The organism is Flavobacterium turcicum, assembly GCF_011365745.1.
Lineage (GTDB): Bacteria > Bacteroidota > Bacteroidia > Flavobacteriales > Flavobacteriaceae > Flavobacterium > Flavobacterium turcicum.
Window position 1 is genome coordinate 173,015 of the sequence record NZ_JAAOBY010000001.1, and the last position, 57,671, is coordinate 230,685.

General features: G+C 34.5%; 52 protein-coding genes and 1 tRNA gene (2 of these 53 running past the window's edge). 29 read left to right on the top strand and 24 right to left on the bottom strand.

Annotated elements, in window-relative coordinates; genetic code table 11:
* Nucleotides 1-409, top strand: the 3' portion of a protein-coding gene (locus G9Q29_RS00750) for a hypothetical protein (RefSeq protein WP_166132604.1). It extends 1,007 nt beyond the left edge of the window; only the last 409 of its 1,416 coding nucleotides appear in the window; its start codon lies beyond the left edge, outside the window; the stop codon is at nt 407-409.
* On the opposite strand, the gene G9Q29_RS00755 is transcribed toward G9Q29_RS00750, so the two are convergent.
* Nucleotides 399-1,154: a lysophospholipid acyltransferase family protein gene (locus G9Q29_RS00755; RefSeq protein ID WP_166132605.1), complete on the bottom strand. Its 756-nt coding sequence runs from the start codon at nt 1,152-1,154 to the stop codon at nt 399-401. The two genes, G9Q29_RS00750 and G9Q29_RS00755, sit on opposite strands and share 11 nt — an antisense overlap.
* A 137-nt stretch (nt 1,155-1,291) precedes the next feature.
* Here G9Q29_RS00755 and trpS point away from each other — a divergent pair, with 137 nt between their 5' ends.
* Entirely contained in the window at nt 1,292-2,266 is a 975-nt protein-coding gene (gene trpS, locus G9Q29_RS00760) for a tryptophan--tRNA ligase (RefSeq protein ID WP_166132606.1), read from the top strand.
* A gap of 73 nt (nt 2,267-2,339) precedes the next feature.
* Here the strand turns inward: trpS and dprA are convergent, their stop codons facing one another.
* Nucleotides 2,340-3,443: a DNA-processing protein DprA gene (gene dprA, locus G9Q29_RS00765; RefSeq protein ID WP_166132607.1), complete on the bottom strand. Its 1,104-nt coding sequence runs from the start codon at nt 3,441-3,443 to the stop codon at nt 2,340-2,342.
* A gap of 102 nt (nt 3,444-3,545) precedes the next feature.
* Here dprA and G9Q29_RS00770 point away from each other — a divergent pair, with 102 nt between their 5' ends.
* Entirely contained in the window at nt 3,546-4,502 is a 957-nt protein-coding gene (locus G9Q29_RS00770) for an HU domain-containing protein (protein WP_166132608.1), read from the top strand.
* 324 nt (nt 4,503-4,826) lie between these two features.
* On the opposite strand, the gene G9Q29_RS00775 is transcribed toward G9Q29_RS00770, so the two are convergent.
* The 6 genes from G9Q29_RS00775 to G9Q29_RS00800 all read right to left on the bottom strand — a co-directional run bounded on the left by G9Q29_RS00775 (nt 4,827) and on the right by G9Q29_RS00800 (nt 14,901).
* Nucleotides 4,827-7,094, bottom strand: a complete 2,268-nt coding sequence (locus tag G9Q29_RS00775) for a helix-turn-helix domain-containing protein (RefSeq protein WP_166132609.1) — start codon at nt 7,092-7,094, stop codon at nt 4,827-4,829.
* 247 nt (nt 7,095-7,341) lie between these two features.
* Nucleotides 7,342-7,947 (bottom strand): OmpH family outer membrane protein, encoded by a 606-nt coding sequence (locus G9Q29_RS00780; protein ID WP_166133506.1) that lies wholly within the window; start codon nt 7,945-7,947, stop codon nt 7,342-7,344.
* Nucleotides 7,948-8,201: 254 nt separating this feature from the next.
* Nucleotides 8,202-9,050, bottom strand: a complete 849-nt coding sequence (locus tag G9Q29_RS00785; RefSeq protein ID WP_166132610.1) for a class I SAM-dependent methyltransferase — start codon at nt 9,048-9,050, stop codon at nt 8,202-8,204.
* Between the two features lie 145 nt (nt 9,051-9,195).
* Complete coding sequence (gene mnmG / locus G9Q29_RS00790; RefSeq protein ID WP_166132611.1) at nt 9,196-11,067, bottom strand: tRNA uridine-5-carboxymethylaminomethyl(34) synthesis enzyme MnmG; 1,872 nt, start codon at nt 11,065-11,067, stop codon at nt 9,196-9,198.
* 124 nt (nt 11,068-11,191) lie between these two features.
* A complete protein-coding gene (gene ybeY / locus G9Q29_RS00795; RefSeq protein ID WP_166132612.1) occupies nt 11,192-11,611 on the bottom strand; it encodes an rRNA maturation RNase YbeY in 420 nt (139 codons plus the stop codon).
* Nucleotides 11,608-14,901 (bottom strand): hypothetical protein, encoded by a 3,294-nt coding sequence (locus G9Q29_RS00800; RefSeq protein WP_166132613.1) that lies wholly within the window; start codon nt 14,899-14,901, stop codon nt 11,608-11,610. Before G9Q29_RS00800 ends, ybeY begins: the two co-directional genes overlap by 4 nt.
* A gap of 165 nt (nt 14,902-15,066) precedes the next feature.
* Between G9Q29_RS00800 and gltX the strand changes: the two genes are divergently transcribed.
* On the top strand, nt 15,067-16,572 hold the full coding sequence (gene gltX / locus G9Q29_RS00805; RefSeq protein WP_166132614.1) for a glutamate--tRNA ligase: 1,506 nt from the start codon (nt 15,067-15,069) through the stop codon (nt 16,570-16,572).
* Nucleotides 16,573-16,632: 60 nt separating this feature from the next.
* Here the strand turns inward: gltX and G9Q29_RS00810 are convergent, their stop codons facing one another.
* Nucleotides 16,633-17,262, bottom strand: a complete 630-nt coding sequence (locus G9Q29_RS00810; RefSeq protein ID WP_166132615.1) for an outer membrane beta-barrel protein — start codon at nt 17,260-17,262, stop codon at nt 16,633-16,635.
* A 78-nt stretch (nt 17,263-17,340) separates the two neighbouring features.
* On the opposite strand from G9Q29_RS00810, the gene G9Q29_RS00815 reads away from it, so the two are divergent.
* On the top strand, nt 17,341-18,327 hold the full coding sequence (locus G9Q29_RS00815; RefSeq protein ID WP_166132616.1) for an SPFH domain-containing protein: 987 nt from the start codon (nt 17,341-17,343) through the stop codon (nt 18,325-18,327).
* Nucleotides 18,328-18,773: 446 nt separating this feature from the next.
* On the opposite strand, the gene G9Q29_RS00820 is transcribed toward G9Q29_RS00815, so the two are convergent.
* The gene (locus G9Q29_RS00820) at nt 18,774-20,864 is read right to left on the bottom strand and encodes a glutamine--tRNA ligase/YqeY domain fusion protein (protein WP_166132617.1); all 2,091 of its coding nucleotides are present in this window, start codon (nt 20,862-20,864) and stop codon (nt 18,774-18,776) included.
* A 115-nt stretch (nt 20,865-20,979) separates the two neighbouring features.
* On the opposite strand from G9Q29_RS00820, the gene folB reads away from it, so the two are divergent.
* Together folB and G9Q29_RS00830 are read left to right on the top strand one after the other, a co-directional pair.
* The gene (gene folB, locus G9Q29_RS00825; protein ID WP_166132618.1) at nt 20,980-21,339 is read left to right on the top strand and encodes a dihydroneopterin aldolase; all 360 of its coding nucleotides are present in this window, start codon (nt 20,980-20,982) and stop codon (nt 21,337-21,339) included.
* Nucleotides 21,340-21,443: 104 nt separating this feature from the next.
* Nucleotides 21,444-21,514: transfer RNA gene (locus G9Q29_RS00830), tRNA-Cys, on the top strand.
* Nucleotides 21,515-22,046: 532 nt separating this feature from the next.
* Here G9Q29_RS00830 and G9Q29_RS00835 read toward each other — a convergent pair.
* From G9Q29_RS00835 to rnr, 4 genes are all read right to left on the bottom strand, one after another.
* Nucleotides 22,047-22,514: a hypothetical protein gene (locus G9Q29_RS00835; RefSeq protein ID WP_166132619.1), complete on the bottom strand. Its 468-nt coding sequence runs from the start codon at nt 22,512-22,514 to the stop codon at nt 22,047-22,049.
* A 65-nt stretch (nt 22,515-22,579) separates the two neighbouring features.
* Entirely contained in the window at nt 22,580-23,263 is a 684-nt protein-coding gene (locus G9Q29_RS00840) for a LysE family translocator (protein WP_166132620.1), read from the bottom strand.
* Nucleotides 23,264-23,302: 39 nt separating this feature from the next.
* Entirely contained in the window at nt 23,303-23,971 is a 669-nt protein-coding gene (locus G9Q29_RS00845; RefSeq protein WP_166132621.1) for a head GIN domain-containing protein, read from the bottom strand.
* A gap of 18 nt (nt 23,972-23,989) precedes the next feature.
* Nucleotides 23,990-26,170, bottom strand: coding sequence for a ribonuclease R (rnr, locus tag G9Q29_RS00850; RefSeq protein WP_166132622.1), 2,181 nt, complete (start codon nt 26,168-26,170; stop codon nt 23,990-23,992).
* Between the two features lie 119 nt (nt 26,171-26,289).
* Here rnr and G9Q29_RS00855 point away from each other — a divergent pair, with 119 nt between their 5' ends.
* A complete protein-coding gene (locus G9Q29_RS00855; RefSeq protein ID WP_166132623.1) occupies nt 26,290-26,523 on the top strand; it encodes a DUF2007 domain-containing protein in 234 nt (77 codons plus the stop codon).
* Nucleotides 26,524-27,255: 732 nt separating this feature from the next.
* Nucleotides 27,256-27,687 carry a ribose 5-phosphate isomerase B gene (gene rpiB / locus G9Q29_RS00860; RefSeq protein WP_166132624.1) on the top strand — a complete coding sequence of 144 codons (432 nt, stop codon included), beginning with the start codon at nt 27,256-27,258 and terminating at the stop codon, nt 27,685-27,687.
* Between the two features lie 73 nt (nt 27,688-27,760).
* Here rpiB and G9Q29_RS00865 read toward each other — a convergent pair whose 3' ends face one another.
* Nucleotides 27,761-28,051 (bottom strand): DUF1294 domain-containing protein, encoded by a 291-nt coding sequence (locus tag G9Q29_RS00865; RefSeq protein ID WP_166132625.1) that lies wholly within the window; start codon nt 28,049-28,051, stop codon nt 27,761-27,763.
* 53 nt (nt 28,052-28,104) lie between these two features.
* Between G9Q29_RS00865 and G9Q29_RS00870 the strand changes: the two genes are divergently transcribed.
* Nucleotides 28,105-30,228: a Tex family protein gene (locus tag G9Q29_RS00870; protein WP_166132626.1), complete on the top strand. Its 2,124-nt coding sequence runs from the start codon at nt 28,105-28,107 to the stop codon at nt 30,226-30,228.
* Nucleotides 30,229-30,299: 71 nt separating this feature from the next.
* Here G9Q29_RS00870 and G9Q29_RS00875 read toward each other — a convergent pair whose 3' ends face one another.
* The gene (locus G9Q29_RS00875) at nt 30,300-31,619 is read right to left on the bottom strand and encodes an alpha/beta hydrolase family protein (protein ID WP_166132627.1); all 1,320 of its coding nucleotides are present in this window, start codon (nt 31,617-31,619) and stop codon (nt 30,300-30,302) included.
* Between the two features lie 203 nt (nt 31,620-31,822).
* On the bottom strand, nt 31,823-32,002 hold the full coding sequence (tatA, locus tag G9Q29_RS00880; RefSeq protein ID WP_166132628.1) for a twin-arginine translocase TatA/TatE family subunit: 180 nt from the start codon (nt 32,000-32,002) through the stop codon (nt 31,823-31,825).
* A gap of 211 nt (nt 32,003-32,213) precedes the next feature.
* On the opposite strand from tatA, the gene G9Q29_RS00885 reads away from it, so the two are divergent.
* The 8 genes from G9Q29_RS00885 to G9Q29_RS00920 are packed head-to-tail and all read left to right on the top strand — an operon-like array spanning nt 32,214 to nt 40,464.
* Nucleotides 32,214-32,726 carry a peptidase gene (locus G9Q29_RS00885; RefSeq protein WP_166132629.1) on the top strand — a complete coding sequence of 171 codons (513 nt, stop codon included), beginning with the start codon at nt 32,214-32,216 and terminating at the stop codon, nt 32,724-32,726.
* 34 nt (nt 32,727-32,760) lie between these two features.
* Nucleotides 32,761-34,248 carry a GH3 family domain-containing protein gene (locus G9Q29_RS00890; protein ID WP_166132630.1) on the top strand — a complete coding sequence of 496 codons (1,488 nt, stop codon included), beginning with the start codon at nt 32,761-32,763 and terminating at the stop codon, nt 34,246-34,248.
* Between the two features lie 36 nt (nt 34,249-34,284).
* Nucleotides 34,285-35,964, top strand: coding sequence for a DUF6909 family protein (locus tag G9Q29_RS00895; protein ID WP_166132631.1), 1,680 nt, complete (start codon nt 34,285-34,287; stop codon nt 35,962-35,964).
* 7 nt (nt 35,965-35,971) lie between these two features.
* Complete coding sequence (locus G9Q29_RS00900) at nt 35,972-36,946, top strand: hypothetical protein (RefSeq protein WP_166132632.1); 975 nt, start codon at nt 35,972-35,974, stop codon at nt 36,944-36,946.
* A gap of 5 nt (nt 36,947-36,951) precedes the next feature.
* On the top strand, nt 36,952-37,809 hold the full coding sequence (gene rfbA, locus G9Q29_RS00905; RefSeq protein ID WP_166132633.1) for a glucose-1-phosphate thymidylyltransferase RfbA: 858 nt from the start codon (nt 36,952-36,954) through the stop codon (nt 37,807-37,809).
* Nucleotides 37,810-37,815: 6 nt separating this feature from the next.
* Nucleotides 37,816-38,367 (top strand): dTDP-4-dehydrorhamnose 3,5-epimerase, encoded by a 552-nt coding sequence (rfbC, locus tag G9Q29_RS00910; RefSeq protein WP_166132634.1) that lies wholly within the window; start codon nt 37,816-37,818, stop codon nt 38,365-38,367.
* Nucleotides 38,355-39,218, top strand: coding sequence for a dTDP-4-dehydrorhamnose reductase (gene rfbD, locus G9Q29_RS00915; RefSeq protein WP_317164722.1), 864 nt, complete (start codon nt 38,355-38,357; stop codon nt 39,216-39,218). Before rfbC ends, rfbD begins: the two co-directional genes overlap by 13 nt.
* Before the next feature lie 37 nt (nt 39,219-39,255).
* Nucleotides 39,256-40,464 carry a hypothetical protein gene (locus G9Q29_RS00920; protein WP_166132635.1) on the top strand — a complete coding sequence of 403 codons (1,209 nt, stop codon included), beginning with the start codon at nt 39,256-39,258 and terminating at the stop codon, nt 40,462-40,464.
* Here G9Q29_RS00920 and G9Q29_RS00925 read toward each other — a convergent pair.
* The 4 genes from G9Q29_RS00925 to G9Q29_RS00940 all read right to left on the bottom strand — a co-directional run bounded on the left by G9Q29_RS00925 (nt 40,390) and on the right by G9Q29_RS00940 (nt 44,057).
* On the bottom strand, nt 40,390-41,613 hold the full coding sequence (locus G9Q29_RS00925; RefSeq protein WP_166132636.1) for an O-antigen ligase family protein: 1,224 nt from the start codon (nt 41,611-41,613) through the stop codon (nt 40,390-40,392). The genes G9Q29_RS00920 and G9Q29_RS00925 overlap by 75 nt on opposite strands.
* Complete coding sequence (locus tag G9Q29_RS00930; protein ID WP_166132637.1) at nt 41,610-42,512, bottom strand: hypothetical protein; 903 nt, start codon at nt 42,510-42,512, stop codon at nt 41,610-41,612. Before G9Q29_RS00930 ends, G9Q29_RS00925 begins: the two co-directional genes overlap by 4 nt.
* A complete protein-coding gene (locus G9Q29_RS00935; RefSeq protein ID WP_166132638.1) occupies nt 42,505-43,740 on the bottom strand; it encodes an oligosaccharide flippase family protein in 1,236 nt (411 codons plus the stop codon). The genes G9Q29_RS00930 and G9Q29_RS00935 overlap by 8 nt, the downstream gene beginning before the upstream one ends.
* A 77-nt stretch (nt 43,741-43,817) precedes the next feature.
* The gene (locus G9Q29_RS00940; RefSeq protein ID WP_166132639.1) at nt 43,818-44,057 is read right to left on the bottom strand and encodes a hypothetical protein; all 240 of its coding nucleotides are present in this window, start codon (nt 44,055-44,057) and stop codon (nt 43,818-43,820) included.
* A 220-nt stretch (nt 44,058-44,277) separates the two neighbouring features.
* On the opposite strand from G9Q29_RS00940, the gene G9Q29_RS00945 reads away from it, so the two are divergent.
* The 6 genes from G9Q29_RS00945 to G9Q29_RS00970 all read left to right on the top strand — a co-directional run bounded on the left by G9Q29_RS00945 (nt 44,278) and on the right by G9Q29_RS00970 (nt 50,409).
* The gene (locus G9Q29_RS00945) at nt 44,278-44,910 is read left to right on the top strand and encodes a DapH/DapD/GlmU-related protein (RefSeq protein WP_166132640.1); all 633 of its coding nucleotides are present in this window, start codon (nt 44,278-44,280) and stop codon (nt 44,908-44,910) included.
* Entirely contained in the window at nt 44,911-45,936 is a 1,026-nt protein-coding gene (locus G9Q29_RS00950; RefSeq protein ID WP_166132641.1) for a glycosyltransferase family 2 protein, read from the top strand.
* 6 nt (nt 45,937-45,942) lie between these two features.
* Nucleotides 45,943-47,064 carry a glycosyltransferase gene (locus G9Q29_RS00955; RefSeq protein WP_166132642.1) on the top strand — a complete coding sequence of 374 codons (1,122 nt, stop codon included), beginning with the start codon at nt 45,943-45,945 and terminating at the stop codon, nt 47,062-47,064.
* A gap of 62 nt (nt 47,065-47,126) precedes the next feature.
* On the top strand, nt 47,127-48,110 hold the full coding sequence (locus G9Q29_RS00960; RefSeq protein ID WP_166132643.1) for a UDP-glucuronic acid decarboxylase family protein: 984 nt from the start codon (nt 47,127-47,129) through the stop codon (nt 48,108-48,110).
* Between the two features lie 180 nt (nt 48,111-48,290).
* On the top strand, nt 48,291-49,643 hold the full coding sequence (locus G9Q29_RS00965; RefSeq protein WP_166132644.1) for an exopolysaccharide biosynthesis polyprenyl glycosylphosphotransferase: 1,353 nt from the start codon (nt 48,291-48,293) through the stop codon (nt 49,641-49,643).
* 1 nt (nt 49,644) lies between these two features.
* Complete coding sequence (locus G9Q29_RS00970) at nt 49,645-50,409, top strand: glycosyltransferase family 2 protein (protein WP_166132645.1); 765 nt, start codon at nt 49,645-49,647, stop codon at nt 50,407-50,409.
* On the opposite strand, the gene G9Q29_RS00975 is transcribed toward G9Q29_RS00970, so the two are convergent.
* The gene (locus G9Q29_RS00975) at nt 50,410-51,720 is read right to left on the bottom strand and encodes a phenylacetate--CoA ligase family protein (RefSeq protein ID WP_166132646.1); all 1,311 of its coding nucleotides are present in this window, start codon (nt 51,718-51,720) and stop codon (nt 50,410-50,412) included.
* A gap of 132 nt (nt 51,721-51,852) precedes the next feature.
* Here G9Q29_RS00975 and purD point away from each other — a divergent pair, with 132 nt between their 5' ends.
* A complete protein-coding gene (gene purD / locus G9Q29_RS00980; RefSeq protein ID WP_166132647.1) occupies nt 51,853-53,127 on the top strand; it encodes a phosphoribosylamine--glycine ligase in 1,275 nt (424 codons plus the stop codon).
* A gap of 43 nt (nt 53,128-53,170) precedes the next feature.
* On the opposite strand, the gene G9Q29_RS00985 is transcribed toward purD, so the two are convergent.
* A complete protein-coding gene (locus tag G9Q29_RS00985) occupies nt 53,171-53,401 on the bottom strand; it encodes a DUF6341 family protein (RefSeq protein ID WP_166132648.1) in 231 nt (76 codons plus the stop codon).
* 141 nt (nt 53,402-53,542) lie between these two features.
* On the opposite strand from G9Q29_RS00985, the gene G9Q29_RS00990 reads away from it, so the two are divergent.
* Entirely contained in the window at nt 53,543-54,472 is a 930-nt protein-coding gene (locus tag G9Q29_RS00990) for a DUF6427 family protein (protein ID WP_166132649.1), read from the top strand.
* Here the strand turns inward: G9Q29_RS00990 and upp are convergent.
* Nucleotides 54,467-55,120, bottom strand: a complete 654-nt coding sequence (upp, locus tag G9Q29_RS00995; RefSeq protein WP_166132650.1) for a uracil phosphoribosyltransferase — start codon at nt 55,118-55,120, stop codon at nt 54,467-54,469. The genes G9Q29_RS00990 and upp overlap by 6 nt on opposite strands.
* Before the next feature lie 86 nt (nt 55,121-55,206).
* Between upp and G9Q29_RS01000 the strand changes: the two genes are divergently transcribed.
* The 3 genes from G9Q29_RS01000 to G9Q29_RS01010 all read left to right on the top strand — a co-directional run.
* The gene (locus G9Q29_RS01000) at nt 55,207-55,812 is read left to right on the top strand and encodes a DUF4254 domain-containing protein (protein ID WP_166132651.1); all 606 of its coding nucleotides are present in this window, start codon (nt 55,207-55,209) and stop codon (nt 55,810-55,812) included.
* Nucleotides 55,813-56,012: 200 nt separating this feature from the next.
* The gene (locus G9Q29_RS01005; RefSeq protein ID WP_166133510.1) at nt 56,013-57,020 is read left to right on the top strand and encodes a glycosyltransferase family 9 protein; all 1,008 of its coding nucleotides are present in this window, start codon (nt 56,013-56,015) and stop codon (nt 57,018-57,020) included.
* Between the two features lie 244 nt (nt 57,021-57,264).
* A protein-coding gene (locus tag G9Q29_RS01010) for an outer membrane beta-barrel family protein (RefSeq protein WP_166132652.1) crosses the window boundary here: on the top strand, nt 57,265-57,671 show its start. The gene runs 2,377 nt beyond the window's last position; 407 of the gene's 2,784 nt are visible here — the first part of the coding sequence; it begins with the start codon at nt 57,265-57,267; its stop codon lies off the right edge, out of view.

The window sequence follows — 57,671 nt, forward strand, 5'->3', positions numbered from 1 at the left end:
CACGTTGGTAACTTTAATTTCATTGGAAACAGACTTACAAGAAACTACTGCTGGACAAATCAACCAACAAATGGGTTACATAGAGTTGCCTATGGAACTATCGTATGCACTGATTGATAAAAAATGGGGAATTAACCTTATCGGTGGTATTAGTACCTTGTTTTTAAGTCAAAATAAAATTTCAATCTTGAGTGAACAAGGCAGGATTCCGTTGGGTGAGGCTAATAATTTAAATTCGGTACATTTCAGCTCCAATGTGGGTGTTGGTTTTTCGTATCAAATAAAGCCATCCTTGCGCTTTAACTTGGAACCGATGATGAAGTACCAATTCAATACTTTTTCTCAAAATAACAGCAGTTTTAAGCCTGCATTTATAGGTTTATATTCGGGCGTGAGTTTTAGTTTTTAATTTTACTGGCTTCAAACTTTAATAATTGTTGGTAAATAAGATTCCACAATTGCTCCTTTAGCTGTTTTCTATCTGCCTCTACTTTGTTTTTGGTTTCCACATGATGGTGCAACTTCACACGCATTAAACCTGGGCTTCCACTCAAAAAAGTATAAGAGAAACGCTCTTTATTATCAGCAAAAGTCATTGGAACAATTGGTATTTGGTGTTCTACAGCCAAACGAAAAGCGCCGTCTTTAAAACTATCTAAAACAATCGATTCATCATCCGGAACGCCGCCCTCAGGGAAAATACAAATACTCAGTCCTTGTTTAATCCGTTTTTGAGCACGGTCAAATACTTCCATTCGGCTTTTGGTAGAGCCACGATCTACTAAAATACAAGTTCTTTTGTAAAAAAATCCAAACAATGGAATCTTGGATAATTCCTTTTTACCTACAAAAACGAAAGGATTTTTGGTTATGGCTAGCATCAACATAATATCGGTCATCGAGGTGTGGTTGGCCACAATCATGTAACTTTTTCCTATTTCCATTTCTTGATCACGCTCTACGGTGTAGCGAAAACCCATCCCAAAAAGAATACATTTGGCCCAAATCCTGGCCATTTTAAAGAAATAAGGGTAACTGCTTTCCCTCAAAATAGAGGCTACCAAAAAAGGAAACATCACCAAGATGGGAATGGCCATCAAAATATAAAACCAAACGCGCCACAATACCCAAAAAATAATTTTTAATGCTCTCATGTGTTCAAAAGTAAGAAATCGTGAGCAAATAAAAATAAAAGAATTTGTTTTGGAAAACTACTTATTAGAAAAACTTTACAATCGTTGCCAACATTGCGGAAATCTTTGCGAACTTTGCGGGAAAAGTTAAAATCATAATGGCAAAAATACTTACTGGAGTTCAAAGTACAGGAACTCCTCACCTTGGCAACCTACTCGGCGCAATTATACCTGCAATAGCATTATCAAATCAACCCGAAAATGAATCCTTTTTGTTCATTGCCGATTTACACTCGGTAACTCAAATTAAAAATGGAGAAACCTTACGCACCAATACCTACAGTACCGCTGCTGCTTGGTTAGCTTGTGGATTGAATATCAATAAAGTGGTTTTTTACAGACAATCAGATGTCCCACAGACAGCAGAGTTGTCTTGGTACTTAAGCTGTTTTTTTCCGTTCCAACGTTTGACATTGGCACACTCATTCAAAGACAAATCAGATCGTTTGGATGATGTTAATGCAGGATTGTTCTCCTACCCTATGCTTATGGCTGCTGACATCTTATTGTACGATGCTGAATTTGTACCTGTAGGAAAGGATCAATTGCAACACCTTGAAATCACCCGCGATGTAGCCTCAAGATTCAATCATCAAATGGGCGAAACATTTGTGCTTCCTGAAGCTAAAATTCAAGAAGATAGCATGTTAATTCCGGGTACCAATGGCGGAAAAATGAGTAAATCAGCAAATAACATTATCAATATTTTTCTAGACGATAAAGCGTTACGCAAACAAGTCATGAGTATTGAAACGGATAGCACACCACTCGAAGATCCTAAACATCCAGATACCTGTAATGCTTTTGCTATTTATGCTTTATTGGCAACTGAAGAACAATTAGCTGAAATGCGAGCCAATTATCTTGGTGGAAATTACGGTTATGGTCATGCCAAACAAGCTTTGTTTGAATTGATTTGCGAAAGATTTAAAACTGAACGTGAAAAGTATAACTACTACATGAACAACCTTCCTGAAGTAGATGCGCTTTTAAAAATTGGTGCTCAAAAAGCATCGGCTGTGGCCAATGGAGTACTAGCCAAAGTACGCGAAAAACTAGGATTCGAAATATAATTACCTTTTTAAAATAACCGCAGATTCGAAGATTAAAATAATATTTTAATCTTCAAATCTGCGGTTTTTCTAATTATATTGCTTCAAATAATTTGCCCGGTAATGGCCGTATTACGCCTTTTAGTTCCATATTCAGCAACATTCCCGATATTTTGTAAATAGGCAAATCGCATTGCAAGGCAATAATATCCAATAGTTCTTTACCACTTTTTAAGAGATAATCGTATACCTTTTGTTCATCGGGATCAAGCTCTACAAACAATTGTTTCTGCACGGGTTTTACTTCTTTTTGAATATCCCAATTTAAAATGTAAACCAAATCGGCAGCACTAGTAAGCACATTAGCTTTTTGTGTTTTAATCAAATTGTTGCAGCCTTGGCTGTACTTATCGGTAACACGGCCGGGAACTGCAAAAACATCTCTGTTGTAATCATTGGCCATATTGGCTGTAATGAGCGATCCGCCACGCTCAGCCGATTCAATTACAATTGTAGCTTCGCACATACCCGCAACAATACGGTTTCTGCGAACAAAATTCTCTTTATCAGGATTAGAAGAACTCCAAAACTCAGTCAGAAAACCACCATTTTGTTCCACTTTGGACACATACTTTTTATGCGTTTTAGGGTAAATCTGATTTAAACCATGAGCTACCACACCAATAGTTTGCAAGTTATAATCCATAGCAAGTTGATGAGCTACAATATCAACTCCATAAGCAAAACCACTCACAATCACCGGATCAAGTGGTGCTAAATCAGCTATCAATTGCCTGCAAAACTCAGTTCCATAAGCAGTGATTTGCCGCGTGCCCACAATGCTAATCATGCGTCGGTTATTTAAATTTATGTTTCCGGAACTGAACAAAAGTAGCGGGCCATCTACGCATTGCTTCAAACGCTCTGGATAGTTTGCATCCTGAAAAAAAGCAGTGGTGATGTTGTTCTCTTTTATAAAATCCAATTCTTTTTGTGCTTTCGCAAATACTACCGATTTATCTTTTAAATTTTTTAAAAGCATGGCTCCTACTCCATCAATTGCAGCAAGCTGCGTCGATTTACTAGTAAAAATAGCTTCGGCAGATCCTAAATGAGTCAATAATTTTTTGGCCATAATATCGCCAACTCCTTCTACACGCTGCAGTGCCAGCAAATAAAATAAATCCTGTTCGTTCATGCTAAAAGTTTGAGGCTGAAATGTATAAATTTTTGTCGGAATTGTTAATAAAAATTGTGAATAAAATTTTGATAACTATTTTCGTTGTATAACTTTGTAAGTATGAAAATCGAACTATACATCGCGCAGTTACTCTACCGTTATCAATGTGTTACCGTTCCTGGTTTCGGAGCTTTTTTGACCGAAATCCAGTCGGCTAGGCGAAATGAAGCTACGAATTCATTCTCTCCGCCTAGAAAAAGAATTGCTTTTAACACCAATTTAAAAAACAACGACGGTTTATTAGCCAACCACATTGCATTGGCCGAAAAAACCTCTTACGAATATGCCGTAAGTGCCATTCAATACGAAGTTTTTGCATGGAAAAAAGCTTTGGAAGAAAAACAAATTTTGGTGCTTAAAAATATCGGTGATTTACGTTTGAACGCTGAAAACAATTTAGTTTTTACGCCAAGCGAAACAACAAACTATTTAACTAGTTCTTTCGGACTAAGTACGTTTACAAGTTCTCCAGTAGTTCAAGAAGTGACTGAGGTTACGAATGAAACTATCGAAGTTCAAAACGAAACTCCAGTTTATACTCTAGAAACCGAAGCTGTTCGTTCTATTAATCCGTATTTGAAATATGCTGCAGTTGTAGCAATAGCACTAGGTTTAGCTGGTACTGTAGGCTACCCGATGTATCAAAATCAAATCAATTCAGAAAGACTTTTGGTGGAAACAGCGGTGCAAAAACAGGTGCAAAATAAAATACAAGAAGCTACTTTTTTTATCAAAAACCCAATTCCTGCCGTAACACTAACTGTAAAAGCTACTCCTGAAGCAAAAATGCCTTACCATATCATGGCGGGTGTATATCGTGAAGAGTTTAACGCTAACAAAACCTTGCGAGCTTTAACTCAATTGGGTTACAATGCGAAGCGTATCGCTCCAAACAAAAACGGTTATTTTCCTGTTCTTTACGGTAGCTATGCCACTTTTGCCGAAGCTGAAAAAGCAAAAAAAGAAATCAACGAAAAACACAATCCCGATGCTTGGATCTTAATTCAGTCCTTGTAAATAGCTTTTGAAAATAAAATACAATCCTCTCATAACGCAAGTTGTTTGAGGATTTTTTTATGAGCTTAATCCAGCTATTCGCTACAATCTTGAGCGCTAAAAAGCCGCGCACAAGGATTTTCACTGCTATCTGGGCTATGTAATTTATATTCCTAACACAAACTGTGTTTTTAATCAGTTTGCGGTTTAAATTGTATTTGTATGGCGCTTTTGTAGTAGTTTTTAAAAACGTATCTGAAAACGGCTATTTTGAAGCTAAAAACATAAATTGAATGAGTAATTGACACCTCTTTCGAAACCAAGTTAAAATTATTTAATTCCTGCCTAATTCAAACTTGCCTTATACATTCGCGCTTCATCCCATGAAAATTTGGTGCCGTGTTGCTCCATTAACACATTTAGGGATTCTTCTTTATAGCCTGCAAAAGCAGCGGCTAAGTCTTGAAGTTTATCTTCGGGCAATAATTCATGTATAGCAACTGCTTTAGCCTGAATCAATTTTACAAAATGTCCGCAAATAGTCTGTTTGGTTAAAACCCTTATCGCCGCAATATCTTCAATCGACTTTTTCTCTACCCACAGCTCGTAGGTTTCTTGCACGGTAGATTTTTTAGGAACAGTCGTTTTTCCTTTCTTGGATGTGTAACGCTCCAAATCTTTTTCATCATCGATCAAGGTCACATTCAATTCTTTGAACTGCTTTTGAATCGCCTCAGTTTTTCGACTGATGTATGATTTAATCTCACTTGAACTTAGGTTTTCTTTCGAGATCGTTTCGCCAGCCACTACAATTTCAATCAACAATTTGGCTTTCATTAATCGCAAAACCGTTTTGGTTTGCATTTCCTCTAAAATGGTCAATTCATCAAAAAAAGTTTTGGCTTTTTTGCTACGCTTAACCTCTTCAATTTTCCATAAAATCTCAAACACAAGATCATCCAACGATTTAAAAAAATAAGAATAAGCAGCCTGAACACGCGCCGCAATATGATTTAAATCGGCAGTTTCTTGACTGAAAAGTGAATGCAGTTGTTTGATAAATTTTTGCGATGGCGCGAGTAATTCATCCATTGCGCTTGCTTGTTTTTTTGCCCAAAGCGCGTGCTTTGATTTCTCGGAATTTTGAGCATCTTCATTATAACTAAAGCGGTGATTGCGCCATTCTTGTGCCACATCATTCCAGTCAAAAGATTGAACTAGGTACTGATGAATAAAATTTTTGGTTTCAAAATGTAGAGCGTTGGCCAAAAAATCCTCACTAGCCTTGTTATTCGCATAATCCATTACGTCTTGATCATTAGAAATGCCATTCATTCGCAACGCAGAAAGCAAAACAAGGCCATTTAACGAACGTAAACGCGATAATGCAACATATGCTTGCCCTGGCAAGAAAACTTGCGATACGTCAAGCGCAGCTTTGTCAAAAGTTAATCCTTGACTTTTATGCACCGTAATGGCCCACGCTAATTTGATGGGATAATGGACAAAAGTCCCTAAAACCTCCTCTTCAATCTCTTTAGTGGCGGGATCAACTTTATACCTAATGTTCTGCCACTCATACTTTTCAACCTCAATGGTTTTATTTTCCTCAGGAAAGTGTACCAGAATTTCTTGACTAGCAAGTGATTTAATGACACCCATTTTTCCGTTAAAATAATGCTTGTCAAAAGACAAGTCATTTTTCACAAACATAATTTGAGCGCCCACTTTAAGTTTTAAATCTTGCTCTACAGGATAAATTTTATCTGGAAAGTCACCTGTAATTTCAGGTTTATAGGTTATCAATTCTCCTTTCAAATCTGCCAATGCCTGCGCATTCATCGCATCAGCTTTATGATTGTGAGTAGTCAAGGTGATATATCCTTTGTTGGCTTTTAAATCAAAATCAGGTTTAACGAATTGGTTAAGTGTTTGTAGATCTTGCTGCGTGATTTGATTGTTGCGCAAGTTGTTTAAAACTGAAATAAAAGCATCATCAGTTTGACGAAAGATTTTTGATAACTCAATATATAAAGGCGGATGTTGCTGAATAACATGCGAATGAAAGAAAAACTTTCCACGGTAATAATTTTTTAAAGTACTCCACTCCTCGTCACGAATCACCGGCGGCAACTGCAGTAAATCTCCAATATACAAAACTTGCACGCCACCAAAAGGGAGATTTTTCTTTCGAACAGTTTGCATCATAAAATCCATAGCATCCAGTAAATCAGCACGAAGCATACTTACTTCATCGATAACTAAAAGCTCCATATTTCGAATAACAGCCTTTTTTAAACCACTCATTTTAAAGTGTCTACGTAAGGTTGCTTTAGTTTCAAACTTGGTACTTTCAGAAAACTGAGGAGCAGAATTATCAGGAATAAAACCACCAAAAGGCAACTGAAACATCGAGTGAATAGTCACTCCCCCGGCGTTAAGCGCAGCAATGCCCGTTGGAGCTACTACTACAGTATTTTTGTGAGTTGTTTGAATAATTTCACGCAATAGAGTGGTCTTACCAGTTCCTGCTTTTCCAGTCAAGAAAACAGATCGTTGCGTTTGATTGATAAATCGTAAGGTGTAAGAAGCAGCTTCGGATATAGTTTGCATGGCGTATAAAATAAAATACTAAAGTATTGAAAATGTGACTAAAACAAAAGAGGGTGTAATAATTTTTAATCTTAATTACTCACTAACATAATAAAATAGCTCCGTTTGATAAAATGGTTAAATAGAAATGAAAAAATACTATTAAATGAATAAATAATAGATCACAATTTGAATTAGAAACGCATAAAAAAAGCCTTCAATCTATTACTAGACGAAGGCATATTTTTGAATTAATAACCCCTACTACTTACTTTTTTGGCGCTACTTTTTCTTCTGTTTTAGCAGCACCTTTGTACTTGTCGTTCAAGGCTTTAATTATATCTTTAGTGATATCAAACTTATCTTCAGCATATAATATTGATGCAGCATCTCCAGTACCGTAGATGTAAGCGTATCCTTTTTCTTTTCCGTAAGATTTAATAAATTTTTTAACTCCACTAATTAACGAATCTCTTTCTTTACTAATTCCCATTTGTAACTCTTGAGTCAACGCCTGTTCTGCATATCCTAATTGTTGTTCTCTTTTTTGCAATTCTGCACCTTTTTTCTGAGCCCACTCTTGTCCGTTAGCTTGCGCTTGTGACTGAAAATTAGCTGCTTCTTGTTTGAAACGATTGATTTCAGCTTCCAATTGACGGCCTTTTTCTTCCGCTTTAGACTTATATTTAGCCTCTAGATCTTTTGCTTCAGTGTATTCTTTCATCAATTCAGCTGTATCAACATAAGCAGTTTTTACTTCTTTTGCAGCTTCGGCTGGTTTGTTGCAACTTACTAACGCAACAGATAAAGCAACGAGTACTAATGCTTTTTTACTTTTTTGAGAAAGAGTAGTTTTTTTAAAATTTTGAATCATTGCTTTCATTTTGTGAATTTCTGGTTTTTTAGTAATAAGGACAAAAATATAAAAAATTAGATAGGATTGGCAAAAACTGCAAAAAATCAACTGATTTTTATTCCATAAACAAAGCTTATGTTTTCAATAAAAAACATCATTTACATCTATCTAAAACGTGTTTCATATATTAATTTTAAAGAAAGATCTAAAAAAAGACATACAAATTCATAGTTAACACCTAAAAAAGCCTGTAATTGGCCTTAAAATGATTTTTACTTATTTTTTAGCACATAAATGTGTGAGGAATACTCTTTAGTACTTGCTGCCTTCAAATTACTTTTTAATCCGATAAAAAAAGCTTTGATAAAATTCATTTTACCATTTTTATATTTTTCTGATAATAGACTAACATAAAAAGAATCAAATTTCATTGGAAGTACTTTTTTCAATTTCATATTTTCCTTTGCAAATAAAAGTTCGATCGCCTTTTTAGAAAAATGCCAAAAGTGAATGGGTACATCATAAGCTGCCCAAAATTTTCCGTAATGCTTTGCATCAAAAGATTTGAAATTAGGAACAGCCACGATTAAAGTTCCGCTAGGTTTTAATAACCGCTTAAGTTCTTTAATTTGAAAATCAAGATCTGGAACATGCTCTAATACGTGCCACATTGTAATAACATCAAAAGAATAGTTAGCCAAATCAGTTGTATTCTCAACAAATGAAATTCCCTTTGAAATTGCAATGGATTTAGCTTTTGGGCTAGGTTCAATTCCAGTAGTAGTCCAACCATTTTGTTTTGCTACAGCAAGAAAATCTCCCGTACCCGCACCAATATCTAAAATAGCTCCTTTTGACGATTGTTCAAGATTTATCAAATTCAACTTATTTTTGAGCGCAATACTTTTTACTACATGATATGCTTTTTCAAAAAGAGAACGTTTGCTGTCGGTGTGTGAAATATAATCGTCACTTTCGTAATATTTACCCAATTGATCCAAACTAGGTTGTGGCTGTGTAACCAACATGTCTAAATTTGAATCATAGTATAAATTAAAAATTTCCTGAGAAACAGAATGATCTTGAACAGTTAAAAAAGGCTGTTGATTTGAAATATCCATTAATTTAATATGCTTTTGTTTTTATTAGTAAACGAAACCCTGAAAACCACAAATAGCGTTTTTCAGGGTTAAAAAATTATTTTATTCTGTCATTTCTGAGTAATGACGGGACTTCCGACCGTAGTTTCACGTGGAACAAGATTCACTATCTCCCCATGTAAATAAGTAATACTGAAATATCACTTGGTGAAACACCACTAATTCTTGAAGCTTGTGAAATAGTAACCGGTCGAATTTTACTCAATTTCTGCTTTGCTTCAATAGACATTGACTTTATTTTTTCATAATCAAAGTTTTCAGGAATCTTCACATCTTCTAAACGAGTTAATTTATCAGCATTATTTCGCTCCTTTTCTATATAACCAGAATATTTGACTTGAATTTCGGCTTGTTCCAAAATTTCTTGATCCAATTCATTTTCTTGAACATATTCTTGAACTTTGCTAAATTTCATGATATCTTCCAAATCAATTTGCGGACGAGAAAAAACTTTAAACATTTTATCCCCTTGCGAAATCAAAGCAGTATTTTTTGATTCTAATATTGGATTAGCTTCTGAAACTGAAACACTAGTTTCTTTGAAAAAAGCAACCATCTTTTCAGACTCAGTTAATTTATGTTCCATTCTTCTCAAACGAGCTTCCGATGCCAAACCTATCTCATACGACATCGGAGTCAATCTAAAATCAGCATTGTCCTGACGCAACAAAGTTCTATACTCTGCACGCGAAGTAAACATCCTATATGGCTCTTCTGTTCCTTTGGTAATTAAGTCATCAATCAGAACTCCAATATAAGCTTCATCACGCTTTAATATCAATGGCGCTTTTTCATGAACTTTCAAATGCGCATTGATACCAGCCATTAAACCTTGCGAAGCTGCTTCTTCATATCCTGTTGTCCCGTTGATTTGTCCAGCAAAATATAAACCTTCAACCAACTTAGTTTCGAGCGTATGCTTTAATTGGGTAGGAGGAAAATAATCATACTCTATCGCGTATCCAGGTCTAAAAAATTTTACCTTTTCAAAACCTGCAACAGAACTCAACGCTTTGAATTGAATATCTTCAGGAAGAGAAGTTGAAAAACCATTTACATAAACTTCACAAGTATTCCAGCCCTCTGGCTCAACAAAAAGTTGATGCCTTTCTTTATCAGCAAAACGATTAATTTTATCTTCAATAGATGGACAATAACGCGGACCCAAACTTTTGATACGACCATTAAACATTGGTGAACGATCAAAACCTTCACGTAAAATATCATGAACTTGCAAAGAAGTGTAGGTCATATAACAAGATCTTTGATGAACTAACGGTTTGGTCACATCCGAATAAGAAAATTTATCCGGGCGCGCATCACCTTTTTCTTCATTCATTTTTGAAAAATCAAGAGAGCGTCCATCAACACGAGGAGGTGTTCCGGTTTTCATTCTTCCCGCTTCAAAACCTACAGCAACCAAATCTTCAGTAATTCCGTGCGCTGCACTTTCGCCGGCTCTACCTCCACCAAATTGTTTTTCTCCGATATGAATCAATCCATTCAAAAAAGTACCATTTGTTAGTACAACAGATTTGGAGCGAATCTCAACACCAAGGGAAGTCTTAATTCCTCTTACTTTTCCATTTTCAATAATCAGCCCTCTAACCATCTCTTGATAAAAATCAAGATTAGGAGTTCCTTCGAGCATCATTCTCCATTCTTCTGCAAAACGCATACGATCACTTTGAACTCTTGGCGACCACATTGCAGGACCTTTGGATTTGTTCAACATTTTGAATTGAATTGCAGTACGATCAGACACAATGCCAGAGTACCCACCTAATGCGTCAATCTCCCGCACAATTTGCCCTTTGGCAATTCCACCCATAGCAGGGTTACAAGACATTTGTGCAATGTTCTGCAAACTCATTGTAACCAGCAGAGTTTTTGAACCTAAATTTGCTGCCGCTGCCGCGGCCTCGCTACCAGCGTGCCCCGCACCAACAACAATTACATCATATTCGTTTTGAAACATTATATCATTCTTTACGCCTACAGAGGCATGATTGACTTATTAAGTACTTGTTCCACGTGAAACAAATTAAACAAAGAAAAGGAAAAACATGTTCCACGTGAAACATAATATTACTATAATTGGTTTATTGTTCCACGTGAAACAATAATATTTTTTCATCTTCCTTAGCGCGCATCAGTATCTCATCATTATCAGATTTATCTTTGTATCCACAATAATGTAATATACCATGAACCAATACTCTTTTTAACTCTTCATCAAAAGAAACATTAAAATCTAATGCGTTTTCTTTGACACGTTCAATGGACACAAAAACATCACCATTTATTTCACTACCTACACAATAATCAAAACTAATGATATCAGTGAGTGTGTCATGTTGAAGATACTCCATATTAATTTTATGCAAATAATCATCATCGCAAAAAATATAATTAATCTCCCCTTCTTTTTTATTTTCTGACTCAATAACGCGACTTAACCACTGTTCAACAGCGCCCTCATTGTCTAATTCAAAATCAGTTTCGTAATTAAAATTGATCATTTTTTATTAAAATATTCTTGAACTTTTTGATTAAAATTCGAGCGCAAAGGTAGCGATTGTCTATTTAATATTTCAATACTATTTAAATAATCACTAAGAGCACTTGGAAGTGCATTAACCCGATTATTGAATTCTTTTCTAGACCCCTCAGCTTGTCTACTATTATCCTGACCTTGCTGCTGGAGAGCGGTTTTAAGTTTAAGTAATTCTTGTTTAATATTTAAAATCCTTTGTAAAGTTTCATTCTTAAAACCTTTGTTCAGAATTTGTTTTTCCAGCTGCTTCATTTGCTCAACAGCATTTTGTCCTAAACCACCAGCTCCATGCTTATTCAATTCATTTTGCAGCGATTCACGAAGTAGTTTCTGCTCTTGATAAATTTGTAAAATCAACTCTGCATCACCTTCGCCCTCTTCTCCCCCACTTCCCTTCATTCCAGCTTTACCATCACTACCAGGTTTACCACTACCAGATTTATTACCTTCCTTGGATCCCTGTTTCATTTTTTCTCCTAAACCATCCTGTTTTTGAATAATATCTGGCAATTGCATACCACTACCATGACCAGGTTGCGGCTTTCCGTTACCCATTCCAGATAACTGCATTTGCATATTACTCAAAATTTCACTCAAAAAATCAGCGAGTTTGTTCGAGGCTGCTACCGCATATTGCTGATGAGATATACCTTTAGGTAATTGGGTTTCCGTAAAACTACTAATTGCATTATCAACATTGTAACTTACATTCCCGATCTCCTTTGTTATGTTTCCCTCGATCTTAGGATTTCGCAAAGACAAAGCAAATAAACTGTCGTCAACATGCTTAAATTGCTGCTTTAAATCTTGCTGAATCTTAATGTTTTTATTAAAAGAGGGAGCACCAGTTTTGTACCCCTTGAATTGCTCCATTAAATCTTCTTGCGATACGGAATAAGCCAATAGATTATCCAATACTTGTCTAAGCATTGCGACATCTTCTTGCATTTGATTTTTCTCACTTTGCTCTAATTGAACTTGCATCTTTTGAGCCATTTCCTTCATTTTCTTACTCGCACTCTTTTGGTTCGATTTGGCTTTCTCTTGTTTATTTTTGGTTAAATCATCATTAGCTTTATCCAAATCATCATCAATACTTTTTTCTTTAGCAGCATCATTAGGGATGTCTAATGGTGATTTTAATTGTTTATTTTCTTGACGTAATTCTTTCAACTCGTTTTGAATTTTATCAAAGTTACGATTAATGTCTTCTTGCTTTTTAGTAGTATTATTTTCTTTAGACTCTGAATTCTTATCCAAAGATTCAGATAACTTTTCAAGTTTATCAGCTACTTGTTCAGCCTTTTTCTCGACATAATAACGCTTGGTCAACTCCACTAATTGTTCTAAATTCTTAATTTGATTTTTGCTATTTTGTTTGAATTTATCTAATTTCGAAAGCAATTCTTCACTCTGAATTTTATCATTTAATTTCTGCAGTTCATCTAATAATTTCTTATTCTTTTCACTTTCTTCTTCAGCTTTATCAAGCCTTTTTTGCAATTCTTCTTTTTTCAAATCTTTTTTATCAGATTTGAATTGAGACAAATTGTCATTAAGTTTCTTAGTAAAATCCTTAACTATCTCGTCTTGTTTGGATTGCTGTTTAATAAAATCATCAACTTTTTGTTGATCTTTAAAATCGAAATTATCTTTCTCTTTGCCCGATTTTTGTAATTTATCAATAGCGTCAATCTGTTTGTCCTGTGCCTTAAGTGATTTTTGCAAACCTTGAATATTGTCGTTTTGTTCCTGTAGCACTGCCTGCTCTTTTTCAGTATCTGTTACTACACGACTAGAAAACACTGCCGATCTACTACTCTTAAAATTATGAATAACATCATTATCAAAAACTTCAAAATAATAATCATAAACAACACCCTTCTGAACAGGTAGCTTAGCAGGAAAAGCAAACACAAATTGATCAATACTACCTTTCTTAAATGTTATTGTTCCACGTTTAACATTAGAAATATTATCTCTATCATAATACACTACTTGCAATTTAGATATGCCATAATCATCAGCAATTTGACCCACAATGTACTTAGTATCTACCTTCAAACTATCAGGAACTACAGCAGCATTAATAGAAGGAAACTGATCCTTAACAACATTTAATCGATAATTTAATTTTTCGAAGTTCTGAACGGAACTATTGGAAGTAACTATTTGATATTCTGTATCTTGATTAATACTTTTAGTAAAACTAAATGAATTATCGATTTTATTAAACTTAAAAACCTGATTTCCATCATTAAAAACTACACTTTGCGTAGCTTGAGTAAGCATTACCCACCTGACACGCGTCCCTTCGGGCACAATAGCGTTACCAGTTCCTTTAACTGATTCTGAATTTCTATTAATGTATGCAGGAAAATCTAACCTCATTTCAAAATTTGCGATAGCAGGAACAGCTACAACAGAAACATGATAATCTTGTGATTCTATTCCATTCGCTTCTAAACTAAAATCAATATCGGATGCAGGTTTACTAAACTTATATTGGAATTTAGACCCTCCAACAACTTCCATGAAATAACTTTCATCTCCTATTTTTACAACAACATTTTCAGGTACAACCTTACCGACCGTTTCCACGTTTAGAATAAAATCCTTCCCTTCTTGAATAATAAAATCTTTATTTTTAATATTAAAAGTAAAAGGCGCTGGCGGAGAGAATGAAGTATTAAATCGAACTACACGATTTAAACCTTGTGAAATAACCGCACTATTACCTGAGAAATAAATGAAACAAATACATATTACAGGAACAATTGCGACAGGATAATACTTTCTATTAGAACTAAAATTTATAGCTTTTACAAAAGGAATTGGCGCCAAATCATTTGCTTTTTGCTCGATAGAAGCCAACCACAATTCCGAATTATTACCAACTACATTATTCTCTGATAACTGTAAAAAATTAATCAACTTGTCACTGACTTCAGGAAAATGATTACCAATAATTGAAGAAGCTTGCTGATAATTAATCCCTTTTTTAAGTTTAAAAAGTTTAAACATTGGAAAAGCGATAAATCGAATTAACAAAAACAATTCGGTACCAACAAAAGCAATAAACAATAAAGTTCTACCTGCAGGTGGCAACCATAAAAGATACTCGATAAAAACAGTAACCAAAAAATACAACAATCCTAAACCTATAAAAAATATACTACCTCGAATCAATTCATTGGTATAATATTTTTTAATAAAAGATTCTAATTTACTGTAAATAAGCTTTTGAATTTCCACTTGAATTAGATTTAAAATATAACCAATAAAAATAGTAATTATAACGCTAGAGTGTACAAAAAAATTCAAGAATCAATGGCACGCAATAAAACGACACATACAACTAACAATCAAAAAACTATCACTAAAAATTTTGAAAGTGTATCTTTGTAAAAAATTATAAAAATGTCTCAACAAGTACGCGTGCGATTTGCACCAAGTCCAACAGGACCTTTACATATAGGCGGTGTACGTACCGCATTATTTAATTATTTGTTTGCTAAAAAAAACAATGGAACCTTCTTTTTACGAATAGAAGACACAGACCAAAACCGATTTGTTCCTGGTGCCGAAGCATATATTATGGAAGCATTAGAATGGTTAGGAATTGCTCCTGATGAAACAATAGGTAAGAACGAAAAGTTTGGACCTTACCGTCAAAGCGAAAGAAAAGATCTGTACCAAAAATATGCAGATGATTTGATCAATTCAGGCAATGCATATTATGCATTTGATACTCCAGATGCCTTGGATGCGGCTAGAAAATTAGAGGAAGAACAAGGAAAAACGTTTATATACAACCACACTAACAGAGAAAAATTAGATACATCTCTAGTAATTTCTACTGAAGAAACGGCTAAAAGAATTGCAGCTGGCGAACATTATGTAATTCGATTTAAAACACCTGTAAATGAGACTTTGCATTTGCATGATATTATTCGAGGTGATGTAAAATTTGATACGAACCTTTTAGACGATAAAGTTTTATTCAAAAGCGATGGCATGCCAACGTACCATCTAGCAAATATTGTGGATGATCATTTAATGGAAACATCACATGTAATTCGTGGAGAAGAATGGTTGCCTTCAATGCCTTTACACGTTTTATTGTATAGAGCATTTGACTGGGAAGCACCAAAATTTGCACATTTACCGCTAATCATGAAACCTGTTGGAAACGGAAAATTATCAAAACGAGATGGTGATAAAATGGGATTTCCAGTATTTCCTTTAGATTGGAAAACAGATGAAGGAACATCTTCTGGTTACAGAGAAAAAGGATTCTTTCCTGAGGCCGTTGTAAATTTTCTAGCTTTACTTGGATGGAATGACGGAACAGAACAAGAATTATTTAGTTTGGAAGAATTGGTAAACAACTTCGACCTAAATAGAGTAAATAAGTCAGGAGCTAAATTTGATCCTGAAAAAAATAAATGGTTCAATCATCAGTATTTAATCAAACAAGAGGATGCTAAATTAGCAAAGGCCTTCTCTCCTATTTTAGTTGAAAAAGGTTTTAATGTTGAAGAATCAAAGCTTACTAAAATTGTTTCTTTAATTAAAGAGCGTGCCCATTTTGTATCAGAATTTTGGGAAATGAGTGATTTCTTTTTTGTGGCTCCAGCAAGTTATGATGAAAAAGCAAGCAAAAACTGGAAAGCTGAAACTCCTGCATTGATGCAAGAATTAATTTCTGTGGTCGAAGAAATTACTGATTTCACATCTGCAAATATCGAAACCATCGTAAAAGATTGGATGACAAAAAACGAAATTGGAATGGGAAAAATTATGCAACCATTTAGAATAAGTTTGGTTGGAGCTCTTAAGGGTCCTCACCTATTTGATATTGTGGAAGTAATTGGAAAAGAAGAAACTATTTCCAGAATCAACAAAGCTATTTCACGTTTATAAAATCAAAAAGCTTCTACCCTACAAAGGATAGAAGCTTTTTTAATTTTTAACAAACTTGTACTATAAATAAATAATAAAATTACCATTAAGTATACTAGCATTCCCTTTAATTTGCGAGGATGGACTGCTATTATTTACATTGCTAAAAGTATTAAGCAAACCATATTGATAGGAAATGTTAGCTCTAAAATGGCGTAGTCCAAAAGTAACACCTACAACAGGATATACATTAATGTTTGAAACACTTTTTAAATCCTTGGCTAACAAAGTAGTTCCTTTTATGATATCGTTATCATCACTAGCATTCAAACCTAACTTTCCATTCACTTGAACAGCGGGACCAAATTCGAAACTCAAATGATTTTCAACTATTTTACAACTCGCTAGTAGAGACAGCTGTGCATTCGCTAATTTATACGAAATGGGTTCTAAATTACTATTTGTAACAGAAAAATTTTGTTCACTAAACTGCATCGCATAAACCAAATCCCAATTATTGTAAAAATTACCTCTCATAGAAAGGCCGGCATTCCACCCTAACTCCGGAATGGTTTCAAAATCAGGTGTCAATAAATTAAAATAATTTGTTCCTACAGAAATACCTATACGATTAGCATCTTTATACCTGTATTGAGCAAAAGAAATACTGGTACAAAAAACCAGGATTCCAAAAAACCTTATTTTTTTCATATTAATGATATTAACAAAGACAAACCTAAAGTTTTTTTGTAAATTGTGAGGTAATTTTTAACTAATAATAAAAACATTATGGATATTGCATTAATTATCTTACTGGTCTTTGGTCTATTTATTTTACTATCCTCCTTCTTCACCGTAAAACAACAAACAGCTGTTGTTATTGAACGCTTTGGTAAATTTTTAAGTATCAGACAATCGGGTTTACATCTTAAAATTCCGCTGATAGATCGCATCGCAGGTCGTGTTAACTTAAAAATCCAACAATTAGATGTAATCATCGAAACAAAAACCAAGGACAATGTTTTTGTAAAACTAAAAGTTTCTGTTCAATTTATGGTAATCAAAGAAACGGTTTACGATGCCTTTTACAAACTAGAATATCCACACGATCAAATCACCTCTTATGTATTTGATGTAGTTCGTGCCGAAGTGCCAAAATTAAAACTAGATGATGTTTTTGAACGAAAAGACGATATTGCAATTGCTGTAAAGCGTGAACTAAACGAAGCAATGACTACGTATGGATACACCATCATCAATACTTTGGTAACTGATATTGATCCAGACATTCAAGTTAAAAATGCGATGAACAGAATTAATGCTGCAGACAGAGAAAAAACAGTAGCAGAATTTGAAGCAGAAGCATCTAGAATTAGAATTGTAGCAAAAGCGGAAGCAGAAGCAGAAAGTAAACGTTTACAAGGACAAGGTATTGCTAACCAAAGAAGAGAAATTGCTAAAGGTCTCGTAGAAAGTGTGGATGTATTAAACAGTGTAGGTATCAACTCCCAAGAAGCATCGGCTTTAATCGTAGTTACGCAACATTATGACACTTTACAAGCTATTGGCGCCGACACAAATTCGAATTTAATTTTGTTACCAAATTCACCACAAGCCGGAAGCGATATGCTAAATAATATGATTGCTTCTTTTAGTGCTTCAAACCAAGTTGGCGAATTAATGAAAAAAAAATCAGCACCATCTGAAAATAGAAAGCGAACTCAAATTCAAGAACCGCTAACAAACGAAACTGAAACACCCGAAGAAGAAAAATAATAAAAGAGGCCTAGTGCCTCTTTTTTATGTGCCATCATTTTTTTGAAACTAAAATAAAAATAAACTACTCACCTACTCTTTCATTTTAAAATAAAATTGATAACCAAAATTCTTCTTCAAAATTTTCAAAAAATTAAATTTCACGTGGAAAAATCAAAAACAAGTCCATTTATAAAACTCATTGCGCAAATTGTAACAAAATTTCAAAATAAGCGAATCATTTTACCCTAAAAACTAAATAAATCATCTTAGATAAAAGAAAATATTAAAAACATATAAATTGATAAATAAACAAAAATAATAGCTTAAATTTAAAATATGAAAGTCAATTTTAATAGTTAAAAATAATATTTTTTAAAAATAAAATAGAAATTAATAATAATAAAAAAACTCCCGATTAAAGGAGTTTTAGTATTAGTAATATCTATAATTAAAAAAGTGATTTTCTAATTTAATAAAGCAAGCACTTTTTCATTTTTTTCTACATTTTTCAATTCTGCTAGAACAGTTTCAAATAAAACTAGATTTTGAGAATCATTTTTTAAATTCAAAATTGCAATACCTCGCACCGAAGCTAATTGACTTTTTAATGACATAGTATAAAATTTATGAACCATATCTGCATCAAACGAATTAATTTCAACTTTATCAGAATATTGAACAATCAAATTAGCAAACAACAAAGCATTGTTATCATTTTTGATATTTTTGATAACCGTTTGCACTAACAAACTGTAGTTATCAACACTCTTAATGTTTTCAATAATTCGTGTTAAAAGAGCAGCTGCGGCAGTTTCATCTTTTTCCTTAACGTACTTATTCAGATCTTTTTGAGTGTTCATCAAAAGATTTTCTTCTTTTTTGCCCTTTTCTTCCCAAGCATCTTTTAATCCAACCGTTTTGTTGAAAATAATGGTCTCAACAGAAGAGTCTTTATCAACATTAAAATATCCTAAACGCTGAAATTGAAATTTATCACCAGCTTTTACAGTAGCCAAAATAGGCTCTACATAACCTTTTACAACCTGAAGTGAATTCGGATTCATAAAATCTAAGAAGTTTTTATCTTTATGACTGTCAGGTGCTTGGTCTAAAAACAATCTGTCATACAAACGAACTTCAGTTTCCAAAGCATGAGCGACTGAAACCCAATGCAAGGTACCCGCAACTTTACGTTGGCTGGCTTCACTTCCACTTCCACTCTTACTATCTGCATCATAGGTAGCATGAATTTCAATAATTTCTCCAGAATCATCTTTTACAACAGATTCACCTTTGATAATATAGGCATTTTTTAAACGTACTTCACGACCAATACTTAATCTAAAAAATTTAGCAGGAGCATTTTCTAAAAAATCTTCTCTTTCAATAAACAATGTTTTTGAAAAAGGTACTTTTCTGAATCCAGCGCTTTCATCTTCTTGATTGTTCTCAGCATCTAACCACTCTTCTTGACCTTCTGGATAATTGGTAATAACCAACTTTATTGGGTCTAAAACAGCCATTACACGTGGTGCAGTTTTGTTTAAATCTTCGCGTAAGCAAAATTCTAACAACGAATAATCGATGATATTTTCACGTTTTGCAACTCCGATAATTTCGCAAAATTTACGAATAGAATTAGCGGTATAACCACGTCTGCGTAAACCAGAAATTGTTGGCATTCTAGGATCATCCCAACCGTTTACAATATTTTCTTGAACCAATTGGAGTAATTTACGCTTACTCATTACGGTATAATTCAAGTTCAAACGAGCAAATTCGTATTGATTTGGACGCACTTTCGTGTCGTCATAAATTTGATCCAAAAACCAATTGTACAACTCACGATGCATTACAAATTCTAGGGTACAAATGGAATGTGAAATTTGTTCGATAAAATCGCTTTCGCCGTGTGCATAATCATACATTGGATAGATTTTCCAATCGTTTCCTGTTCTATGATGATGACGATGTAGGACTCTATACATCAAAGGATCACGCATCAACATATTGGTAGAAGCCATATCAATTTTGGCACGTAAAACATGACTTCCTTCTGGGAAATCTCCATTTTTCATACCTTCAAATAAAGTTAAATTTTCTTCAACTGAACGGTTTCTATATGGTCCATCAACACCTGGTTGCGTTGGAGTTCCTTTTTGAGCAGCCATTTCTTCAGAAGACTGACTATCTACATACGCCTTTCCGTTTTTAATCATCGTTACAGCCCAATCATACAATTGTTGAAAGTAATCAGATGCGTAACGTTCTTCAGCCCATTCAAAACCCAACCATTGCAAATCTTCTTTAATCGCATCTACATATTCTTGCTCTTCTTTGGCAGGATTGGTATCGTCAAAACGCAAATTTACAGGTGCATTGTACTTTAAACCCAAACCAAAATTCAAGCAAATAGACTTAGCGTGACCAATGTGTAAATAACCATTTGGTTCTGGTGGAAAACGAAAACGCAAATACTCTTTCGGGAAACCGTTTGCTATGCTGTCTTCTATGATTTGTTCTATAAAATGGAGTGATTTTTCTTCAGTTGACATTTTTTTGTTTTATTTTAGCAAAGATAAAAAAGTTTAAGGTTTAATGTTTACTGTTTGTTAGAAACCTACCACAGTGTTACAATTACTTTATACCAAATACGTTTAAAAAGCACAAATGGGAATTATAACATTAAAAAACATCCGCACTTATTCGTACCACGGATGTTTGATTGAAGAATCAAAAATAGGTTCAGATTACTTGGTAAACCTTGATATTACAACTGATTTAGCCACATCTCGCTTAACTGATAAACTAGCAGATACAGTAGATTATGTATTGTTAAATCACATAGTAGTGACTGAAATGGCAATTCGTTCTAACTTATTAGAGCATGTAGCTGACCGAATCATCAAACGAATTTTTAACGAAAGCCAAAGTGTTACGAGAGCACGTGTACAAGTATCAAAATTAAATCCGCCAATTGGTGGTGATGTTGAATCAGTTACAATCGAAATTGAAGAATTCCGGTCTTAAAACTAAAAGTGAATTGTGAGTTCTAAAAAATATTTTTAAAAGTTTTAAAGTGAATACTTTTAAACATTAAAGTTTTTAAGTACTTTTGCCATCCGTTAAACAATGGCGTCGTGGCCGAGCGGCTAGGCTGGGCTCTGCAAAAGCCCCTACTCCGGTTCGAATCCGGACGATGCCTCTAAAACCTTCAAAGCAATTTGGAGGTTTTTTTATGGTTTATTTTTAGAAAAAATAAAGTAAAGTTATAGTTCGAATCCGTCCCCAAGCATAGGGACATGCCTCTAAAACCTTCAAAGCAATTTGAAGGTTTTTTTTATGGTTTATTTTTAGAAAAAATAAGGTAAAATAATGGTTCGAATCCGTCCAATAGATTCGTAGGATAAACAACTAACCTTCAAGGAAACTTGAGGTTTTTTTTTATGATTTATTTTTAGAAAAAATAAGGTAAAGTTTTGGTTCGAATCCGTCCCACAGCTTCGGTAGATGCATCTAAAACCTTCAAGGACAAGAACAAAGTGAATTGGTGAAGTAAACTTGAGGTTTGTTTTGTAGTTTATTTTTAGAAAAAATAAGATAAAAAATGGTATAAATCATGACAATAAGGTACTAACCTCCAAGGACACGAACAAAGAGTGTTGGCGGGGAAAATTGAAGTTCTTATGTAGAAAAATATATGATTAAAATGATTAATCAATAACATTTGAAGTGAATCAGGGGTATTTATTGATATTATTTCTTGTAAAATTATAAATAGTCCTCAACTTAGAATTATGATTAATAATTTCTGTTTTATGAATCAAAATAGAATCTTTTAAATAGAATTTTTCATTATTAAATATTACATAGCCTTGATTAGGTTGACAATCTTTATTTGATTTTAGAATCTTATAATTATTATTATTTTTTGAAGGTTCTAGTTTAAAATTTTCATAAAAATAACATAGATTATTTTGAAAACTATTTAAAATCAAAGTGTCATTAACAACTACCCAATTACCCTTAGAAATAGAAGAAGAAATAGAACTAAATCGTTCAAATTCAAAAGTATTATTGTCATTGATTTTTAATTTACTGTTCAAGGAAAACCACTGATTTTCAAAGTCATTTGATCTACAACAACTAGAAATGAAGACAATTATCATCAAAAGATAAAAAAAAGATATAATACTATTTTTCATTTTTTTTTAATATTAAACTAAGTTGTACAAAAAAACCGCTATGACAAGCGGCTTAATTATTTATTTTATTCTTGTTTTTCTATTTTTTCAAATGCTTTTTTTACCATTTCTTTTTCTTCAGGAAACCAACCTTGAGTGATTAAAACGATCCCAAAAACCATCATCACTACACTTATTCCTTTTTTTATTTTAAGAATATTTACGGGAGTCAGTTTTGTTTTTAATTGTTTAGCCAACAGTATTTTAAAACAATCTATAATTAAATAAGTTAAGATCACCGATACGAAAAAAGTCAACATTCTTGGTGTTTGCATCTCTAATTTCGGGCCAATAGATATAATAATTGCCAACCAAAAACCCAACACACCAATGTTGATAATGTTAAGTAGAAAACCTTTCATAAAAAGACTGAAATAATTCTTCTTTACAATTTCTCTGTCAATAGAATCAGTGTTTATTTTTTCGACTTTTTTAAGTTGAAGAAAAGAAATCACACCGTAAGCTAACATGATAACTCCTCCAAAAATAAACAGAGCAGGCTGATCTTTCAAACTTTGAATCAATCTGTAACTGCCTAAATACGCAATTGCAATAAAAACGATATCACCTAAAACAACTCCTAAATCAAAAACCAAAGCTGCACGAAATCCCTTTATAATACTCGTTTCTAGTAAAATAAAAAAAACGGGACCAATCATAAAACTTAGAAAAATTCCCCACGGAATTCCAGACAGTATATCGTTTATCATTAAAAATCTATTTATTATCCTAAAAGGAAAGGCAAAGTACTACTTTTTTTCCAAAATAGTACCACCAATAAATACTTCCTTATTGATTTGTTTGGGTGAGCCGTAAATAAAAATTGATCCACCAGCACGTACTTTTGCGTTTACAAGCACACTTGCTTGAATTTCTGATTGTCCTCCTGCAGATACATTAATGCTGGTTTGTGATGTATTTAAATCTCTTGCTTCAAGAATACCTCCTGAGGTGATTTTTACGTCTTGTGTGCTCGCTTTTCCGCTTAGGTGAACAATTCCTCCAGAATTTGATTTTACCGTCGCATTTGCAACATCTATGTCTAAAGTAATTTTTGAACCTGAATTGGCACTTACAGCCAAACTCGTTTGTTTAAAATCATGCTCACTTTGTACAGTACTACCTTCACTTGCTGAAACAGCTTGAATTTCTTTAAAATACAATTTTACAGTAATATCCTCTCCAGCTAATAGTTTGGTTAGCGGCATTCTGATTTTTAATTCGCCATTTTTATTTACTATTTCTAACTCATCTGCACGAGCTCCTGTGGCTTCGATTTTATTCTCTTTACTGGGAATTAATAGTACATTAATTTTGTCAAAAACCTTAACTTCGTCAAAATCACCTAAATTTCTTGTTACTTGTGCTTGGCTCCATTGTGTAACAACAAGGCATACCAATAGTGCTATTTTTTTCATACTTTTTTGGATTAATTGTTATTCATTTCTTCTTAAAAAATTAAAATCCAATTGTTTTTTAACTAAATCGGCATTTTTAACTTTAACGAAAATTTCATCTCCTAATTGCAATAATCTACCGGAAGTAGCTCCTGTTAGTGCATATTGTTTTTCATCGAAAGTGTAATAATCATCACGTATATCGCGAATACGTACCATTCCTTCGCACTTATTTTCGATAATTTCAACATAAATTCCCCATTCTGTCACACCCGAAATTACACCCAAAAACTCCTGATCCTGATGATCTTGCATGTATTTTACTTGCATGTATTTGATAGAATCACGCTCTGCATTGGTTGCCAAACCTTCCATAGTTGAAGAATGTAAACATTTGGTTTCATACGTTTCCTCATCAACAGATTTTCCTCCATCAAGGTAAAACTGTAACAAACGGTGTACCATAACGTCAGGATAACGACGAATTGGCGATGTAAAATGTGAATAATATTCAAAAGCAAGTCCGTAATGACCAATATTATCTGTAGAATATTTGGCTTTACTCATACTTCTAATAGCCAATGTATCAATTAAATTTTGCTCTTTTTTACCATTAACATCCGCCATTAATTGATTCAAAGACTTAGAAATATCGCCTTTGTTTCTGAAATCAATTTTGTAACCAAACTTAGCAATTACGGTTTGCATGGCTATTAATTTGTCTTCATTAGGCTCATCGTGAATTCTGTAAATGAAGGTTTTCTTTTGTTTACCAATGTATTCGGCTACTTTTTTATTTGCCAAAAGCATGAACTCTTCAATCAAATGATTGGCATCTCTAGATACTTTAAAGTAAACACCTTGTGGTTCACCCGCATCGTCTAAGTTGAATTTTACTTCGACTTTGTCAAAAGATATCGCACCATCAGCCATTCTCTTTTTTCTAAAAATCTTAGCTATTTCATCCATTTTAAGCGTTGCTGCAACAATTTCTGCAGGAACTCGATAAGCTGCTCCAGTGATCGAAATCTCAACCGGAATAACATCTTGTTTGGTTTCTATGATGTGTTGCGCTTCTTCGTAAGCAAAACGTTGATCAGAATAAATTACCGTTCGACCAAACCACTGGTTAACAACTTGCGCTTTTTCAGTAATTTCAAATATAGCCGAAAAAGTATATTTCTCTTCATGCGGACGTAAGGAACACGCAAAGTTTGACAACACCTCAGGTAACATAGGTACTACTCTATCCACTAAATAAACCGATGTAGCACGTTGATAAGCTTCATCATCAAGGATTGTTCCTTCTTCCAAATAATACGATACATCGGCAATGTGAATTCCAATTTCGTAATTTCCGTTTTCTAATTCTTTGAAAGACAACGCATCATCAAAATCTTTAGCATCTTTTGGATCAATGGTAAAGGTCAATGTATCACGCATATCACGACGATTTGCAATTTCTTCTGCCGTAATCGAAGTATCTATTTTTTGTGCATAAGTTTCCACTTCAATAGGAAACTCTGATGGCAAACCGTATTCAGCCAAAATAGCATGAATCTCAGTATCGTGTTCACCTGGTTTACCTAAAACTTTAACAACGGTACCAAACGGACTATCAGCACGTTTTGGCCAATCTTCAATATGCACCAAAACTACATCACCTTGCTCCGCCTCGCCTATTTTATCCTTTGGAATAAAAATATCAGTATACATTTTTGGATTGGCTGTAGACACAAAAGCAAAATTAGGTTGAATATCAATTACACCTACAAAATCTGTTTTGTGTCGTTCTATAACTTCAATTACTTCACCTTCAGGACGTTTTCCTTTTCTGCGGTTGTACACATATACTTTTACGATATCTTTATCTAAAGCATGATTCAAGTTTGCAGTAGGAATAAAAACATCATCCTCAAGATCTGGACAAACAAAAAAGGCTGTTTTACGACCCGTCATATCAATTTTACCTTCGTAATAATCTTGACTGGCAGCTTTTACCAAATACTTACCTGGTTCCGACTCAATAATTTTGTTTTGTGAGGCTAATATTTTTAAATCTTTAATGATTTGATTTCTACTAGCGGTATCATCTAACTCTAACTTAGCTCCTATTTGTTTATAATTGAATGCTTTATTGGCACTTTGCGATAATATTTTTAAAATTTTATCTGAGAAATCTTTCTCTTTCTTTATCGGCTTTCTTAATCTTTTACTCATAAATCTGTTCTTAAAAGTCTAAAATTACGAAATACTAAACTGTATTCGACCAAAGCAACCTAGTTTTAAAGAAAATATAACTATAAAGGAATAATTGTATCTTTATAAAAACAACACTAATGGACACATTTAAAACGATTGCCATATTCAATTACGCTCACGAAATTGTAGTTATAAAACATTTGCTCGAGCAAGAATCGATTGCACATTTGTTCGAAAACGAAAATCTTGTTTCAGTCGATCCGTTTGGCAGTTTTGCCTACGGAGGAATCAAACTCAAAATTCATCAAAACGATTTTGAAAAAGTACAAGCTCTTTTGGATCACCTGAACAACAATTTAAAAATCGTTTGAGATCAATTTTAAAAATTTTTGAATTTTCTTTTTTGAAAGTTGTGAACATATATTTAAATAAACAAAAAGAAAATTTAAATTTTAAAACCTTCTTGGTTGTTATTATAGTGTGTTAATAGTGGCAATAAATTTTTTAAAAATAGTATTGTATTTCAGTTTTAAGATGTTATTTGTAGTTATCAACATACTTGTAAAATAGTAAATAGTTGATTTTAAAAGTCTTTTCAATTTTAATTAACAACGGTTGATAATTGTAAACAATTAAAAATTGTAAATAAGTATTTTTAAAAATTCAGTTGATAAAGTGGTTTTGAGTATTGATAACTTTTCTAAAAATTCATCAAACTAAATTAGGAATTAATAAGTCAATTTTTGATTAGTTATTTTTTCGATTCAACCAAAAAATACTTCTTATTTTCTATCCCAAGTTATGAACATTTTATGTTAACTTAAAGTTAACTGAATATCAAGTAGTTGCGTTTTGGTATTAACAATGCAAAATTTTAACATTTAAATCATACATTTTATACTGATTTACAAGTATTTATACACTTATTAAAATTGTTAATAACTGCTAAATATTTCATTATTAAGTCTTTAAATAAGACTATAAAAATAGCCCGAAAATTGTGTTTATAACAATCAATTTGTGGCAACAAACTTAGTGGTATTTACTCCTCAATAGTTGAATAGTTTATATAAATTTGCAACACACAACTTAAAACATACAAAATGAAAATTTCAATAGGAAACGATCACGCCGGACCAGATTACAAAAAGGCAATTGTTGAAATGCTTATCGCAAAAGGACATCAAATAACTAATTATGGAACTGATTCAGTTGATAGCGTTGATTATCCTGATTTTGGGCATCCAGTGGCCACTGATGTAACAGAAGGTAAAGCTGATTTAGGAATTGTAATTTGCGGAAGCGGAAACGGAATTGCAATGACGGTTAATAAACATGCTCAAGTTCGTGCTGCTTTGTGTTGGACTAAAGAAATTGCAGTTTTAGCACGACAACATAATAATGCCAATATTATTAGTATTCCTGCTCGTTTCACTTCAATTCCACAAGTATTAGAAATGGTTGAAGCTTTTATTACTACTGATTTTGAAGGTGGTAGACACCAAAATCGTGTCAATAAAATAGCCTGTCAATAAAATTTGGGCTGCTTCGCAGCTTTATAATTACATCAAGCTCGGTTTTTCACTGGGCTTTTTTTATTTTCATTGACTAAATTAATGTTTTATCACTTAAAATTCCAAAGTTAAAACATATATAGAGCAGTGCAATTTGTAAACAAGCAAGTAACCCAAACTTCCATAAATAGCTTTTTTTGGCTGTTTTATGTCTAAAAAGTAACATTGCAATTCCTGAACCAATTGTGCCGCCTAGAAATACAAAACTTAAAAGAGTTCGTTCTGAGATTCGTCTTTTTTGATTTTTAGCTAAAAATTTATCGTAACCTATACTCACAAAAGCGATTAGGTTTATCACAAAAAAGAAACAGAATAAAACAGTCATTTGATTTAAAATGAAGTCAAAGATATTATTTTAGCCTTTAGAAAATAGAGACAATGACAAATATAGATTTCATTAAAAAACAGGTTGCTACAGCCGCCATAAACATTCTAAAAACAGTTGAACTTTTACAAGAAGATTGCACGATTCCCTTTATTTCTCGTTATCGAAAAGATACCACCGGAAATCTTGATGAAGTACAAATTGAACAAATTGCCAAACTTCAAAAAGAATACGAAGCAATTGCAAAACGCAAAGAAGCAATCGTAAAATCAATTGAAGAGCAAAACGGATTAACCCCTGAATTAGATAAAAAAATACAACAAAGTTTTGATTTACAGGAATTAGAAGATTTGTATTTGCCATTTAAAAAGAAGAAAAAAACAAAAGCTGATGTGGCACGCGAAAATGGTTTAGAACCTTTAGCGAAAATCATCATGGCTCAAAACAAAGATGATGTTGATTTCCTAGCAACGAAATATTTGAATGATGCTGTAACTAATGAAGATGCCGCTTTGCAAGGTGCAAGGGATATTATTGCGGAGTGGATCAACGAAAATATTTTTGTTCGTAAACAATTGCGACGCCTTTACGAGCGCAAAGCAACTATCACGACTAAAGTAGTAAAAACCAAAAAAAACGAAGAGGGCGCTCAAAAATTCAACCAATATTTTGATTGGTCAGAACCCTTGACAAAAGCACCTTCGCATAGATTGTTAGCAATGCTTCGTGCCGAAAATGAAGGTTTTATCAAGTTTAAAGTAGAAGTAGATCTTGATGAAGCCTATGATATTATTGACGAATTGGTTTTAAAAGGAGACAGTCCAGCCACGCCACACGTGCAATTAGCCATTGAAGACAGCTATAAGCGATTGCTAAATCCTGCTATTTCAAACGAAGCTTTGCAAGAAGCGAAAGCCAAGGCTGATGCCAATTCTATTCAAGTTTTTGCTACTAATTTAGGGCAATTATTGCTTGCGCCACCGTTGGGCGAGAAACGAATTTTAGCTATTGACCCAGGATTTCGTTCAGGTTGCAAAGTAGTTTGCTTAGACGAAAAAGGCGATTTAATTTACAATGAAACCATTTATCCTCATGCGCCACAAAACGAAACCGCTATGGCCATGAAAAAGATAAAATCAATGGTAAACGCCTATAACATCGACGCAATTTCAATAGGAAACGGAACAGCATCGCGCGAAACCGAATTCTTCATCAAAAAAATTGCTTTTGATAGAGCGGTTCAGGTTTTCATTGTTTCAGAGGCGGGTGCTTCGGTATATTCGGCATCAAAAATTGCTCGTGAAGAATTCCCAAATTTTGATGTCACGGTTCGTGGTTCGGTTTCTATAGGTCGCCGATTGAGTGATCCTTTGGCCGAGTTGGTAAAAATTGACCCAAAAGCCATTGGCGTAGGCCAATACCAGCACGATGTAGATCAAAGTAAATTGAAGGAAGAACTTGATACCACTGTGGTGCGTTGCGTGAATTCGGTAGGAGTAAACATCAACACGGCGAGTAAACATTTGTTGAGCTATGTGAGTGGAATAGGAGAGAAGCTAGCCGAAAATATTGTGAATTACCGTTCAGAAAATGGTCCTTTTGAGGATCGAAAACAACTTAAAAAAGTACCTCGCTTGGGCGAAAAAGCTTTTCAGCAAGGAGCAGCTTTTATTCGAATTAAAGACGGAAAAAATCCATTGGATAACTCGGCAGTTCACCCTGAAGCGTATTCAATTGTGGAAAAAATGGCCAAAGATTTGAAGTTGAAAGTAACTGATTTAATTGGAAACAAAGAGAAAACAGCCTTAATCAAACCAGAAAATTATGTTACGGCTGAAATAGGTTTATTGACTTTAAAAGACATTATTAAGGAATTAGAAAAACCTGGTTTAGACCCCAGAAAATCTGCAAAAGTTTTTGAATTTGATCCGAATGTAAAAACTATTAAAGACGTAAAAACAGGAATGATTTTGAACGGAATTGTCAATAACATTACCAATTTTGGTTGTTTTGTAGACTTGGGTATTAAAGAAAGTGGTTTGGTACACATTTCTCAACTAAAAGCAGGCTTTGTAAGCGATGTAAACGAAGTGGTCAAACTCCACCAACATGTTACCGTAAAAGTCACGGAAGTCGATGAAGACAGAAAGCGAATTCAGTTGACGATGGTTTTGTAAAATAGAAAAATCCCAAAATTCAATACTTTTCATTGAATTTTGGGATTTATAAATTTGTTTGCAAACGGTTTTTATTTTCTAGCACTTATCCAAGAGCTAATTTTATCAAGCACTTTTGGTGAAATGGTTTGCTCAATTTCGGCATATTCGCTCATAGCACCTGTTGTACATTCCTGAAAAAGATGATTCATGCCTTGAAATTCGTAGGTTTCGAAATTTTTGTTTTTAGCTTTTGTCAATGATTTTTTTATGGCTTCCAAATTTTCTTTTGCAGGTACTTGAAAGTCTAAACTTCCGTTGATAGCCAAAACTGGAATCTTTATTTTAGAAACATATTCGTCTGGATTAAAAGCGATAAAGTATCTGAACCAAGCATTTGTTACTTGTTTTTTAACATCGTCTGGCAATTTTTCTGAGGATGAATTAATAAACTTATCAAAGTCGGAATCAAAAGTGGTTCCTTTGTAATTTTTTATAAAATCATAGATCATTCGGTTGATTTGACTGCTTTTTTGAAGCTCTTCTTCACTCATACCCGCTAGTTTTCCCGCCAAATAATTTTGCAGTACTAAAAGTTCATTTATAGGTTGACCTGGTCCAGCCATCAAAACCAAAAATTTAACGTCTTTGCTTGTACTAGCCACAATGGGAGCAATCATACCACCTTCGCTATGACCAATTAAACCAATGTTTTCAAAACCTTTTGCTTTTAAAAATAGTACTGCTGCATTGATATCAGTAGCGTAATTGAAAGAGGTTTCATCATTACTCCCTTTTGATGAGCCACCAATTCCGCGATCGTCTAGTCGGAGAGTTGCAATACCTTTTTTAGCAAAATCATCAGCGATTACTGCAAAGGGTTTGTGGCCAAAAAGCGCTGAATCGCGATTTTGTTTTCCTGAACCAGTAATCATAATCAAAATTGGCTCTTTTTTATTGAAATTGTTCGGTTCAGATAGTGTCCCGGCCAAAGTATTCTTATCTGTGGAATTGATAAAAGTTACTTCCTCTATTTTGTATGAAAAAGGTGCTTTTGGAGTTTGTGATCTGTTCAATTTAGAAAGTATTAATGGTAATTCCATTCCACCTTGTTTAAAAGTGCCGTTAATGCTTTCATTTGTTACTTTTCCGGAGTAGGAGATTCCCAATGCAGGAAGCTCAAGCGTTAATTGATCAGCAGAATAGCTGGTTGTACTAACCGGAATATTTGTGGCCCCTTGTTTTGGACTGTCAAGAGTTGAAATGAGTTTTTCACCTTCTTTTTTAATGTGAAAAATTAGTGGCAATTTCATTCCTGGAACGTCTAGTTCACCTTGCCAAGAACCAGTTATTTCTTGTGCAAAAAGGAGTTGAATACTTAAAAGCAATACGGTTACAAGAGTTGTTTTCATTGTTTTTTGATTTTAATCTTAGTCAGTTAGTAGCAAATTGATTTTTATTTTATTCACGTAAATTTTTTCCACAAAGTTTTCAAAATAAACTTCTACAAGCAATTAATCTATTATTGAAAAAACAAGTATCAAAAAAATTTACAAAAAAACCCAAACAGCAATTGTAGTTGCTATTTGGGTCTTTCTATTGTTGTTATAAAGAATTATTCTTTTGTAGAAGCTTCTTCTTTTTTATTGGCTGGTTCACCGTCTTTTGCTGCGTTCTTGAATTCTTTGATTCCGCTTCCTAAACCTTTCATCAATTCTGGAATTTTTTTACCTCCAAAAAGTAATAAAACGACAGCTAATATTATAAGGATTTCTGTAACACCTAATCTTCCCATGATAGTATAATTTATGCCGAAGCAAATTTGTAAATAACCTAATAGCAAAGGTATATAGAATTACTGAATACAAATTCATTTTACAGCATTAATTTAATGGGCGAAGCGTTAAAAATTTATTAACGTCACTGCACCAATTGCTTTTTGTATTGCTGTAAAGGCAGTAAATGCAAGCACAATAATTGTTATATTTGTTCAATAATCAATGAATATGTCCAAAAAAAGACAAAAGCGAAAAGTCATAAAAGAAAATTTATTCAACAAAAGACGTCTCGTAATTCTAAACGAAGATACTTTTGAAGAGACCTTTTCATTAAAACTCACCTTAATGAATGTTTTTGTTGTAGCTAGTGTGGGTGCTATCTTAATCATTTTTGTAACTACATTTATCATTGCATTCACGCCTTTACGAGAGTTCATTCCGGGCTATTCATCATCGCAATTGAAAAAAGAGGCTACTGAATTGGCTCTCAAATCAGATTCGCTTTCTAAAGCCATAAAACAGAATGATTTGTATTTAAAAGCCATCAAGAAAGTTTTAACGGGTGAGTTAGAATATGCTAAATTCAACAAAGATTCTATTTTAGAAACTTCTGAAGTAACAGCAGAAAAATTAGATTTAGCTCCATCAGAAGCAGAATTGGAGTTGCGCAAACAAGTGGCTATCGAGGAGCAAAAAGCAGCATCAAATACGGCTGCGGCCAAAAGAAAAAGTTCGAAATAAATCGTATTTTACATTTCAAAAGTATCTCATCAGGATGTCATTAAAATCAATTATAGCAAAGATTTTTGCCAAAAATATTTATCAAAAAACCCAAGTTTGGGCTACAAATCCAGTGGTAGCTCAACAAAAGGTACTGCAGCAATTAATCACTCAAGCACAACATACGGCTTTTGGCAAGGACCACCATTTTAATAAAATTACAACTGCGGCCGACTTTGCTAAGTACGTTCCCGTGCGCGATTACGAAGCGCTGAAACCTTATGTTGACCGAGTGGTACAAGGTGAAGCCAATATTCTGTGGAAAGGGAAACCGTTGTATTTTGCCAAAACTTCAGGAACTACATCTGGAGCAAAGTACATTCCGTTGACTAAGGAATCAATGCCGTATCACATTGAGGCCGCCCGCAACGCGATCTTGCATTACATTCACGAAACTGGTAAGGCTGATTTTGTAGATGGTAAAATGATTTTCTTGCAAGGAAGTCCGATTTTAGAAGAAAAAAACGGAATAAAACTAGGGCGTTTATCCGGAATTGTAGCGCATTTTGTTCCAAAATACCTTCAAAAAAACAGAATGCCCTCTTGGGAAACCAATTGTATCGAAGATTGGGAAACCAAAGTAAATGCGACTGTCGAAGAAACGTTTCATGAAAATATGGCTGTGATTTCAGGTATACCTTCTTGGGTGCAAATGTATTTTGAAAAACTGCATCAAAAAGGAGGGAAGCCTGTGGGCGAAATTTTCAAAAACTTTAATTTGTTCATTTACGGCGGTGTAAATTACGAACCATATCGGGCTAAATTCGAGAATTTAATAGGAAGAAAAGTAGACAGCATTGAATTGTTTCCCGCTTCGGAAGGATTTTTTGCTTATCAAGATTCTCAAAAGGAAAAAGGAATGTTACTACTGCTAAACTCCGGAATTTTTTATGAGTTTATCAAAAGTGACGAATTTTATACCGAAAATCCAAGACGTTACACAATAGGTGAAGTAGAATTGAATGTCAATTATGTTTTGATAATTTCTACCAATGCAGGACTTTGGGGATACAATATTGGCGATACCGTTCAGTTCACGTGTTTAAAACCGTACCGTATTATTGTATCGGGCAGAATCAAACATTACATATCGGCTTTTGGAGAACATGTTATCGGCAAAGAGGTAGAAAGTGCTTTGCAAGAAGCCATTATCGGAACATCCATCAGAATTAATGAGTTTACAGTAGCACCACAAATTACGCCGGCCAAAGGATTGCCGTATCACGAATGGTTCATAGAGTTTGAGAACGAACCACAGGATAGCGCAGCTTTTGCGGAAGCGCTTGACAATGCCATGCGCAAACAAAATGTTTATTATGACGATTTGATAGTGGGTAAGGTATTGCAAAAAGTGGTGGTTACCAAAGTAGTTAAAAACGGTTTTCAAGATTATATGAAATCGATTGGTAAATTAGGTGGCCAAAATAAAGTGCCGCGCTTATCTAATGACAGAAAAATAGCAGATTTGTTAAAGACCCAATAAATGTCATACATTTGCAGGTTAAAAAATAAGTAGAAAATGAAAGAAACAAAAAATATATCGCGCTCTAGAGCACAAGAATCATCGGCAGCCATTGAAAAAATGTACATCACAATGCGCCACCTTTTTAATAGAGGATTTTACAAACCAATGGGAGTATCAGGTGATACGCTTCGTGAAGCATTATTAGCATTACGACCAGAGATTTACGGGAATATTGCCGAAGAAAAAGTAGAATTAAACGGACTTTTGTACGTAATTGAGCGTTTGCCAGTAGGAATTGAAGAATGTCGTTTTATTAATCTTACTTCGGATGAAGGTTACTCAAAATCGCATTTTCAAGCGATTGTTCCTCCAAAAAGACGTCGTAATTGCTATCGAATTGATGAGGAGCAAATGAATGTGGAAATTACAAGAGGAAGATCTGATATTTATGATATTTTAACGCACTTGACTTTTGTTTTTATCGAATCACACAAAATCAGAAACCGTGTTTTATTAGATGATGCCGGCGAGGTTTCTCGTGATTGGATCAAGCTTGAGCAGGCCGTTTCATCAAAGAAAAAGCTAACTCAAATAGAGAAAGAAAAAGCCATTTCGCATGCAGCTAACATTTTAGGTAGAACTTTTGCTGAGGTTTTGGATATTTATGATGCCTTTGGTTCGGCAGCTGCTCCAGACCGTTTTTTACACGTGATTTTTTGGTTGGGTAAACTAGCCATTGAAGAAATTGTAGAGGATAATAAAAGAACGATTACTTTCAGCCCAATTTTAAGAGAACGTTTAGGACACCACATTCACGGTGAAATTTGGGCAACCAATATCAAAGAAGTTTTAAAAGCCAATCAGCTTTTAGACCGACCAATTCACGTAATTAGTGCCAACATGCATAGTGTGATGAATTCGATTTTTGCTACCGAAGTATTGAAAACGAAGTTCAAAGACAAATCGGATTTCTTTATTTATGAAGAGTTAAGTAGATCCGGAGCTGATGAGGTGCGTAATCAAGTGACAGCTGTTGCCTTGAAGCAAGGAATGATCTCTTTGCCAGACACATCAGGAACTAATATTGACGTACAAATTTTTGATACAGCTAAAATCAACTGGGCTAAAACATCGTTTCCTACTGCGCAAGTAGACACTGAAAAACCAGTACTAATTGTTATGGATTATGCATTTGGGGAACAAGCTTATGAAACTATTGATGAGTTATTGAAACCATTTAAGAAAGATACTTTACTTAATGTAAAATCGGTTTCAATTATGGGTAAAGCAGGAATCCTTGAAGGTGGAAAAGGAGATATCATGATTCCTAATGCACACATTAACGAAGGAACTGCTGACAATTATTTCTTTGAAAACGAATTAACTGCCGACATGTTTGAAGGAAATGACATTGCGGTTTTTGCAGGTCCAATGGTAACTGTTTTGGGAACTTCATTACAAAACAGAGATTTATTAAAGTTTTTCCACGATTCTACTTGGGGAATTATTGGTCTTGAAATGGAAGGTTCGTACTATCAAAAAGCCATTCAATCGGCCTCAAAAATCAGACGAAGTGTACCTAGCGACATCAAAGTACGTTATGCTTATTATGCTTCAGATAATCCTTTAGAAACAGGAAGTACTTTGGCTTCAGGTGGTTTAGGAACAACTGGTGTAAAACCTACGTATTTGATTACCATTAAAATATTGGAACAAATTTTCAACTTAAAATAACAATCCTATGAGCGAAAATAAGCCGCTTAATTCGAGTGATCAAGAAGTTGATTTGTCTCAAATATTTTCAAAAATGGGTCTTTTTGTAGATCGTGTTTTTTTGCGACTATTTGAAGGTTTTTTGTTCCTGAAACGAAATGTTTTGGTATTGATCGTTTTGTTTGTTTTGGGAGCAGGACTTGGTTTGTTTTTAGATAAATCCAGAACAGCTTATGATCATGAAATCATTGTGATGCCAAATTTTGGATCGACGGATTATTTGTATGGCAAAGTGGCTTTGCTAAATTCTAAAATCAAAGAAAACGACAGCTTGTTTTTGCAAAAATTAGGGTTTGACACGAGGTTGAAATTACGAAATATAGAGATAACTCCAGTTATTGACGTCTATAAATTTGTAGGTAATGATGAGCAACGTTTAGAGTTAGTAAAACTCATGGCCGATGAAGGCGGCGCGGCAAAGTCAATTGAAAACGAATTAACGAGCAAGAATTATCCGTTTCATCAATTGTCTATTTCTACAGTTAAAAAAGTAGGTCAAGATGATTTTGTGAAACCTTTGCAGGCGTATTTGAATGATTCAAAATATTTCTTGGAAATCAAAAAAGAAAGTTTGAAAAACCTTGAAATGACCCGTAAAGAGAATGATTCGATAATCAAACAAATAAACACCTTAGTCAACAATTTTAGCAAAAATCCGAAAGGACCAGGCAGTAGCTTAGTATATTACAACGAAAATACGCAGCTAAACGACTTGATTAAAAATAAAGAGTTACTAATCAAGCAGCAAGGTAATAATCGTTTGGATAAAATCAACTTTGATAGTGTTATCAAAGAAATTAGTTTAGTGACCAACATAAAGAATGTAAAATCTATCAATGGCAAACTTAAATTTTTAGCTCCATTATTGTTTGTGGGACTGTTCATATTTGGTAGCCTATTCGTTAGTTTTTATCAAAAACTAAAAGTTAAATACAATAAATAACTACCATGAAAGGAATAATTCTAGCAGGAGGTTCAGGTACGCGCTTGCATCCGTTAACACTAGCAGTGAGTAAACAACTGATGCCTATTTATGACAAGCCAATGATATATTATCCATTGTCATCCTTGATGTGGGCAGGAATCAGAGAGATCTTGATCATTTCGACACCACATGATTTGCCTTTGTTTCAACAATTGTTAGGTGATGGGTCTAAATTGGGTTGTCGTTTTGAATATGCCGTGCAAGAACATCCAAATGGTCTTGCCGAAGCTTTTATTATTGGCAAAGAGTTTATTGGAGGCGATAAAGTAGCCTTGGTACTGGGAGATAATATTTTTTACGGAACAGGTTTGTCACAACTTTTGCAAGCCAATAACGATCCTGATGGCGGTATCATTTATGCCTATCATGTAAACGATCCAGAGCGATATGGTGTAGTTGATTTTGACTCGGAGGGAAATGTACTTTCTATTGAAGAAAAACCATTAGTACCAAAATCTAATTACGCAGTTCCTGGAATTTATTTCTATGATAACGATGTGGTTGCTATAGCTGCGAATATAAAGCCAAGTCAACGCGGAGAAATTGAAATTACTGATGTCAACAAAGAATATTTGCGCAGAGGCAAATTAAAAGTAAGTATTCTCGATCGCGGTACTGCATGGTTTGATACAGGAACATTCAATTCGTTAATGCAAGCCTCTCAATTTGTACAAGTAATTGAGGAGCGTCAAGGATTAAAAATAGGATCAATTGAAGAAGCTGCTTTTAGAATGGGTTACATCTCAGCAGAGCAATTAAAAACGATAGCACAACCTTTACTAAAGAGCGGATACGGTTCGCATTTATTAGAGATAATTTAATAATTTATGATATTTAATACAACCAAACTAGAAGGCTGTTGCATCATTGAACCCAAAGTAATTCAAGATGAAAGAGGCTACTTTATGGAAAGTTTCAATGCCAAAACGTTTCAAGACGGTGTGCAAAAGGAAGTTCATTTTGTACAAGACAATCAATCATTTTCTACTAAAGGAGTGCTTAGGGGATTACATTATCAAACTGGAGCGCATGCGCAGGCTAAATTGGTTCGTGTTTTAAGTGGCGAGGTACTTGATGTAGCAGTCGATTTGCGTCCCGAATCTGCGACATTTGGCGAGCATGTTTCGGTTGTACTATCTGCTGAAAATCAAAGGCAGTTTTTTGTGCCAAGAGGTTTTGCACATGGTTTTGTTGTCCTAAGCGAAACGGCAACCTTTTTCTACAAATGTGATAATTTTTATAATAAAGAGTCGGAAGGTGGATTAAAATACAACGATCCTGCTTTGCAAATAGATTGGAAATTTTCGGAAGAAGATTTATTGATTTCCGATAAAGATCAAATTTTACCTAACCTAGATCAAGCCAAATGCGTTTGGTAGTGCTTGTGACCGGTGCCAACGGTCAGTTAGGCCAAGCCTTGCAGCATATTGCCTCAGGATACGCTGAAATAGATTTTGTTTTTTGTGATTCAAAAACGCTAGATATTACCGATAAAGCAGCCATTCAAAGTCAGTTTGAAAAATACAAACCTGATTTTTGTATCAATGCAGCAGCTTATACTGCGGTTGACAAAGCAGAGCAAGAACCTGAAAAAGCAATTTTAATTAACACAACCGCCGCACAATATTTAGCCGAGGTTTGTGATGAATTTAAAACGCAATTGTTGCACGTATCCACTGATTTTGTTTTTGATGGACTTGCGGAAGAACCCTATGTGGAAACCGATTTGCCTAATCCGCAAAATGTGTATGGGCAAACAAAATTGGACGGTGAGAAAGCTATTCAAGCGGTTTTTGGTGCTTATTTCATCGTTAGAACGTCATGGGTTTATTCACAATTTGCAGGTAATTTTATGAAAACCATGTTGCGTCTAGGAGCTGAACGAGATTCTCTATCAGTTGTTGACGATCAAATAGGCACGCCAACACATGCAGTTGATTTGGCTCATGCATTAGTACAAATTATTCTTTTTGCATCAAAAAATCCTGATCACCAAGCGCATGGATTGTATCATTACAGCAATGAAGGCTCCTGTAGTTGGTTTGAATTTGCTAAGAAAATTTTTGAGGTAAATAATGTTAATATTGATTTGAAACCAATTCCGAGTAGCAGTTATCCAACACCTGCACAACGACCAAAGTACAGTGTTTTAGATAAAAGTAAAATTAAAACTGTTTTTGGCATCTCGATTAAATCTTGGGAGGATAGCTTGAGAAACACCGAGCTATAGCCATTTTTTTTCCGGATAGGCTTTTTACAATAAACAAATGAAGAATGTTTTAAAAATCAAATTGACTAACGTAAAATGCCGGGAAATCGTTTTTCTTTTGGCGGTATTTTTATTGGTTGTTATCCCAAAAGGAGGTTTTAAAATAGCAGGAATTCCTATCACATGGGGATATTTGTTTTTAGGTTTTTTATCGGTTTTAAGCTTATTCATTATAGGTTTTAAAAGCCAGTTTAAAGTACCTAACAAAGCCTTTATTGCATACGTAGCAACCTTACCCTTCGTAGCTTATTTCACGCTTCATTTGCTTATCAATGGTTATCAAGGCAGTTTAGGAAACCTGATTTCGTTTTATGTAAGTTTTGTTTTTTTGCCGTTGCTGTTTTATATCTTTTTGAGTTCATTTCTAAAAAAAATAAACACAGCTTACATGGCTAATATCATTAGCCAAGCGGTTTTTATCGTGGCCTTGTACGGGATTTTTCTGTTCGTGTATAAGCAAGTTGTGGGGCATTTTCTAGAAATTCCATATTTAACTGTCAATGCAGGTGATTTAGGCGAATTAGATTCTTCCAAATTCAATCAACGAGGTTCGGTTAGTAAACTGATATCAACCTATAACAACGGTAATATTTTTGGGGTTTGTACCTTGATGCTGTTCCCAATATTTTATGAGTATACCAAATCAAAAATTAAAATTATCATTGTGGTATTGGCGTTATTACTCACTTTATCGCGTACAGTTTGGATTGGTTTGATTTTTTATTTTCTGTTTTTGTATCGCAACCAAGTCCTGAAATTACTCAAAGTTTATTTGTTGGGCGGACTTTTGTTGCTGTTTTTGGGTTCAATTATTATGACGCGTTACTTTCAATACGGTTCTCTTGGAGGTTTTATTTTGGACTCAAATCTAGGCGGACGAATTTTGCAAATCAGAAAATCAAACGAGATCACTTTCTTTGGCAGCACAGTCTACAATGCTATTGAAGAAATCGTGTATTTATCTATTTTTAAACAGTTTGGCTTGGTAGGATTGGCGTTGTTTTGCCTTTCTTTTTTTACGCCCGTTTACCTTTTTTTAAAAACCAAAAACAACAATTTCATTTATTTCATGGGTGTGATCACCTATTTATTTGTGTGTTTAAGTGACGGTTGCATTTTATTAATTCCCACCTTAGCTTTCTTTTATTTCATTTGTGTTATGACTTTTATTAGGGACAATGGCTCCCAGCAGCAGGACATCGCATAAAAAATAACAGTAAATACCGTACTGACGAACCAAAATATTTTCAGTTACAAAGGCAAAGAAAAACAATAAAGTGACTGAAAAATACAAGTAGTTTTGTTTTTGATAAGCCAGTCGCAATTTGGTGAACAAAATCATAACAAAAGCCACAAAAAGCAAAATACCACCTTTTAAAAAGTAATCTAGATATTGATTGTGAGAGTTTATGTTCTCTTTTGATAATTCCGAAAAACCATATTTGTCATAGCAAGCATTGAGTTGACTTTGAAGCGTATTAGGATTTGTTCCTAGTAAAAAAGAGTCGGTAATAGTTTGTAAACTGCAATAATTAATGGTGTATCTAGAGGAACTAGCGAGCTTATTTTCGAACAAAAAAACAAGATCGTCCCAATACCTTTGCGAAAGCGCCACCACAACACAAAACGTGATAAAAAGCAAGGCTAGCATTTTTTTTGAAAAAGCCAATTGATTGCTTTTTATCGCATAAAAATAATACAACAAAACTCCCAATAATAGCATCGAAAACAGCATCATTCTAGAATTAACAATGAGTAAACCTGTAACAAATACCAAGCACGAAAAACTATAAAACACGTTTTTGATGGTGGTTTTGGCAGTACTGCTAATCCAAATATTTACAAGCATTAAAAACGCAACGCTCATCCATAAACTGAGATAAGTGCCATGAATGTGCAAATGATTCTCGATATTAAATCGAGCAAAATACCAATTAAAATTATGGTTGGGAATATCGATGAGGTAGAATACAATTGTATATAAACTGAGCAATCCTACGCTGCCGCAAAAACTGAGCAGTATACGTGTTTTATGATTTAAAAAGGTTTGCGATTGGTATAGAAAGCTACTGCACAACGGAATTGCAAATAACAATAAAGTGTTGGCCAGCAAACTGACGCTTTTGGAACTGAAATACCATAAACAAACTGCTGAAAATAGTATATCTGCAGAGATAAAGGGTAAGTTAAAAGTATTTATTTTAAGAGATGCTCTCTTTATTTTGGTTAATAAAAGAACGCTACAACCAATCATTGTTATAGATTGAAAGGCTTCCCAAAAATACAAAACGGGTGAAATAGCCAACAGGTAGAGAAGGACTACGAGTAAAAGATCATCTTTGAGCAGCGTTTTCATTTTACTATTTTTTTAAATGCATCTCGAATGCCATTTTGCAGCCAAAGAGGTAAATATTCGCGGATAAATTGAATCAATTTTTTCTTCCATTTTAATCGAAATAAATCCCAAGTGCTAATATTTAATTCCAATGAATAAATTTCATCTTCTGCAATAAACCCTAATGAATTCCACTTTGTAGGATCATTTTCATGCAAGTTGGTAAAAGTGGTATAATTGCTAAGATCAATTTTTTTCCAAAACTCAAAAAAAGCCAAGTTATCTGAGTCATCTCGGTGTGACCAATTGGTTATTTTGGTATAAATTTCGTCTTCGTCACGGGCCCAAGATTGGTGCAATAAAATGAATTTTGTAATTATTTTATTGGAGTGTCTTGTGGCGCGCATGTATTTGTAATCAGGCCAATTGGTAGCTACTTCAATGGTATCGAGCGAATCTTTTACGTACAGGAAACCACCCTCTACTTTTTTGAAAAGCGTGATCCATTGTACTTGAATTTCAACGGCTTGTTGCTCAGGATTATCTAAGTAGTGTTTGTTTTGTTTTAAAAAATTAGTAAAACCTTTAAAGTCTTTAAAATATTCATCACTATCAATTTGAATGTGCCAGCCACCTTTTCCCATGGCCTGTGCTAATAAATTGCGCTCTCTAGTATCGTTTTGAGCTGGCGTATTTTCAGGGATGTAAAAGGTATCTTCGTATAAGACAATTTTGTTCGAAACATCAAATTGGCGTACCCATCCAAAAAATTCTGGAGCAATGTATAGCGGATTCCCACTCCAAGTTTTGCGTTCTCTATCTATAGCGAGCACAATCAAATCAGCCTCTTGATAAACTAAAGGAATGGATTGGTACAAATACTTAAAATCATACGAAACTAAAAATCCAACCTTAATCATGTTTGAAAAAATTTAATGTGCTATTGGTCCAGGTTTTATAATTTAAGTACAGGCAAATAAAAAGTTCCGTCAAAAGTAAGGCTGCAATCATACCTTCAACATGAAAGTAATACGTAAGCGCAAAAGACAAAATCAAATTAAGCATCAAACCAATACCATAAGCACTAAAGTAAATATTTTTTTGCTCATGCAACACTACCGACATGTAAGATGATTGATTGAGTGCGGCAATGAGTGGTAGCGGAGACAATAGCATCAAATACCAACTCGATTCTACAATATTTTGACTACTTAAAAAAGGAACAATCCAATCGGCAAAAAACCAAATAATAAGCATTCCAAAACTGTACAAAACCAAATACGATTTAAAAATATAACGCAAATAGCGATTCAATTGGTCTAAGTTACGAGTTCCTATTTGTACAATTTTCGGGAAAACACCTTGAAATAAAACGCCAATAGTATGTTTGCAAAGCATGATTATTTTTTCGGCAACACTATAAATACCAACAATTTTTGATTCAAAAAATAATCCTAGAATAAGTGTTCCCGAGTTTAAAATGGAGCAAATACTTAAGTTGGTCAAAAACATTTTAAAACCATTTTTTAATTCAGAAATAAGGGCTGAAATAGAAGTTTGGTGGTATCGAAATTCACATTTAAAATACAAATAAAGTAGCGCTGCAATAAACTGCAGACTATCAAATAAGGCTAGTATAAAAAACACGAAAGCAACGGTTTTAAATTTGGGTAAAACCAGCATTAACGTTAAAATTGCGCTTATTTTGAAAATAGTATTCAGGATAAAATACACGTTAATTTTATTGAGGCCAATGAAAATCCAGTGGGTATTTTGTGATCTCGAAAACAACAAGGCAAATAACGATAAACACAAAAGTAAATTGTTTTGAATGTCAGCGTAAAATTGTACGCAAACCAACAGGAGCAGCATTGATGGGATGAGCAACATTGCTTTGGTGCTTATTACAGAAGAGATATAGGTATTTAAAGCGAGTTTATCAGTACCTAATTGACCAATTTTCACAGGTCCTAAAATACTCCAAGAGTAATCATTTATTACGGCAATATAGTTGATTAGGGAAATACAAATTGCGATTAATCCGTAGGTCGTTATTCCAAAAACACTAATATAAAAAGGAATAAGCAGCACCGGAAAAAGGAAGTTGATAAAATTGATGCCAAAACTTAAAAAGACATTTTTAATCACAATTGTGGGTATGTAAAATAGAGGTTTCGCAAAAACGAAAACCTCTATGTTTTATTTCAATTTAATTTTAGTAGGTGTTATTGTTGAGCATCATCTGCGCTCCCTTGTGAGGTCCACGCACCTGATTTGTCTCCTCGCATAGTTACCTCACCTGTTTCGGTGTCTAAGATAAATAAACAAACTTCACCGCTATCCGTGCGTTGAATTACTGACATTTGGTACCTGCCTTTTGCCTCTTTTTCTGTTTTCTCTTTAGATGGTTCTTGACAAGCAGCTAGTATTGCAATCATGGCAATACTAAAAACTATTTTCTTCATTTTTTTTCCTTTTAAAAATCAATTCAAATGTAATTTTTTTAAAGCACACTACAAAATTATTCGAGGGAGAGCCTTTTTGATAGTCGATTCTTAAGTGGTAAAAAGCACCAATAAACTTTCTAAACTGTCTTGATGTTTGTGCAATGATAATTCTTATAAATCCAATAAAAAACTACCTTTGTTGAAATAGATTTTTGATCAAACAGAATACTGAAAGCCTATGAAAAAAATTGTTATGCGACTAGTAGATGCTCTTGCTTATGTTTGCAGCTTTCTAATGTCGTATTCGGTCATAAAGTACAGCAAGTATTTTAAGAACAGAATCTACGCTTTCATGGTCAAAAGAAACTTTAAAAACTGTGGTTCAAATTTTTACCTTGAAGCACCTATTTATCTCCATAATGCGCAGCACATTACCATTGGTGACGATTTTTATTGTTTTGAACGCTTGCGACTAGAATGTTTTGAGCGCCACAATGGCTATTCTTTTCAACCCAAAATTACCATTGGAAACAATGTAAGCATCAACTACGATTGTCATATCGCTTGTATCAACTCGATAACAATTGGTAACAATGTACTATTGGCTAGTAGGGTATTTATCACCGATCATTTTCATGGTTCGGTTGATGCGATTTCGTTACAAACTGCGCCAAACAAACGTCCTTTGGTTAGTAAAGGTCCTGTAGTTATTGAGGATAACGTATGGATAGGCGAGGGTGTGAGTATTATGCCAAATGTTAATATTGGTAAAAATTCTATAGTAGGTGCCAATGCTGTTGTTACCAAAAGTTTTCCAGCTAATTCAGTACTTGCGGGTAATCCTGCAGTTTGTATAAAAAGTATATCATAAATGCATAACACTACTTTAGAAAGCGGTTACAGTATTGCTATTCCGGCCTATGGACGACCGGTAGAATACGAGGCGCTTTTGCAATCTATTTTAGAAATGGATTTGTTGCCAAATGAAGTAATAGTTGCCGAAGATTGCTCTAAAGAACGCAATCAAATTAGGCAAATAAGCGAGCGTTTTCAAATTCTTTTTAGTTCAAAAAAAGTGGTTTTACAGTACCATGAAAACGAACATAATTTAGGTTACGACGCCAATATTCGAAAATTGATTGGCTTGTCTCAGTTCAAATGGGTTATTTTGATTGGCAACGACGATTTATTCTTGAAAGACGGTTTAACACACATTGCCGACTTTTGCGAAAGGCATTCTGAAATTGCTATGGTTTCACGACCATTTATTCGTTTTGAAACTAGTTTGCATGAACCTATTGGCGTTTCGCATATTTTGCCAGCAGAAACGTGTATCAAACAAGGAGACGATCCCAAGTTAATTTTTAGGTCTTGCGGCTTTGTTGGCGGACTTGTTATCAATACCGCGTGGGCAAATGAAAAAGCTACAACGCAATACGACGGCACTTTATACTATCAAATTTACCTCGCGGCCCATGCCTTTTGTACACAAGGAATTGGATATTTAGCACAGCCTTCGGTTGGTGGGCGTGCGGGTAATCCACCTTTGTTTGGTGAATCAGCCAAGGACGGAGCGCATCATATTCCAGGGGCCTATTCGGCGAAAGCCAGAGCCAAAATGTGGCGTGGCGTATTACAAATTGCTAAAGATGTAGGCACTCAGTACAATTACAATTTAGTGGATGCTTTGCGACAAGAGTTAATGGTTAGGCAAGCATTTCATATTTTTGAAATGAACGTGGGAGCAAGCAATGCTACTTTGAAAGAATTACGAGCAGAATTGACCAAATTGGATTTGTTTAGTCATTGGCTGCCTAAATCATTATTTTACCTTAATTTTATTTTTGGCAAATACGCCTATTATTTTTATTTCCTAATTCGAAAAGTAGCACAATAAGCCCGAATGAAAAAAGCATTAATTAACGATTGGTATTATGTAAATGGTGGTGCCGAAAAAGTAATTCATTCACTCAATGCGATTTGGGATGATTTTGATCATTATGCTTTAATCGATTTTTTGAATCAGTCTGATCGAGATTTTATTTTAAATGGCAAAAGTGCTGCTACCACTTTTGTTCAAAAATTACCTACTGCAAAGTCAAATCATCGTAAATTTTTGCAATTGTTTCCAAGCGCCATGTCTCAATTTGATTTAAGCGAGTACGATTTGGTTTTTAGTTCCTCCTCGTCAATTGCCAAAGGAGTGCGCACCAAGCCGGAGCAATTACATATTTGCTACTGTCATTCGCCTATGCGTTATGCCTGGGATTTGCAAGCGCAATATTTGCAAGATGCTGGCTTAAACAAAGGTTTAAAAGGCAAATATGCGCAATTTGTGTTGCGTAAAATGAGACAATGGGATTTACAAAACAGCCCTCAGGTATCACATTTTATTGCTAATTCAAAGTTTGTTGCCCAACGCATTAAAAGCATTTACCAGCGTGAAGCAACTGTGATTTATCCGCCAGTAAACACCTCTTTTTTTACACTTCAAGAAACGAAAAAGGATTATTTTTTTACAGCTTCCAGAATGGTTTCTTATAAAAAAATCCAACTTATTGTCGAAGCTTTTAACGAAATTCCTCATCATCAATTGATAGTGGCAGGAACGGGACCAGAGTTGGATGCGATCCAAAAAATTGCTAAATCTAATATTCAACTTGTGGGTTTTGTAGATCAAGAACAACTCAAGCATTTTTTACAAAATGCGAAAGCATTTGTTTTTGCTGCCGAAGAAGATTTTGGAATTGTTCCCGTCGAGGCTCAAGCTTGTGGCACTCCTGTAATTGCTTTTGGAAAAGGAGGCGTTCTTGAAACTGTACTTCCGGAGCAAACGGGTTTGTTTTTTCACGAACAAACTGCTCAATCCATTCAAGCTGCGGTCAAACTATTTGAAACCAAAAAATTCGATTTCAAAACGATTCGGGAACACGCTGAAAAGTTCTCAAAAGAACGTTTTGAATTGGAGATAAAAAACTTTGTAAACGAAAAGTACGAACTACATCAAAAGCAGTTTGTCATTTAAAAAAGTAAACCCAATAATTATAACTATTTTTGTTACCAATAAACTAGGAGTAACCATTTACTATGAAAAGAATTTTAATCACCGGCGCTGCAGGATTTTTAGGTTCACACCTTTGTGACCGTTTTATTAAAGAAGGATACTTTGTAATCGGGATGGACAATCTGATTACCGGAGATTTAAAGAATATTGAACATTTGTTTCAATTGGAACATTTTGAATTTTACCACCACGATATCACCAAGTTTGTACATATTCCTGGCGATTTAGATTATATTTTGCATTTTGCATCGCCTGCAAGTCCTATTGATTATTTAAAAATTCCAATTCAAACCTTAAAAGTTGGATCGTTGGGAACTCATAATTTGTTGGGTCTTGCTCGAGTTAAAAAAGCTAGAATCCTTATTGCATCCACCTCTGAAGTATATGGCGATCCTTTGGTACACCCACAAACTGAAGAATATTATGGCAACGTAAATACCATAGGACCACGCGGCGTGTATGACGAAGCCAAACGTTTTCAAGAATCAATCACGATGGCGTACCACACTTTTCATGGTGTAGAAACCAGAATTGTTCGAATTTTCAATACGTACGGACCAAGAATGCGCCTCAATGACGGACGTGTTATTCCTGCTTTTATTGGTCAAGCTATTCGTGGCGAGGACTTAACTATTTTTGGCGATGGCATGCAAACCCGTTCTTTTTGCTATGTTGACGATCAGGTAGAAGGTATTTTTAGATTGTTACATTCAGATTATGCTTTGCCCGTAAATATTGGAAACCCAGATGAAATCACCATTAAAGATTTTGCCGAAGAAATCATTAAACTAACAGGTACCAATCAAAAAGTGGTGTACCATCCCTTACCAATAAATGACCCATTACAGCGCCAGCCAGATATTACCAAAGCTAAAGAATTACTTGGTTGGGAAGCAAAAGTAGGTCGTGCCGAAGGAATGAAAATTACTTATGAGTATTTTAAATCTTTATCACCAGAGGAACTTTCTAGAGAGGAACACAAAGATTTTTCGAAATATATATTTTAAGTTGATTGCAAAAGTTAACCGAGAGGTAAATTGGTACTATGAAAAGGCTAGTTTAAGTAGAGGTTAAATTATACAAAAGTTTCAATCAATCAGCCAATATACTCCTCCAGAAAAGTTATTTTAGCCCAACTTAGTAAATGGCAAGTGCGAATTGCGTACTATTTTTAATTTGAACCAACAGTGAAAACCAAAACAGGAAGATATTCGGGCTACATTCGTCCTTTTTCTTTTATAGTTGATATGAGCATTCTCAATATAGGTGCAATTTATCTGACTGATTTTCCTATGCATTTCATTTTGTACCCGCTCAGTATTAGTTTGAGTTGGTTTATCATTGCTGCAAGTTTGGGGTTTTATGAAGTGTACCGATATACCAAAGTAATCGCTATTCTTAATTGTGCTTTAAAACAAGTTATTTTGTTTGGTCTTTTTTGCATGGCTTTGGCCTTTTTTCATTCTGATAACTCGAGTTTTCACAAAATAGTTGTGTACACCAGTACAACTTTTGCCCTAATCATGACGGTAAAATTGTGTATTTACTACTTTCTTAAAAAATTCAGAGTACTTTACGGAGGGAATTTCCGAAAAGTAATTTTGGTTGGAAATTCCAAAAGCGTGTCACCATTACAACATTTTTTTACCGAAAATCCGGATTACGGCTATAAACTAGAACATGTTTTTGACTTAGAAAAAGAGAAATCATTGCAATTACAAAAATGTTTTGCATTTGTACTCGAAAATAAAATTGATGAAATCTATTGCGCCATGGGCGAATTAAGTCAAAAACAAATTAATGACTTGGTGTATTTTGCGGATAATAATTTAAAAACACTCAAGTTTATTCCTAGCGAAAAACAAATCGTTTCTCGCAATTTTACATTTGAGTATTACGATTATATTCCGGTGATTTCCTTACGCAATATTTTGCTCGATGATACACTCAATAAATTTATAAAACGCATTTTTGATATTGTATTTTCTTTATTGGTAATCATTGGTGTTTTATCTTGGCTAAGTATTATACTAGCCATCATAATCAAATGGCAATCCAAAGGGCCATTGTTTTTTATCCAAAAGAGAAACGGTTTGAATTATAAAGAATTCAATTGCTACAAGTTCAGATCGATGGAAATTAACGATGAAGCACACATCAATCAGGTTCGAAAAAACGATGCTAGAGTAACCAGAATTGGCCGATTCATGCGCAAAACAAGTATTGATGAGTTGCCTCAATTTTTTAATGTATTGCTAGGAGACATGTCGGTTGTAGGTCCTAGGCCGCACATGGTGAGTCATACCGAAATGTATGCGCTAAAAATAGATAAGTTTATGGTGCGTCATTTTGTGAAACCAGGAATTACCGGCTTGGCGCAAACCAAAGGTTATCGTGGCGAAGTCGAAACAGACGAAGACATCATTAACCGTGTGAAATACGACATTTTTTACATGGAAAACTGGTCTATTTTATTGGATATAAAAATCATATTTGACACTATTTACAACACCTTACGAGGTGATACAAAAGCGTACTAGCATGCAAAACGAATTGGTATCGATACTTACTCCTTCTTTTAATTCTGCTCCATTCATAGCAGCAACAATCGCATCGGTACAAGCCCAAACCCATTCCAATTGGGAGTTAATTATTATTGACGATGCTTCTTCTGATGAAACGGTTGCTATTGTCAAAGCTTTGGCACAAAATGATAGTCGTATTCATTGTATTGCATTGCCAAAAAATCAAGGAACAGGCGTAGCTAGAAATACCGGATTGCAAGTAGCCAAAGGTAAGTATATTGCTTTTTTAGATGCTGATGATTTGTGGAAACCTCACAAGTTGGCTACCCAAATAGCGTTCATGAAAAAGCAACAATTGGCCGTCACTTATTCTTTTTACGATTGTATTGATGAGGTTGGATTGCCGCTGAACAAAATCATCACCGCACCGCTAGTATTGCGATACCAGCACTTGTTTTTTTGCAACTTTGTTGGCAATCTCACAGGTATTTATGATAGAAGTATTTTAGGTACTATACCTATTCCTACTGCCCGAAAACGGCAAGATTGGATGCATTGGCTGTCTATTTTACAAAAAACAAAAACAGCTCACGTAGTTCCTGAAAGTTTGGCTTATTATCGCGTCAGAAACAATTCTATATCAGCATCAAAACTAGAGTTGATCAAACACAATTTTGCAGTTTACACTCAATTTCATGGTTACAATTTTATAAAAGCAAGTTTTTGTATGATGGGTTTTTTGGTAGTGCAACTTTTGATAAAACCTAGATTTAAAAAGTAACTACAACAACGAACTAAATTGTTTTAATTTACCTCTTTGGCTACGGTTTAATTTTTCTTTACGGACAAAAGTAAAATGCAAGTTAGGTTCTAAATACAAGGCAATAGCAGCTTCAATTTTTTGTATTTGCGCAGGAAGTAAGGTTGTTGCGCTCACATACTCAATCTCAAACTGATCCAAAGCAATCTGTTTGATGATGAATTCTTTCACATTGCCATCATCTTCTATAATGCTTTTGGTCACATAATAAAAAGTTAAGCCTGCTGCTTTTTTTCCGCTAGGTAAAACAGCCACATCATTGGTACGACCTATAAGTTCCTTTAAAATAGGTTTTTGGAGTGTACTTTTTTCATCAAGCGTTCCAATATCGCCAATATCATAACGAATAAAAGGATGCGCTTTATTAAACAAAGAGGTAATTACAACACGACCGGCAGTGCCATTGGGAACTACTTGGTTCTGCTCATCCAGAATTTCAACAAACAGTGTTTCGGCATTTACTTGCCACTCATTTTCAAGGTTTTGAAACGCAATTAAATCCAGTTCTGAGGCACCGTATTCATTCACAACCGGAATTCCGAATTGATTCTCTAGCAGTATTTTATCTGATGCAAAAAGCATTTCGGAGGTGACAATACACACTTTTAAACTCGGACAAATGTCTTTTAAAACGATGTTTTGGTGTTGCAAATATTTAGCAAATACTACAATTGCGCTGGTGTAACCGTTGATGTAATCGAATTTTTTAGTTCGAAAATGCTGTACATAATTGGCTAAAACTGCATCTGATAAATCAAAAATTGGGAAACGATACCGCTTGCCCAACCAATCTTTAAAACGTTCCTTTTTGTAGCCAACAAAATCAAGTGGAATACCATAAAAACGGGCTTGATAGGAGGAGTTAAAATCAATTCCGTACCAACCAAATCGGTATTTATTGGATGCCCAAGTCAAAGCATGCGACCATTTATCTTTGGCAAATACAAATGGAGTACCGCTAGATCCTGAGGTTTTATTGGTATATAAAGCTTTTGATTTGTAGGGCAAAGACAGCCGATCTTGCAAGGTTGTTTGTAAATTAGCTTTGGTCAAAACAGGCAAGTCTTCCCAATTGGGTGATGAATTTGTCCTTATCAAATCAGCGTAAAAAGGATTGTTTTTCAGGTGATAAGCAACTATTTCCTGTTTTTTTTGCGCCAAAAAACTTTGGTGTTCTGCTGCTAACATTGCATTGATAGCAAGCAACTCAGCACAAGCTTTCTTGATTGGAAAGCCATTGATTTGAAGCGATAAATCAAATAATGGAAACATAGAGCGGTAGCAATTTTTTCAAAAATAATATTAAGTAGCAACTTAAACGGGGTAAAAGGGAAGTTTTTGGTAATTAATTATTTTTTGAGTACAAAAGCAATTATTTTTGTGCCACAACTAAAAACAACACACATGACTATTTTACTTTTGGGTTCTGGCGGTAGAGAACATGCTTTTGCATGGAAAATGCTTCAGAGTCCGCTTTGCGAAAAACTTTTTGTAGCCCCAGGAAATGCAGGTACTGCTGCCATTGCAACTAATGTAGCTATTAGCCCAACTGATTTTGATGCACTTAAACTTTTTGTGCTTGAAAATCAAGTAGACATGGTTGTGGTTGGTCCAGAAGATCCTTTAGTAAAAGGTATTTTTGATTATTTCCAAAAGGATCCGCAATTGAGTTCGATTCCGGTAATAGGACCCTCTCAACTAGGAGCGCAACTAGAAGGTAGTAAAGAATTTGCTAAGGAATTTTTAATGCGACATGCCATTCCTACTGCTGCTTATGATAGTTTTACAGCAGAAACAGTAGAGAGCGGTTGTGCTTTTTTAGAAACTTTACAACCTCCGTATGTTTTAAAAGCCGATGGTTTGGCAGCCGGAAAAGGGGTGTTAATTATCCAAGATTTAGACGAAGCAAAACAAGAATTACGAAACATGCTTGTTCATCAAAAATTTGGTGCAGCGAGTGCTAAAGTGGTTATCGAAGAATTTCTTGATGGTATTGAGCTTAGCTGTTTTGTTTTGACTGACGGAAAAAGCTATAAAATTTTGCCAACAGCCAAAGATTACAAACGTATTGGCGAAGGCGATACTGGTTTGAATACAGGCGGTATGGGTGCTGTTTCTCCTGTGCCTTATGTTGATGCTGTTTTGATGGAAAAAATAGAAACTCGCATTGTAAAACCTACAATTGATGGGTTTCAAAAAGATGGAATTCCGTACAAAGGATTTGTTTTTATTGGACTTATCAATGTAAACAACGAACCTATCGTAATTGAATACAATGTGCGTATGGGCGATCCTGAAACCGAAGTAGTTATTCCAAGATTAAAAACTGATTTAGTCGAGCTGTTTTTGGCTGTAGCCGATCAACGTTTGAACGAAATAGAGCTCGAGATTGATTCTCGTAGTGCGGCTACTGTTATGGTAGTATCTGGTGGATATCCAGAAGATTTTGAGAAAGGAAAAGTAATTTCTGGACTTGAAAACGTAACTGATTCGATCGTTTTTCATGCAGGAACAAAACTAGAACAAGACCAAGTGGTAACTAACGGCGGACGTGTTTTGGCCATTACATCGTATGGAATTGATTTTGAATCGGCCACAAAAAAATCTTATCAAAACATAGATCAACTTCATTTTGATAAAATGTATTTTAGAAAAGATATCGGCAACGACCTAAAGTAATATCCTTAAAAAAATAAAACCTCCATCAGGAGGTTTTGCTTTTTTATTTTAAGAACGAATGTGCTGTGGTATCTTGATTTTCAGTACCTGCATCGTCAAAAATACGTAATTGCTTAATCCAGTAAACGATTGCTGCTGCACAAATAATCATAAAAATCCAGTTGATTGTGTTAGCTGCAAACCAAGAAGTAAGCTCTAATGAACGTAAAAAATCTAGTGGAGCAAATAAAATATCTACGAATAAATATTGTATGCCTTCAAAAAATGCCTTCATAATATGTCAAATTAATTTTTAAACTAAATCATTCAGTAATTCAGACTGCTAACGCTTCAAAAGAAAGATTCTTTCTTAGCAAGTACAGTTACTTTTTAAACAAGTCTTATATTTACCACCACAAAAGTATAAAATATCCGTATGATAACAAGTGTTTTTAGAAAATCTACACCGTTAAATTTTGCATTAGTGGTACTATTGATGCTGGTTTTCTTTTCGTTGTACCATTTGCAAGCACATCCTGCTGCCATAGCGGTTCTTGAATGGGTAAAAATGGGTGCTTTATTTTTAGTCTTGATTGGTTCTATTTTCTTAACGGATTTTATAGCTAAGCGCAACGGGCTGAGTAAAGACAGTACTTACACTGTATTTTTTTACTTTTTGTTTCTGCTGTTTTTTCCAGATGTGTTAAACAATACCAACCTGATTGTCTCTAACTTTTTTCTGCTTTTGGCTTTACGCCGATTGATTTCTTTGCAATCGCTTAAGGCATCTAAAGAAAAAATATTTGATGCCTCGTTGTGGATTTTCATCGCAGCCTTGTTTCATTTTTGGAACATTTTGTACATCGTACTGGTTTTCATTTCTATTTTATTTCACGTAGCCCGTGATTACAGAAACTGGATTTTACCATTTATCGCTTTTGTAGTGTCGGTAATTTTATTTTTACTCTTTGGAACTGTATTTAATTTTGATCTTACAAACTATCTTGTCAACAGCGTTCAAGTTGATTTTGCCTTAGATTATTTTACTAATAATTATCAAAACGGAGCTTTGTCGCTCTATGCTACGGTGGTATTGTTTTTTGTGGTATCCATGTTGGCTACTTTATCTAACAGACCGCAACTGTTGCACACATCGTATAAAAAAATTGTTGCTGCGCTTTTTATTGGTATTTTGGTGTATGTGTTATCAGCCAATAAAAGCAACGATATTCTCATTTTTACCATGGCACCTTTAGCCATTATGGCTAGCAGTCATATCGAAATTCCGCAGGAAAAACTCAAACAAGAGCTTGTATTTGGTGTGTTAATTTTGTGTAGTTTGTTTGCTTTTTTCTCGCAGTTATAGTTTTTTACCATACGCCAAGTCGCCAGCATCGCCAAGACCAGGAACAATATAACTTTGTTCGTTTAATTTTTCATCTAAGGCCGCAACCCATAAATGACAATGGTCTGGCAAATGTTGCTCTAGGTACGCAATACCTTCGGGAGCGGCAATTACAACTGCAATATGAATTTCTTTGGGAGCACTGTTTTCCATTAGTTTATTAAAAACAGCCACGAGTGATTGTCCTGTCGCCAACATTGGATCTACAAGAATTAAATTCTTTCCGTTTAAATCAGAAATAGCTTGGTATTGTACCAAAATTTCAAAATTTTCATCGTTATTGGGGTGGTTTCGGTAAGCTGATATGAAACCATTTTCGGCATCATCAAAATAATTCAAAAACCCTAAATGCAAAGGCAATCCTGCCCGCAGTACAGAACACAAAACCAATTGATCAGCTATCGCAGTAGTGGTTTTTGTACCTAATGGTGTTGGTATTGCTACAGTTTTGTAGGTCATATTTTTACTCAACTCATACGCCATAATTTCGCCAATGCGTTCAATATTTCTGCGAAAACGCATGCTATCGTTCTGCACGGTAACATTTCGAATTTGCGCTAAAAAGTGATTCAATACGCTGTTTCCTTCTGATAGATAATGAATTTGCATGACGATTTTAAGGTATTTAAACTTGTGATTATTTTTTGACGGGATAAAAGTATAAAAAGTATCTTTGCTTTTTAATATATAAAGATATGTTTTCAAAATTAGCGTACTCCGTATTCGAGCAAAGTATCATCGATTATCACAAGTTTGATAATGTTGATCAGCCTATAAACAATCCTTATCCAAAGGATAAATTTGAACATTTGTTGTACCACAAAAACTGGATTGACACCGTTCAATGGCATTTTGAGGATATTATTCGTGATCCAAACATTGATCCGGTAGCGGCTTTAACTTTGAAAAGAAGAATTGATGCTTCTAATCAAGAACGTACCGATATGGTTGAGTATACAGATAGTTACTTTTTGCAAAAATACAGCCATGTTGTAGTAAAAGAAAATGCCAAAATCAACTCTGAAAGTCCTGCTTGGGCCTTTGACCGTTTGTCTATTTTAGCATTAAAAATCTACCACATGCAAGAAGAGGCTACCCGTGCAGAAGCATCGCAAGACCACCGCGACAAATGCCAAGCTAAATTGAATGTATTGTTAGAGCAGCGCACTGATTTGTCAACTGCAATTGATGATTTATTGACAGATATTGAAAACGGCGACAAATTCATGAAAGTGTACAAGCAAATGAAAATGTACAACGATGATGAATTGAATCCTGTTTTGTACCAAAATAAAAAATAATTTACGAAGCTATTCCAGCTTTCCATTACAATTCCTCACCCAAGCAGTGCCGTTTTTTTGGGTTTAAAAAGAGCTTCCGTTGGTCGCTTTTTTAAACCCAAAAACGTTGCCGCTTGAGTTCCGGGATTTTCATTTCAATTTGGGCTAGTAAGCATAATAAAACACATTAATTGTCAATTACCGCTACACATATCGCTGTAATGCGCCTTTCCGCAATGGGAGATGTCGCCATGACGGTTCCTGTTTTAAGAGCTCTAGTAAACCAACATCCACAACTTAAGATCACGGTTATTTCCAGACCTTTTTTCAAACCTTTTTTTGAAGGAATCCAAAACCTTACTTTTTTTGCTTTTGACGATAAAGAACGCCACAAAGGATTACTTGGATTGCTGCGTTTGTTCCAAGATTTGAAAGGTTTACAAATTGATGCTTTCGCAGACTTACACAACGTTTTACGCTCTAAAATTGTCCGAAATCTTTTTGCGCTAAGCGGAAAAAAAGTAGCAGCGGTTGATAAAGGCCGCAAAGGCAAAAAAGAACTCACTCGTGCCGAAAATAAAGTATTTCAGCAATTACCTACCATGTTTGAAAGACATGTAAAAGTATTCGATCAACTCGGTTTTACAGTTGATTTATCTCAACCCGAGTTTCCTTCCAAAGCAGTTTTGACTCCTGAAATTGCAGCATTACTTGGTACAAATTACAAGAAATTAATCGGAATTGCTCCTTTTGCACAATACACTTCAAAAGTATATCCGCTTGATTTAATGCAACAAGTAATAGATCAATTAGCATTAGATACAACCCAAACCATTTTACTTTTTGGCGGCGGAGTGAATGAAATTCAACAATTAAATGCCTTAGCGTCACAGTATAAAAATGTGGTGGTAGTAGCTGGAAAAATCAAATTTCAGCAAGAATTACAACTGATTAGTAATCTAGATGTAATGCTTTCTATGGATTCCGGCAATGCACATATTGCTGCTATGCTGGGCGTAAAAGTCATTACACTTTGGGGCGCAACGCATCCATTTGCCGGATTCTTACCATTCAATCAACCATTTGAAAATGCAATAACCGCTGATAGAAAACAATTCCCTATGTTACCAACTTCGGTTTACGGCAATAAAAATGTGCCTGGTTACGAAGATGCCATGCGAACAATTACTCCTGAAACGGTAGTTACCAAAATTCAAAAAGCACTTTAAATTCCTGTCGAAGCTTTTTGCAACTGTTTTTATCACCTCCGATTGCGAATAAAAAGCCTTTTCACGTAAGAAAAACTTTAACACATTTATAACAATTCGTAAAGATTACGTAGTACGAATAATACTATTTTTGGTCTGTCTGCGTTGTAAGTAACGAAACTAAAATTTAGGCTTGGCAGTAAAGTGCCACAATACTAGTTTTTATTTGTTTCAAAACGCATTAACCAAAAACCAACTAGTATTTATGTCAAACTTTAGGGTAACTCTTGCCATTTTATTTTTTGTAACCTTTACAGCTTTTGCTCAAAAAAGCAAAGTATCAGGAACATTAACCGCTGGAAGCGAAAAAACACCTATTTACAATTCGGTAATCGCATTATTAACGCCGGTCGATTCGGTGCTTTATAAATTTACACGTTCTGATAAAGACGGAAAATTTTTATTGAACAATGTAAAACCAGGCAGCTATATCTTGATGACTTCTCACAGTCAATATGCTGATTATTTAGATGATATTACTTTAACCGAAACAGACCGAAACTTAGGCAACATCAACTTAATGAGTAAAATGGAATTACTCCGAGAAGTGGTCATTAAAACGGGTTCTATCAAGATTAAAGGCGATACAACTAGTTACCGCGCCAGCGATTT

Coding starts and splice junctions, on each gene's coding strand:
- tatA (WP_166132628.1), bottom strand. CDS start 32,002: ATGGGAAGATTAGGTGTTACAGAAATCCTTATAATATTAGCTGTCGTT.
- G9Q29_RS00870 (WP_166132626.1), top strand. CDS start 28,105: ATGACAAATATAGATTTCATTAAAAAACAGGTTGCTACAGCCGCCATA.
- ybeY (WP_166132612.1), bottom strand. CDS start 11,611: ATGATCAATTTTAATTACGAAACTGATTTTGAATTAGACAATGAGGGC.
- G9Q29_RS00755 (WP_166132605.1), bottom strand. CDS start 1,154: ATGAGAGCATTAAAAATTATTTTTTGGGTATTGTGGCGCGTTTGGTTT.
- G9Q29_RS00985 (WP_166132648.1), bottom strand. CDS start 53,401: ATGAAGGCATTTTTTGAAGGCATACAATATTTATTCGTAGATATTTTA.
- G9Q29_RS00895 (WP_166132631.1), top strand. CDS start 34,285: ATGAAAGAAACAAAAAATATATCGCGCTCTAGAGCACAAGAATCATCG.
- mnmG (WP_166132611.1), bottom strand. CDS start 11,067: ATGTTTCAAAACGAATATGATGTAATTGTTGTTGGTGCGGGGCACGCT.
- purD (WP_166132647.1), top strand. CDS start 51,853: ATGACTATTTTACTTTTGGGTTCTGGCGGTAGAGAACATGCTTTTGCA.
- G9Q29_RS00770 (WP_166132608.1), top strand. CDS start 3,546: ATGAAAATCGAACTATACATCGCGCAGTTACTCTACCGTTATCAATGT.
- rfbA (WP_166132633.1), top strand. CDS start 36,952: ATGAAAGGAATAATTCTAGCAGGAGGTTCAGGTACGCGCTTGCATCCG.
- G9Q29_RS00815 (WP_166132616.1), top strand. CDS start 17,341: ATGGATATTGCATTAATTATCTTACTGGTCTTTGGTCTATTTATTTTA.
- G9Q29_RS00890 (WP_166132630.1), top strand. CDS start 32,761: ATGTCATTAAAATCAATTATAGCAAAGATTTTTGCCAAAAATATTTAT.
- trpS (WP_166132606.1), top strand. CDS start 1,292: ATGGCAAAAATACTTACTGGAGTTCAAAGTACAGGAACTCCTCACCTT.
- G9Q29_RS00975 (WP_166132646.1), bottom strand. CDS start 51,720: ATGTTTCCATTATTTGATTTATCGCTTCAAATCAATGGCTTTCCAATC.
- rpiB (WP_166132624.1), top strand. CDS start 27,256: ATGAAAATTTCAATAGGAAACGATCACGCCGGACCAGATTACAAAAAG.
- G9Q29_RS01000 (WP_166132651.1), top strand. CDS start 55,207: ATGTTTTCAAAATTAGCGTACTCCGTATTCGAGCAAAGTATCATCGAT.
- G9Q29_RS00900 (WP_166132632.1), top strand. CDS start 35,972: ATGAGCGAAAATAAGCCGCTTAATTCGAGTGATCAAGAAGTTGATTTG.
- G9Q29_RS00940 (WP_166132639.1), bottom strand. CDS start 44,057: ATGAAGAAAATAGTTTTTAGTATTGCCATGATTGCAATACTAGCTGCT.
- G9Q29_RS00865 (WP_166132625.1), bottom strand. CDS start 28,051: ATGACTGTTTTATTCTGTTTCTTTTTTGTGATAAACCTAATCGCTTTT.
- rfbD (WP_317164722.1), top strand. CDS start 38,355: ATGCGTTTGGTAGTGCTTGTGACCGGTGCCAACGGTCAGTTAGGCCAA.
- G9Q29_RS00780 (WP_166133506.1), bottom strand. CDS start 7,947: ATGATTCAAAATTTTAAAAAAACTACTCTTTCTCAAAAAAGTAAAAAA.
- G9Q29_RS00990 (WP_166132649.1), top strand. CDS start 53,543: ATGATAACAAGTGTTTTTAGAAAATCTACACCGTTAAATTTTGCATTA.
- G9Q29_RS00925 (WP_166132636.1), bottom strand. CDS start 41,613: ATGAAAACGCTGCTCAAAGATGATCTTTTACTCGTAGTCCTTCTCTAC.
- G9Q29_RS00970 (WP_166132645.1), top strand. CDS start 49,645: ATGCAAAACGAATTGGTATCGATACTTACTCCTTCTTTTAATTCTGCT.
- G9Q29_RS00840 (WP_166132620.1), bottom strand. CDS start 23,263: ATGATAAACGATATACTGTCTGGAATTCCGTGGGGAATTTTTCTAAGT.
- gltX (WP_166132614.1), top strand. CDS start 15,067: ATGTCTCAACAAGTACGCGTGCGATTTGCACCAAGTCCAACAGGACCT.
- G9Q29_RS00845 (WP_166132621.1), bottom strand. CDS start 23,971: ATGAAAAAAATAGCACTATTGGTATGCCTTGTTGTTACACAATGGAGC.
- upp (WP_166132650.1), bottom strand. CDS start 55,120: ATGCAAATTCATTATCTATCAGAAGGAAACAGCGTATTGAATCACTTT.
- G9Q29_RS00835 (WP_166132619.1), bottom strand. CDS start 22,514: ATGAAAAATAGTATTATATCTTTTTTTTATCTTTTGATGATAATTGTC.
- rnr (WP_166132622.1), bottom strand. CDS start 26,170: ATGAGTAAAAGATTAAGAAAGCCGATAAAGAAAGAGAAAGATTTCTCA.
- G9Q29_RS00930 (WP_166132637.1), bottom strand. CDS start 42,512: ATGATTAAGGTTGGATTTTTAGTTTCGTATGATTTTAAGTATTTGTAC.
- rfbC (WP_166132634.1), top strand. CDS start 37,816: ATGATATTTAATACAACCAAACTAGAAGGCTGTTGCATCATTGAACCC.
- G9Q29_RS00955 (WP_166132642.1), top strand. CDS start 45,943: ATGAAAAAAGCATTAATTAACGATTGGTATTATGTAAATGGTGGTGCC.
- G9Q29_RS00785 (WP_166132610.1), bottom strand. CDS start 9,050: ATGGATATTTCAAATCAACAGCCTTTTTTAACTGTTCAAGATCATTCT.
- G9Q29_RS00775 (WP_166132609.1), bottom strand. CDS start 7,094: ATGCAAACTATATCCGAAGCTGCTTCTTACACCTTACGATTTATCAAT.
- G9Q29_RS00810 (WP_166132615.1), bottom strand. CDS start 17,262: ATGAAAAAAATAAGGTTTTTTGGAATCCTGGTTTTTTGTACCAGTATT.
- G9Q29_RS00950 (WP_166132641.1), top strand. CDS start 44,911: ATGCATAACACTACTTTAGAAAGCGGTTACAGTATTGCTATTCCGGCC.
- G9Q29_RS00820 (WP_166132617.1), bottom strand. CDS start 20,864: ATGTCAACTGAAGAAAAATCACTCCATTTTATAGAACAAATCATAGAA.
- G9Q29_RS00885 (WP_166132629.1), top strand. CDS start 32,214: ATGTCCAAAAAAAGACAAAAGCGAAAAGTCATAAAAGAAAATTTATTC.
- G9Q29_RS00945 (WP_166132640.1), top strand. CDS start 44,278: ATGAAAAAAATTGTTATGCGACTAGTAGATGCTCTTGCTTATGTTTGC.
- G9Q29_RS01005 (WP_166133510.1), top strand. CDS start 56,013: ATGCGCCTTTCCGCAATGGGAGATGTCGCCATGACGGTTCCTGTTTTA.
- G9Q29_RS00960 (WP_166132643.1), top strand. CDS start 47,127: ATGAAAAGAATTTTAATCACCGGCGCTGCAGGATTTTTAGGTTCACAC.
- dprA (WP_166132607.1), bottom strand. CDS start 3,443: ATGAACGAACAGGATTTATTTTATTTGCTGGCACTGCAGCGTGTAGAA.
- folB (WP_166132618.1), top strand. CDS start 20,980: ATGGGAATTATAACATTAAAAAACATCCGCACTTATTCGTACCACGGA.
- G9Q29_RS00920 (WP_166132635.1), top strand. CDS start 39,256: ATGAAGAATGTTTTAAAAATCAAATTGACTAACGTAAAATGCCGGGAA.
- G9Q29_RS00875 (WP_166132627.1), bottom strand. CDS start 31,619: ATGAAAACAACTCTTGTAACCGTATTGCTTTTAAGTATTCAACTCCTT.
- G9Q29_RS00855 (WP_166132623.1), top strand. CDS start 26,290: ATGGACACATTTAAAACGATTGCCATATTCAATTACGCTCACGAAATT.